The organism is Streptomyces sp. RB17 (genome assembly GCF_009604455.1).
Classification (GTDB): Bacteria; Actinomycetota; Actinomycetes; order Streptomycetales; family Streptomycetaceae; genus Streptomyces.
Genome location: NZ_WEGL01000006.1, coordinates 396860 through 453382 on the forward strand (window position 1 = coordinate 396860; position 56523 = coordinate 453382).

Here is a 56523-nt window from a genome sequence, read left to right on the forward strand (position 1 = left end):
GCGAGGCACCCGACGGGCTCGCCGAACAGGTCCGCACCACCGGCGCCCGGTGGATCGCCGGCGGGCTCGACCCGCTCGCCGAACTCGTCCGTGTCCAGCGGCTCGCGGTCGCCGTCGCCGCCGCCAGCGGCCTCGACCCGGACCAGCCGCGCCATCTCACCCGCTCGGTGATCCTCGCCCCCTGAACCCCGGCCCGCCGCCCACGCCCCGGAAGGACACCTGCTGTGCCCCTCGCGTCCACCGGCGAGCTGATCACCGCAGCCGCCGACACCAGATCCGCCGTCGCCGCGTTCAACGTCATCACCCTGGAGCATGTCGAGGCCGTGATCGCCGGCGCCGAGTCGGCCGGCGCGCCCGTCGTGCTCCAGGTCAGCGAGAACGCCGTCACGTTCCGCTACGGCCGCCTGCTGCCGCTGGCCAGGGCTGCCGTCGCCGCCGCCGAACGCGCCGCCGTCCCCGTCGCGTTGCACCTGGACCATGTGCAGAGCGACCACCTGCTGCGCCAGGCGCCCGACGCCGGGTTCAGCTCGGTGATGTACGACGCCGCCCGGCTGCCGTACGCCGACAACCTGTCCGCCACGCGGGCCGCCGCCGACTGGGCGCACGCCCAAGGTCTGTGGATCGAGGCCGAGCTGGGCCAGATCGGCGGCAAGGACGGCAGGCTCCCGCTGGACGCCCACGCGCCCGGCGCGCGCACCGACCCGGACCAGGCCCGCGATTTCGTGGCGCGCACCGGTGTGGACGCGCTCGCCGTCGCCGTCGGCAGCGTGCACGCGATGACCACCCGCACCGCCACCCTCGACCACGGCCTGCTCAAGCGGCTGTCCGCCGCGCTGCCCGTCCCGCTCGTCCTGCACGGCTCCTCCGGGGTCCCGGACGACGGCCTGACCGCGGCGGTCGCCGGCGGCATCGCCAAGGTCAACGTCGGCACGGCGCTGAACGTCGCCTTGACCGGCGCCATCCGCGACTTCCTCGCGGCGCATCCCGAGGCCGTCGACTCCCGTAAGTACCTGAGCGTGGGGAGGGATGCGATGGCTTCCGAAGTCCGGCGGATCATCGGGGTCCTCTCCCGGACGGCCTAGCCCTTCTTGACGGCGCTCAGCACCACGAACTTGGGGTCACTGGCCACCAGTTCACAGTTCCCGAACAGTCGCCTCAGCTTGACGTGATACCCCAGGTGCCGGTTCCCGATCACCCACAGCTCACCCCCCGGCCGAAGCGATCGCAGCGCGCCCGTGAACATGCGCCACGCCGTCGCGTCGGTCGTGGCCTGGTGGGAGTGGAAGGGAGGGTTGTTCAGGACCAGGTCCACACTGCCGGGCGCCACCCCGGCCAGCCCGTCGCCGACCCGGAACTCCGCGTGTCCCGGCACCCCGTTGGCCTTGTACGTCGCCTCCGCCGAGGCCACCGCCTGGAAGGACTCGTCCACGAACAGCACCTCGGCCGACGGGTCGGCGAGCGCCACCGCCGTACCGACGACGCCGTTGCCGCACCCGAGGTCCACCACGCGGGCCGCGCCCGGTCCGGGCAGGTGCTGCAGGAAGAATCGGGTGCCGATGTCGAGGCGGTCGGCGCAGAAGACGCCGGCGTGGTTGACCACCGGGCGCCCGGAGACCTCCCCGATGCCGTCGGGGAGGGTGTGGCTGTACGGCCACGGGTTCGCCGGCCGCTCCAGCGCCGGGTCGGGGGTGCAGAAGATCAGCCGGGCCTTCTGCTGCGCCGGCGAGGTCCGGGTCGGGCCGATGATCCGCTCGAACAACTGCAGAGTGGAGGTGTGGATCTCCTTCACCATCCCGGTGCCGACGACCACCGTGCCGGCGTGCACGGCGGGCGCCAGCCGGTGCAGCTGGTCCTCCAGCAGCGCCAGGCTCTTCGGCACCCGCACCAGCAGCACGTCCACCCGCTGCGGAGGCGGGTCCTGGGTGGTCAGCAACCGGACGGCACCGGGCTCGACACCGGCCCGCGCCAGATTCGCCCGGGTCGCCTCCTGGCCCAGGAAAGAGTCGGTGATCTGCGTCGGCCGGTGCTCCGCGAGCGCCGTGACCAGCGCGCCCCAGCGGTCCCCGAGCACCACGACCGAGCCCGTGAGCGGCACCCCCTCCTCGGCCAGGTGGCGCAGCAGGTACGCGTCGGAGGCGTCCCAGGCGCGCAGCCGGTCGCGGGGATCCTCGGGGAAGCGGGACAGTCCGACCTCGCCCCACGGTGTCGTCATTCGATCGCTCATCGTGCCTCCCAGGCTAGCGGAGCCGCAGCTCAGGGCCGGTGGGGCGGGCTTGCGGCACGATGGAGCGTGTGGACGCGGAACTGTTTCCCCGGGAGCGCGCCCGGGTCGCGCCGGGCGCCGTGCACGTCCCGGACTGGCTGGACGCCGACGCGCAGCGCGAGCTGCTCGCCGCCTGCCGCCGGTGGGCGCGCCCGCCCGCCGGGCTGCGCACCGTACGCACTCCGGGCGGCGGCACGATGACCGCCCGGCAGGTCTGCCTCGGCCGGCACTGGTACCCGTACGCCTACGCCCGTACGGCCGTCGACGGCGACGGCGCCCCCGTGAAGCCGTTCCCGGCCTGGCTCGGCGAGCTGGGCCGCCGCGCCGTCGTCGCCGCGCTGGGCCCGCAGGAGCCGTACGCGTACGACATCGCGCTGATCAACTTCTACGACGGCGACGCCCGCATGGGCATGCACCGCGACAGCGACGAGAAGACGGACGCGCCGGTGGTCTCCCTCAGCCTCGGCGACACATGCGTCTTCCGCTTCGGCAACACCGAGACGCGCGCGAAGCCGTACACGGACGTCGAGCTGCGCAGCGGTGACCTGTTCGTCTTCGGCGGCCCCTCCCGGCTCGCCTACCACGGGGTTCCGCGGGTGTACGGCGGCACCGCGCCGACCTGGCTGGGCCTGTCCGGACGTCTGAACATCACACTTCGGGTCGGCGGCCTGTAGGCCGCCGCACCTGCGGATCATGGGAGACTCGCCCTCATGAGCGGCAAGGCGGAGCCCCGGGCGGCGGGGGAGAGGACCACCTCGAGGGCGCGGCTGGACCGAGGGCGCGGAGCGCTCGGACCCGCGCTGGAGCTGGTGCACACCGGCCGGGCACCGACCCGGGCCGTGCTCACGGCCGAACTCGGGGTCACCCGGGCGACCGCCGGGGCGGTGGCCGCCGAGCTGGAGGCACTCGGCCTGATCCGGGTGGACGCCCGGCCGGGGGCCGCGGCCGGTTCGCAGGGCCGCCCCTCGCACCGGCTCCAGGTCGCCGAGGACGGCCCGGTGGCGCTCGCCGCGCAGGTCCACGCCGACGGCTTCCGGGCCGCGCTGGTCGGCCTCGGCGGGCGGATCGTGGCGACCGCGCCCGGCTGCGAGACCGTCGACGCCGACCCGGCGAAGGTGCTCGGATCGGTCGTCGAGGCAGGCGCGGAACTGCTGCGCACGACCGGCCGTCGCTGCGTCGGCGCCGGACTCGCCGTGCCCTCCGCCGTGGCCGAACCCGACGGCCTCGCCCTCAACCCCCTGCACCTGGCCTGGCCCGTCGGCGCCCCCGTCCGGCGGATCTTCGCGGAGTGCGTGCGCGCGGCGGGCATCACCGGGCCCGCCTTCGCCGGCAACGACGTCAACCTCGCCGCGCTCGCCGAACACCGGCACGGCGCCGGCCGGGGCGCCCGGGACCTGCTGTGCGTGGCCACCGGACACCGGGGCGTCGGCGGGGCCCTGGTGCTGGACGGCCGCCTGCACACCGGCAGTTCGGGCCTCGCGCTGGAGGTCGGCCACCTCACGGTCAACCCGGAGGGCCGGCCCTGCCACTGCGGCAGCCGCGGCTGTCTGGACGTCGAGGCCGACCCGTTGGCCCTGCTGGTCGAGGCCGGTCGCGAGCCGGGTCCGGAGGTGTCCCTGCTCCAGCAGGCCAACGACCTGCTGCGCAGCCAGTACGCCGACCCGGCCGTCCGCACGGCCGCCGAGGCCCTGATCGACCGTCTGGGGCTCGGCCTCGCCGGACTGGTCAACATCCTCAACCCCGACCGCATCATCCTCGGTGGCCTGCACCGCACCCTCCTGGACGCCGACCCCGGCCGGCTCCGCGCGGTCGTCGCCGACCGCAGCCTGTGGGGCCAGAGCGGCGGAGTACCGATCCTCCCGTGCACCCTGGACCACAACAGCCTGGTCGGCGCGGCCGAACTGGCCTGGCAGCCGGTGCTGGACGACCCGCTGGCCGCGCTGCGGTGACCGCTTGCCTCGGCCGCCTCGGTGGGACTTCACCGTCATCCGGCACCTCCGCCGGGCGGCACCGCCACGCCCGGCGGACCGCCGACGGCCGGCTGGAGCTCCACGCACCCGGACACACCGCGCCTACAGAGCCGGCCGGCGCACACCCCGGGTGAGAGGGGGCAGACCGGGACGGACGGCGCCGCGACGCAGGCCGGGCCGCTGCCGAGGAGCAAGACGCCGCCCGCGTACTGGCCCCGAGCCTGCGCCGGCGTCCTGCCGGGGGTGGCCGTGCACCGGCCCCGGCCGGCCTGGAGGCGAGGCCGATGCCTACCCGGCCACCGAACTCCCCGCCGATCCGGCCCTTTTGACGGCCTTCGCCGAGCATCCATTGTACGAGGCGCCGTCCGCAGCGGCGAAGCTGCGCCCGTCGGTGGAGATCTCCCTGGCCTGGACGGACGCCGGGTCGCCGTTCACGGGGCAGTGGCTCGGCGTGGCCTCGCGACCAGTTCGCCACCGCAGTTGGGGCAGATCTGCCCCAGGGCCTCGCCGCACGACTCGCAGAACGTGCACTCGTAGGAGCAGATGCGGGCCGGGCCGTCCGCGGGCAGGGCGGTGGTCGTGCAGCGCTCGCAGCGGTCGCGCATCTCCAGGGGCATGGCCGTGTCGTCTCCTCGGGGCGGGGCCGGTGGTTCTCCGCCCCATTCTGCGGACGGCGGCCGGAGCGGGAACCGTCCGGTGGGACAGGGATCGATGTGATCGGGCCACGCCCGTTCCGCTCACGGCCAGTCGGCCGCGAATGCCCGTCCCGGATGCTCGGTGAGCATGCGATCCACGAGGTCGGCGCCCAGCGCGGCGTCCAGCCGCGACCGCACCCGGCGCAGCAGGTACGGCATCCCGGGCCCGCCGTCGACCGAGCGGGCCCCGGCGACCACCGTGTCGCCGCCGAGCAGCAGCCGGTCACCGAAGCCGGCCTCCGCCAGGGCCCGTACCGCCTCCGGCATCCGCCAGTCGGTGACGTGATGGGCGCGGGAGGGCCCGTCGAAGGCCAGCCAGCAGCCGGACTCGGCGGCCTGGCGGTGCACCACGGGGTCGGGGAAGCGGTTCGGATGGCCGAGGATCACCCGATCCCCCGGCACGCCCAACTCGTCGCACAGCAGGTCGAGTACGTCCAGCGCGCCGGTGCCCAGCTCCAGGTGCACGGCGAGGGGCGCACCGGTGGCGTGATGCGCCTCGGCCGCCGCCGTCATGGTCCAGCGGGCGTGCGCGTCCAGCGCGTGGAAGCCACCCGCCACCTTGATCAGACCGGCCCGCACCCCGGTCGTGCCGATGCCCTCGGTCAGTTCGGACACGAACAGTTCGGTGAGGCCGGTGCCGTGCAGCTGGTCGAGCACCTCGGCGTCGTAGTGCGCGGCTTGGTGCAGTCCCGTGGCGCAGACCAGTCGCACACCCGTGGCCCGGGACAGCTCCGGCAGGTCCGCCGCTCGCCGTCCCATGCCGTACGGCGTCCACTGCACGACGGCCGCTCCGCCCGCCGCACGGAAGGCGGCCAGCTCGGCCCGCGCGGCCGAAAGATCGTGCAGCTCCTGGCCGGGCAACTGCGGGCTGCGCAGGAAGAGATGGTCGTGCGCGTCGCACGCGCCCAGCTCCTCGGGCCGTATGTCGCCGAGGACCGTACGGACGCGGCTCACCACTGCCGCCCGCGCGGGAGCCGGTCCCGGCCGGGCGCGGACAGGTGCAGCACCTGGTAGAGGTCCCCGTCGGCCTTGGGCGTGTCGTGCTCCCAGAGCGAGAAGTGGACCAGCTCCCACGCGCGCGTGTCCACGGCCGCCGCCGCGAGAACCGCGCCGTCCTCCGCGGCCAGCCGCCCGGTCTCGGCCACCGCCTCCGCCATGAACGCGGCCAACTCAACGCCGTCCGGGGCCGGTTGGCGTCGCCGCACGGCGAACGTGGGCGCCGACCCGGTCGCGGCGCCCTCCTCGAACGCCAGACCCGTCCACTGCCGGATCGCCGGCCGCCCGAAGTCATCGACAGGCCCCTGGAAGGCTCCTCCCCACAGGAAGCCGTTCATGCCCTCCACGGTGTTCCAGAGGTAGAACGGCCCGTACTGGTTCACCGGCGAGCCGTGCACCCCGCGCTCGCGCAGCAGGTACGTCTTGATGCCGAGGCCGTCCCAGTCGTCCAGCAGATGCCCGACACGGGCGACGCGGGAGCGGATGACGCCCATGTCGTAGTCGGCGGGCAGGGTGAACTCGTACTGCATGGCGTGCATGTCGGGCTTCCCTTCTCGGGTCTCAGGCGGGGTAGTCGTCCACGTGCGCGTGCCACTCGGTCGTCGTACCGTCCTCGGCGGCCTCCACGACCGCGAGATGGGTCATGGACGTGCGGGGCCCGGCGCCGTGCCAGTGCCATTCGTCCGGCTCGATCCACACCGTGTCGCCCGCGCGGATCGCCTCCACCGCACCGCCCTTGCGCTGCACCAGCCCCTCGCCCTCCAGCACGTGCAGCACCTGCCCGTCCGGATGGCGGTGCCAGGCCGTGTGGGCACTCGGGGCGAAGTGGACGTTGAACATGCGCAGCCGGGCGGGCGCGGCCGTCTCGTCCAGCCGGACCGTGCCGGTGAAGTTCTCCGCCGGGCCCTGCAGAGTCCCGGGACGCCGTCTGGTGATGTGCACGGACTCATCTCTCCTGTCCGGGAGTTCGGGGTGCGAGCAGGGAGAGCAGCCCGCGGACACCGGCGTCGAAGGCGGCGGGGGAGCCGGAGGCGCGGGCGAGGACATAGCCCCCCTGCACGGTGGCCAGGACGGCCGCGCCGATCTCCTCGCCGTCCAGGCCCGGCGCGAACTGTCCCAGCCGCTTGCCCTCTTCGACGAGCTCGGCGATCCGCCCGTGGATGGCGGCGATCGTCTCGTCGACGGGCGCGCGCAGGTCCTTGTTCGCGATCACGTCGGGGTCCATGGTCAGCCGGCCGACCGGGCAGCCGCGCAGCACGTCACGCTCGCGCAGCAGATAGGCCTCGATGCGCTCGTACGGCGTGCCCGGACCGCTCAGGACCTGCTCGGCGGTGGCGCGCAGCTCCTGTGCGGTCCGCCGGATCGCCGCCAGTGCGAGGTCCGGCTTGCCCTTGAAGTGGTGGTACATGCTGCCCTGGCCGGCACCCGCCCGCTCCAGGATCGCCTTGGGGCTCGTGCCCACGTACCCGCGCTCCCACAGCAGCTCACGGGTGGACTCGATCAGTCGTTCCGAGGTGCTCATGCATTGACTGTACATACTAGTGGTTACAACGTGCCACCCCAGCCGCGCCACCCCCTGCGGAGCAGCCGCCCGACGTCCTCGTACTCCCCGGGAGGTACCCGTACTGCCGCCGGCCGCACGACGACCCGGACCCCCTCGCGGAGGGAGTCTCGTGGCATCCCCCGAAGACCGGGGGGCGACGAAACCGATGAGGGAGATGACCCGAGATGCAGACCCTGGCCGACTGGGGCGGCGGCGGACCCGGCCCCTGGATCCTGTTCTTCCCGCTGATCTGGGCGGCTGTCGTGATCGGCGCCGTCACGTTCCTGCGCCGCACGGTATGGCGCGGACGCGGCGGCCCCTGGCGGCCCATGGACGGCGCACGCCCCGCCGGCGACTCGCCGCTCGCGGTCCTCGGCCGCCGCTTCGCCGCCGGCGAGATCGACGAGGACGAGTACTGGCGCCGCCTGTCCGTCCTGGAGGAGCAGTTCGGCCGTACGGGCAAGGGAGGCGCGGCATGACCACGACCGCACTGCGGGCCGCGGCCCGCGTGGTGGACGCGGTGAAGGTGTACGGCGGTGGCGACACCGCCGTACGCGCCCTGGACGGCGTCGACGTCTCCTTTCCCGCCGGACGCTTCACCGCGATCATGGGCCCCTCGGGCTCCGGCAAGTCCACCCTCATGCACTGCGCGGCCGGCCTCGACACGCTCACCTCCGGCGCCGCCTACATCGGGGACACCGAGCTCGGCGCGCTGGACGACCGGCGCCTGACCCTGCTGCGCCGCGACCGGGTGGGCTTCGTCTTCCAGGCGTTCAACCTGGTGCCGACACTGACCGTCGCGGAGAACATCAGCCTGCCCCTGGACCTGGCGGGGCGGCGCGGCGACCGGGAGTGGATCGACGCGCTCGTCGACGTCGTCGGCCTGCGCGACCGGCTGCACCACCGGCCCTCGGAACTCTCCGGCGGCCAGCAGCAACGCGTCGCCGTGGCACGGGCGTTCGCCGGACGGCCCGACGTGGTCTTCGCCGACGAGCCGACCGGAAACCTCGATTCCCGCTCCGGGGCCGAGGTGCTCGGCCTCCTCGGCTCCGCCGTACGGGAGATGGACCGCACGGTCGTCATGGTCACCCACGACCCGGTGGCCGCCGCGCACGCCGACGAGGTGCTCTTCCTCGCCGACGGACGGCTGGTGGACCGGATGGAGGCGCCGACCGCGGACCGGGTCCTGGACCGCATGAAGGCCTTCGAGGCGCGGTCATGAACGCATCGCTCCGGCTCAGCCTCACGTCCCTGCGCGCGCACCGGCGCCGGTTCGCCGGCACCTTCCTCGCCGTCTTCCTCGGCGTCGCCTTCCTGGCCGGCACCCTCGTCATGGGCGACACGCTGCGGGCCAGCTTCGACAGCATGTTCGGCGAGGCCACCAGCGGCACGGACGCCGTCGTACGCGGCGCCGACGCCATCACCACACCCGGCGAGGCCCAGGGCGTGCGGCGGCCGGTGGACACCTCGCTGGTGAAGACCGTCGAGCGGGTGCCCGGCGTGGCCGCCGCGGTCCCGAACATCCAGGGCGCCGGGCAGCTCGTCGGCTCCGACGGCAAGCCGGTCGGCGGCCAGGGGCCGCCCACGATCGCCGGCAACTGGATCACCGACCCGCGGCTCAACCCGTACCGGCTCGCCGCAGGCCGGGCTCCCGCCGGGCCGGGCGAGGTCGTGGTCAACCGGGGTGCCGCGAAGAAGGGCGGCCTGAAGATCGGTGACACCACGATCCTGCGCACCCCGGACCCCGTGAAGGTCACCGTCGTCGGGCTCGCCACCTTCGGCGGCCAGGACGGCATGGCGCAGGTGACGTTCACCGGCATGACCCGAGCCGACGCCGAGAAGTACCTCACCGCGCGGCCCGGCCAGGCGGCGTCCATCGCGGTGCGGGCCGAAGCCGGAGTGAGCCAGCAGGACCTGGTGCGGCGGCTGACTCCCGTGCTGCCCAAGGGAGTCGAGGCCATCACCGGTCAGCAGTCGGCGCAGGAGAACACCGACATGATCTCCAGCCAGTTCCTGACCATCTTCACCACCTTCCTGCTCGTGTTCTCCGGCGTCGCCCTGCTCGTCGCCACCTTCTCCATCCACAACACCTTCGCGATCGTGGTCGCCCAGCGCACCCGGGAGAACGCCCTGTTGAGGGCCCTCGGCGCGGCCCGCCGCCAGGTGACCGCCGCCGCGCTCGCCGAGGCCTGCGTCGTCGCGGTCACCGCGTCCCTCGCCGGACTCGCGGGCGGCATCGGCATCGCCGCCGGCCTCCAGGCGCTGTTCCCGGCGATCGGATTCCCTTTCCCCGACGGCGACTTGGTGATCAAGACCCTGTCGATGGTGCTGCCGCTCGCGGTGGGGATCGTGGTGTGTCTGGGCTCCGCGCTCCTGCCGGCCCGGCGCGCCGGACGGACGGCGCCGCTCGCCGCCCTGCGCGAGACGGCCGTCGACACCTCCGGGGCCTCCCGCGTCCGTGCGATCGCCGGCGGTGCGCTCGGCGCGCTGGCGCTCGGCGCGACCCTGACCGGCGTCCTCGTCTCCCCGTCCGTGTGGCTGGCCGGAGCCGGCTCGCTGCTCGCCCTGGCGGCCTTCGTCGTCCTCGGCCCGGTCGCCGCCACCACGGCCGTACGGCTGCTCGGCGGCCCCCTGGACCGGCTGCGCGGGGTCACCGGCTCGCTGGCCCGGCGCAACGCCCTGCGCAGCCCGAAGCGGACGGCGGCCACCGCGAGCGCGCTGATGATCGGGGTCGCCGTCGTGTCGCTGTTCACCGTCTTCGGGGCCTCGCTGAAGGCCACCATGGACCAGACGGTCTCCCGGTCCTTCGCCGGCGATGTCGCCGTCAGCAGCCCCTCCTTCGGGGCGGGCGGCAGCGGACTCAGCCCACGGCTCGCCCCCGCGCTCCAGCGACTGCCTCAGGTGGACACCGCTGTGGGACTCGGCCGGGGGGTCGCCGAAGTGGACGGCAAGGGACGGGCGCTGACCGTCACCGATCCGGCCGCGCTGGCCCGCACCTTCGACCTCGGCACGGTCACCGGATCCCTGCGGAGCCTCGGCACCGACGGCATCGCCGTCACCCGGAAGGAGGCCGACCGACAGCATCTGCGCACCGGCGACACGGCGAGGCTGACCTTCACCGACGGCAGGACGGCCGACTTCACCGTCCGTGCCGTGTACGGCCAGTCCGAACTCGCCGGCGACTACGTCATCACCCGCGCCGCCTGGGCCCCGCACCGCACCCAGGACGCGGACACCCTGATCGCCGTCACCTTCAGGCACGGGGTGAGCGCCGACGCGGGCAAGGCGGCGGTGAAGAAGGTCGCCGCCCAGTACGGCAACCCGTCCGTGCAGACCCGGGACGAGTACGCGCAGTCGTCGGCGGGCGGTATCGACATGATGCTCACCCTCGTCTACGCGCTGCTCGCCCTCGCGGTGGTCATCGCCCTGCTCGGCATCGCCAACACGCTGACGCTCGCGCTGCACGAACGCACCCGCGAACTCGGCCTGCTGCGGGCCGTCGGCCAGACCCGGGCCCAGCTGCGGGCCATGGTCCGCTGGGAGTCGGTCCTGGTCGCCGCGTTCGGCACGGCCGGCGGCCTCGGACTCGGCGCCTTCCTGGGCTGGGTGCTGGTGAAGGCCTCCGACGGCGCGAGCGACACCGCGTTCGCCTTCGCCCTCCCGCCCGCCCGGCTCGTCCTGGTCGCCCTCGTCGGCCTCACCGCCGGCGCCCTGGCAGGCCTGCGCCCGGCTCGACGGGCGGGGCGGCTGGATGTGCTGCGGGCCATCGCGACGGAGTGACTGCGTCGCGTCGGCCGGGGCGCCCACGTGTCGGGCAGGCTGAGCGTCATTCGCGTGTGCGGGTGCGTGGTGGGCTGGTCGCGCAGTTTCCCGTGTCCCTGGGGAGTTGCAGGCGCCGTTTGGTGTGATGGCGCCGCCCGTCGGTGCGGCGCCCACCCGGGGGGTCGCGTGAGTGCGGGTGCGTGGTGGGCTGGTCGCGCAGTTTCCCGCGTCCCTAGGGAGTTGCAGCCGCCGTTTGGTGTGATGGCGCCGCCCGTCGGTGCGGCGTCCACCCGGGGGTCGCGTGAGAGCGTTCGCGTGTGCGGGTGCGTGGTGGGCTGGTCGCGCAGTTTCCCGTGTCCCTGGGGAGTTGCAGGCGCCGTTTGTTGCGATGGCGCCGCCCGTCGGTGTGGCGCCCACCCGTAGGGTCGGTTCGGACCGTGCGCGGGTGCGGATGTGTTGTGGCCGGTCGCGCAGTTCCCCGCGCCCCAGGGGGTTGCAGCCGGTCACACCCTCATTCGCACCGTGGCCGTTGAGGCGCTGCCGCGGGCACGGCCGCGCGCGCATACGGTGTCTTCCAGACAGGCGGCGACTGCAGTTCCCCAAGGGGCGGGGGGAACTGCGCGACCAGCCCCCACGCATCCGCACCCGCGCGATCTCACGCGACCCGACAGGTGGCCGCGCAGCCGCGAGGCCGGAGGCCCCGTCACCGCCCGGTCAGCCGGGAACGACCGACCGGGCGGGAGCCTGGGGAACGGCGGCAGCGCTCGGTACCGCGGCCGCCGCCACGGAGGCCTCCGCACTCAGCGCGACCCCGGCGCCGACAGGCGTCCCCGCCGCCGATGCCGCTGCCGCCGCGCCGATGCGGACCGGCTCCGGCGCGGGACGCACCGCCGCGGCACGGCGCGGGGCTTGGGCCGGATACGGCCGTACCACCGTCGGCGCCGACAGCGTGAACCAGACGACCTTGCCGTTCTCGCCGTCCGGCCGTGCACCCCAGCTCTCGCTCACCGCCGCCACCATCGCCAGCCCCCGCCCGCAGGTGGCCAGTGGACCACCGTCCGGCAGGTCCGCCATGTCTGCCGGCACCGGAAGCCGTGGGTCGTTGTCACGCACCGAGACCGTGAGCCGGTCCGGCGCCAGCTCCAGCTCCACCGTGCACGACTTGTCGGGCCTGGCATGCCGGTGGACGTTGCTCAGCAGCTCCGTCACGCCGAGCGCGGCCCGGTCTATCAACGCGTCCATGTGCCAGTAGCGCAACTGCGCAGATACGATTCTGCGGACCTGGCCGATCCGCGACGGCAGGGCTTGGAGCTCCACCGTGCAGTGCCTGCTTGGGTGACTGATCACGGCTGCGACTCCCCGATGTAGAGGTCCGAGCGGACCGGAAGAACACGGAGAACAACGGATCCAGCAGGGTGCTTGCGTCCAAACGTCCGCCTGCTGTCATGGCCGGCGGGCTGGTTCGCAGCGTTATCGCCGGTAAACCCAGAGTGACGTGAGACCAGCGTGACGCAGCGGATGCGGTCCCGCAACTCGCCGCGACCGACCGCTGCTCGGAGTAATACGACCGGCCTCTTCCCGAGCGGGTGGTCGTACGTCCCTCAGCCGCCGCGTCCGGCGGCCCGGCGCACCGCCTCGATGAACCGCCGCGCCGCGGGCGGACCCGGCTCGCCCGGAGCGGGGTCGTGCTCGCCCAGCGTCAGCAGGTACCGCTTGCCGTTGAGGTCGGCCAGCGCCTTGTCGTCCGGCCGGAACCACGGCCTGGACGCGCGCACCGCCTGCACCGGGGCACTGTCGATCTCGCTGCCGTAGCTGGTGAGCAACTCCAGCCTGCCGTCGTTGATCCGGACCTGACCGGCCCGGGTGAGCGAGCGCAGCCGCTTGCCGATCCGCACGCCCGTGGCTGTGAACTCCGGCTCCGCCATCCTTCGCCGCCCCCTTGCCCGTGTGCTTCCGCGATCCAGTGTGCGCCCGCGTCCGATCCGGCGTCCGGCCGTGTTCGGGACGATCGTCCCGTCGCGTGCAGTCTGCCCCGATGCGGCCGGGAGCACCAGTACGCGCGAGGCGCCCGCGAAGGGCGCCCGGAGCACTCCCGCCAATGCGCCCCCGGATGCCTCGTACGCCAGTGCCCCAGGGTGGCTTTGGCTGGCTCAAAGATGCGTTTATGCAGGTGGGAAGCGGTGCGAAAGATGCCTATGCTCAAGATGCCGACCGCGTGAGGCGTCGTCGGCGCCCAGGCTAAGGAGCACCGCCGTGAGCACCACCGACCGGACCCGGACCGGCGCCACCCTCGACGTCGACCGCAGCGACGCCGCCTACCGTGACTGGCTGAAAGAGGCCGTCCGCAAGGTCCAGGCCGACGCCAACCGCTCGGCGGACACGCACCTGCTGCGCTTCCCCCTCCCCGAGCACTGGGGCATCGACCTCTACCTCAAGGACGAGTCGACGCACCCCACCGGAAGCCTCAAGCACCGCCTCGCCCGCTCCCTGTTCCTCTACGGCCTCTGCAATGGCTGGATCCGCCCCGGCCGCCCGGTCATCGAGGCCTCCAGCGGCTCCACCGCCGTTTCCGAGGCCTACTTCGCCAAGCTGATCGGCGTGCCCTTCATCGCGGTCATGCCGCGCACGACCAGCGCCGAGAAGTGCCGTCTGATCGAGTTCCACGGCGGTCAGTGCCACTTCGTGGACGACTCCCGGAAGATGTACGAGGAGTCCGCCCGCCTCGCGGTGGACACCGGCGGCCACTACATGGACCAGTTCACCTACGCCGAGCGGGCCACCGACTGGCGCGGCAACAACAACATCGCCGAATCGATCTTCCGCCAGCTGGAGTTGGAGCGCTTCCCGGAGCCGGCCTGGATCGTCGCCACCGCCGGTACCGGCGGCACCTCCGCGACCCTCGCGCGCTATGTCCACTACATGCAGTACGACACCCGTATCTGCGTCGCCGACCCGGAGAACTCCTGCTTCTTCGAGGGCTGGACCACCGGCGATCCGGACGTCACCTGCGACTGCGGCTCCCGGATCGAGGGCATCGGCCGGCCGCGCATGGAGCCGAGCTTCGTGCCCGGGGCGATCGACCGGATGATGAAGGTCCCGGACGCGGCCAGCGTCGCGGCCGTACGGGCCCTGGAGCGGGCCATCGGCCGCAAGGCGGGCGGCTCCACGGGCACCGGGCTGTGGAGCGCGCTGAAGATCGTCTCCGAGATGGTGGCCGAGGGCCGCCGGGGCAGCGTCGTCACCCTGCTGTGCGACCCGGGCGACCGCTACCTCGACAAGTACTACTCCGACGCCTGGCTCGCCGGGCAGGGCCTGGACATCGCGCCGTACACCGCGGCGATCGAGACTCTGCTGGCCACGGGCGTGTGGCCGGACTGAGCCGGGCCCGTCTGTCCCGGCGGCCGGCGGCCGGCGGCCAACGCGCGGGTGACGCGATTGTGAGGGTTTGGTGACGGCTCAATTGGGGTTCTGGGCAAGTCGGTTGTGCCTGTGTGACTGATAAGATCATCCCACTTTTCAGTGGGCTGACGACGTGTCATAAGCGCGTCCGGGGGACAGTCTCAAAGGCACCATCGCGTTTGCATGTTCGCCGGCGCGATGCGACTTGAAGAGAGTCTCATGACGTCATTGACCACGGATCCACTGCTGTGGATCTTGCTGGTGGTGCTCGTCGCTGCGGTTGTCGCAGTGATGCGGGCCCGGAGAACCAACATGGCGCTCCGAAGAACGAGAAAGGATCTCGAGGCAGGGCTGGGGGAGGCGCGCGGCGACATCGGGCAGCTCCACACGCACATCGCCACGCTGACCGCACAGCAGCAGCGTGACCTCGCGGACGTACGGGCCGACGCCGAGGCGTCGACCAAGGCGGTGCTGAAGTCGGCGATGGGCACGCTCCAGTCGCTCGCCGAGGAACAGCAGGTCCTCCTGGACAGCCTGTTGAGGAAGTACGGCGACACCACGGAGGTCCTGGCCGACCTGATGACGGTCGACCACACCGGCAGCCAGTTCGGCCGCCGCGCCAAGGGCATCTCCGTGCTGTGCGGCGGCTGGCTGGGCCGGCGTGAGGGCGCCGCCACCGTCTACGACGTCGCGCGCAGCGCGCAGGGCCGGATCAAGGACTTCGACCGGGTCAGCGTCCACTCACAGGTCAGCGTCTCGCTCGTCGGCAAGGCGGTCGAGCCCGTGGCCGTCGTGCTGGCCGAACTGCTGGACAACGCGACGAACTACAGCGCGCCCGGCACGCCGGTCGAGGTCAACATCCAGACCGTGCCGACCGGTGTCTGCTACATCGTGGACGACGCCGGACTGGGCATGGACCAGGAGACCAAGGACCGGGCTGCCTCCTTGCTCGCCGTCGACGGTCCCGTCGACATCACCGGTCTCGGCGATCCGCCGCGGTTCGGCTTCGCCGTGTGCGGCATGCTCGCAGCCCGCTACGGCTTCGCCGTCTCCGTCGGTTCCGTGTCCCCCTACGGCGGAGTGCGTGCAGTGATTCGTGTGCCCGAAAGCCTCCTGTCGGCCGACACTCCTTCCACCGCGGCCGACGCCCAGGACACCGCGACCCCGGAGGAGGCCCCCCAGCGACTGGCGCCGGTTCCGGTCGTCGGCCCCTCGCACGTGGTGGGAACGACCTCCGGAGGCCTGCCCAAACGCCGGCGGCGCAGCGGGTCCGTCACGGTCGTCCCGGCCCTCGACGCCGCCGGCCAGGAGGAGACCGCCGAACCGGACAGCGAGGTGACGGCGTCGCGCATCGGGGCGTTCGCGCGCGGAACTCAGCTCGGGCGGACCACGAACTCCACGGAAGGATCTGACGACCAGTGAAGATCGACCTGTCCTGGGTGCTGAACGACGTGCTCGAGGTACGCGGAGCCCGGCACGCGATCCTCGTGTCGGGAGACGGCCTGCTGCTGCAGCGCTCGGACGACATCGCGCGCGACGACGCCGAGACGAACGCCGCCGCGATGAGTTCGATGCAGTCGCTGAGCCGCGCCGTCGCGGGATTCGTGGGAGCGGGACACGGCATCTGGAAGCAGACGCTGCTGGAGTACGACGGCGGCTGGATCTTCCTGATCGCCGCCGGCCAGGGCTCGTACCTCGCCGTCTCGGCCGCGCTGGACGTCGACATGGAGGCCATGTCCTTCCGCATGCAGAAGACGGTGGCCGCCCTGAGCAAGGCGATGAGTGTGGCACCGCGCTCGGAGAACGGCGCCGGCGTATGACCAGGCCCGGTGAGGAGGCCTCCGTCACCAGCGAGTTCGTCCGCTCCTACGTCATCACCGGCGGCCGGAGCCTGCCTGCCTCGGACGACCTGGCGCTGCACACCCTGGTCACCCTGGCTCCCGAGCGGACCCCTCCGCTGGGGGCCGGCCCCGAGGTGATGGCGATCTGGCAGCTGTGCGCGGGCGGCTACCTGTCGGTCGCCGAGGTCGCGGGCCACGTGGGGCTGCCGGTCGGGGTGGCCCGGCTGCTGCTGACCGATTTATTCGAGCAGGGCCACCTCCTGCGCCGCGCCGAGCCGCCCCGGGCTCAGAACGTTGACAGAGCGACCCTCGAGAAGGTTCTGAATGGACTCCAATCCTTCATCGGCTGAGACGGCCCCTGGATCCATCTACGTCTCCAGCGCGGTGACCAACGCTGCCAAGATCCTGGTCGTCGGGCACTTCGCCGTGGGCAAGACGACACTCATCGGCTCGCTGTCGGAGATCACCCCGCTGCGCACCGAGGAGAAGATGACGCAGGCGTCGCTCCACGTGGACGACCTCAGGGGCGTGACGGACAAGACCACCACCACCGTGGCCCTGGACTTCGGCCGGCTGACGCTCAGCGACGACCTCGTGCTGTACCTGTTCGGCACCCCGGGACAGCAGCGTTTCATGCAGCTGTGGGAGGACATGGCCCGCGGGGCGCTGGGTGCACTGCTCCTGGTCGACCCCGCCCGGCTGGAGGAGACGTTCCCCGTCATCGACCTCGTCGAGCGGTACGGCCTCGAGTACGCCATCGCCGTCAACACCTTCGATCCGGCCAAGGTGTACGACGAGGCGGAGGTGCGCGAGGCCCTCGACCTGCTCCCGGACACCCCGGTCGTCTACTGCGACGCCCGCGACCGGCAGTCCTCCGCCCACGCGCTGATCGCGCTCGTCCGTCACCTGCTCACCCGCGCCGCCTGACCCGCCCATCCGCCCGGACCGTCTCCACGGCCCACTCCCCGGCCCGTCTCCCCCCGGACCACCGGCCCGCAGCCAGCAGAAGGAACCCCATGGACCGCCAGTCAGCCCCCGCCCCCACCGGCGCCAGATGCCCCATGCACGACGCCGCGTTCGCCGCCGACCCCGACCAGATCTACGACCGGTTGCGCGCCCACGGTCCCGCCGGACCGGTCGAGCTCGCACCCGGGATCGACGCGACCCTGGTCGTCGGGCACGAGACGGCCCTGCGTGTGCTGCAGAACACCACGCTCTTCGCCCGGGACTCGCGCCACTGGAAGGCGCTGAACGAGGGGCACATACCGCTGGACCACCCGGTCCTGCCGATGATGGCGTACCGGCCCAACTGCCTGTTCACCGACGGCGCCGTGCACCTGAGGCTGCGCAAGGCCGTCACGGACAGCCTGGCCCGGCTCAACATCACCCGGATCCGGCGGGACGTCGAGCCCATCGCCGACTACCTCATCGACCAGTTCAGCGAGCGCGGCCGTGCCGACCTCCTCAACGACTACGCCAAACTGCTCCCGCTGCTGCTGTTCAACAAGCTGTTCGGGTGCCCTGCGGGCATCGGCGACACCCTCACCAGTGCCATGTCGGCGATCTTCGACGGCAAGGACGCCCTGCGCGCCAACGAGGAGCTCACCGCCTGCCTCATGGAGCTGATCGCCCTCAAGCGCCGGCAGCCCGGGGACGACGTCACCTCCTGGCTGATCCAGCACCCCGCGGGGCTGACCGACGAGGAGCTCAAGGACCAGCTGGTCATGCTGATGGGCGCCGGTGTGGAACCCGAGCGCAACCTGATCGGCAACGCCCTGCTCCTGCTGCTGTCGCCCGACACCAGCGGGCGCGACTCCGGGCTGCTGATCGGGGAGGCGATCGATCACGTGCTGTGGAACCAGACGCCCATCGCCAACTACGCCACCCACTACCCCGTCCAGGACGTGGATCTCGGGGGAGTGGTGGCAGAGGCGGGCACGCCGGTCGTCATCAGCTTCGCCGCCGCCAACACCGACCCCGCTCTCGACGAGGCCCGCCGCAGGCACAGCAAGGGCGCCCACCTGGCCTGGGGCGCCGGTCCGCACGCGTGCCCCGCCAAGGACCCGGCACAGGTCATCGCGGTCACCGCGATCGAGAAGCTGCTCAACGCCCTGCCCGACCTGATGCTGGCCGTCCCCGAGAAGGACCTGCAGTGGCGGCCGGGCCCGTTCCACCGGGCGCTGGTCGCCCTGCCCGTGGCCTTCAGCCCGGCGCCGGCCACCCATATCGCCTCCGCGCTGCAGAGCCGTACCGTCCCCGCCGCGGGGGAGCAGCCGCTCCCCACGGCACCCGTCGCCGCCGCGCGCCAGGAGCCGGCCAGAAAGAAGGGCTTCTGGAGCACCTTCCTGGACATCTTCCGGGTGTGATGCCCGAGATGTGGGCGTCTCGTGTGCGGCATGTGACGGGAGCAACACCGTCGGGCGCATGACGATGGAGAGGGGAAGGGTAGGTTCCGGCGGTAACGGTAGCGCCCAGCGACAAAGGAGCTCTGCGTGACCGCCGTTGGCGTCATACGCGGTACCCCGACCGACCGCCGAGCCGTCATATCCCTTCTCCGTCGCCTCCGTTCGGCCGCAGGGCAGGCCGACCCCCTCCCCGCCTGGGACGAACTGCGCGCACTGGGTGACGTGGTGCCCGCTCCCTGGGGCGGGTACTTCGTGACCGGATTCGATGCCTGCAACCAGATCCTGCGCGGCAGGAACTGGCTCGTACCGGACTTCGCCTGGCAGCAACGCCGGCCCGACATGGCACGCTGGCAGGATCCGGCGACCCGGGAGATGACGCGGACGCTGTCCCGCCTCAACCCGCCCGAGCACACCGCGCGGCGCCGCGCCCTGGGCAACCTCTTCGACCGCGGCACCCTCGAGGCCATGCGACCCCGGATCGAGGACCACGTCACCCGGCTGCTGGACCGCCTCGACTCGGCGCTGCGCATCCACCGCGAGGCCGACTTCGTCGCCACGGTCGCCGACCAGCTGCCCGTCCACACCGTCGGCCACTGGCTCGCCATCCCGGCCGAGCACTACCCGCACATCCTGGACTTCACCCACCGGCAGGTCCACGCCCAGGAACTGATCCCCACCAAGAGCGAACTGGCCGTTTCGGCCCGGGCCACCCTGGAGATGAGGGCCTACTTCACCGGCCTCGTCGCCGACCGGCGCGCCCACCTCGGCGACGACGTCCTCAGCGACTGGATCCGCTACTGGGACGGCGAGTACCCCGACGACCGCGCGGCGGCGGACCAGATGCTGTACGACCTGACGATGTTCCTCACTATCGCCTCCCTGGAGACCACCGCGACGCTGCTGACCAACGCCGTGTGGTTCCTGACCCAGGACCCCGTCCGGGCCGACTGGCTGCGCCGGCACCCCGAGGACATCGACGACGCGATCGAGGAGACGCTGCGCTACGACCCGCCGATCCACCTCAACTCCCGCTTCGCCGCCGACGACACCGTCCTGGCCGGTGTCCCCGTCGCCAAGGACACCACCGTCCACGTCCTGTACGGTGCCGCCAACCACGACCCGCGCCGCAACCCGGACCCCCACCTCTTCGACATCCGCCGCAAGGGCGCCCACCTCACCTTCGGCGGCGGCGTCCACTACTGCCTGGGCGCGGGCCTGGCCCGCCTGGAGGCCCGCCTCCTGCTCACCCACCTGCTGGAACGATTCCCCACTCTGCGGCCGGCCGCAGGCCCGACGTATGCCAACCGAATGGTCTTCCGGCGCATCACCTCCCTGAAAGTGACGACATGACCGCCCTGCCCCTCACGACCCTCCCGGCCGGCGCCGCACGGCGGACCCGGCGGACCCTGCGGACCCACCGGGAGGGTCCCGTCCTCACCGTCGAGCTCAGCACCCCCGAGGAGGGCAACACCGTCACCGACGCCCTGCTGGACGACCTCCTGGCGGTCCTCCAGGACCAGGACCCGGCCGTCCGGGTGCTCGTGCTCACCGGGAGCGGCGACGACTTCTGCCTGGGCGGGGACCGCGGTGAGTCCGCCCGGCATCTCGCCCATGACCCCACCGGCAGCGGCATCCGCATCTCGGGGACCAAGGCGCGCCGCGTCTGCGAGGCCCTGACCGCGAACCCGGCCGTCACCATCGCGCGCGTCCACGGCAAGGCCATCGGCGCGGGCTTCGCCCTGGCACTCGCCTGCGATCTGCGGGTCGGATCCGAGGACGCGACCTTCCGGCTGCCCGAACTCGCGCTCGGGCTGCCCACCGCGTGGGGCGGCCTCCTGCCCCGCCTCATCAACGAGGTCGGCGCCGCCCGCGTCCGCGAGATCGTCCTCACCGGCCGGGCCGTCACCGCGGCGGAGGCCCACTCCCTGTCCATCCTGCAGAAAGTCGTCCCCGCTCACGAGCTGGACGCGGCCGTCGCCGCCTGGGCCAGGCCCATCGTCCGCCGCCCGCAGGCGGCACTGCGCGTCACCAAGACCCTGCTGAACTCGCTGTCCGCGGCCTCTCGGCTCGCCGACGTCTCCGCCCTGGACGCGGAACTGATGGCAGCGGTCGTGGCCGAGTCGCACCATTCCCGGGGCAGCGTCTGATCAGCGTCCCGCCGCGCGCCGGTCCAAGGACGTCACCGCCCGGCGGAAGGCACGGCCCACGCCCGGGCGGGCGACGGTCCACAGCAGGCGGAACGCCGCTGTCCCGTCGAGCGCGAAGGTCATCTGCACCCGGGTACCGGCCCCCTCAGGCAGGAGTCGCCACTCCTCGACCCAGGCACGCGCTCCGGGCATGTTCGTCGCTTCGACGCGGTACGCGTAGCGCTCCGGTGCCTCGGCCACGATCACCGACTCCTGGAAACGCACGCCGCCGTGCAGCCGGACCTCGCGTCCGTCGCCGGCAGGCCGGACGGAAGTCACCCCGGGAAACCATTCCGCCCAGCCCGCCAGGTCCTCGGCGAGCGCGTGGAAGACCCGCTCGGGGGAGGCGGAGACCTCCCGCGCGAAGACCAGACGGACGGGCGCGGCCCCGACGAAGTCGATCCCCACCGGGCGCAGACGACGAGCCATGAACGTGACCCCCCTCGTGCCGCAGGTCCGTCGACCGGGCGGGGCCCACGATAGCTGACGGTTCCTCAGATGTCTGCGTCGTCTTCCCCGGGCTCGCCCGCCACCACCACCCGCAGGTGCTCGGAGATCTCCGCACGCGCCTCCGCGGGCAGGCCCGCATCGGTCACCAGCGTGTCCACCTGCTCCAGCGCGGCGAAGGAACTCAGGCCCACCGTGCCCCACTTGGTGTGGTCGGCGACCACCACGACCCGGCGCGCGGAGTGCACCAGCCGCCGGTTCGTCTCCGCCTCGGCGAGGTTCGGCGTGGACAGACCGGCCTCGACCGATATGCCGTGCACACCGAGGAACAGCAGATCGAAGTGGAGGGCCGCGATGGCCTGGTCGGCCACGGGACCCACCAGCGAGTCCGACGGCGTGCGCACACCGCCGGTCAGCACCACCGTGGCCGCCCCCTGCCGCTGGCCCGAGGTGCGCTGCGCCGCGTGGAAGACGTCCGCGACCCGCACCGAGTTCGTCACCACGGTCAGGTCGGGCACCTCCAGCAGCTGCTGGGCGAGCGCGTACGTCGTCGTACCGCCGGACAGGGCGATCGCCGTGCCCGGCGTGACCAGCTTGGCGGCGGCGCGCGCGATGTCCTCCTTGGCGGTCAGCTCCAGACCCGACTTCGCCTCGAAGCCGGGCTCGTGCGTGCTGGCCTCGACCACCGGCACCGCACCGCCGTGCACCTTCTCCAGCACGCCCTGGCGGGCGAGCGCGTCCAGGTCACGCCGGACGGTCATGTCCGACACACCGAGCTTGCGGGTCAGTTCGTTGACCCGCACACCGCCCCGGCGCCGGACCTCGTCCAGGATCAGGGCGCGGCGCTGCTCCGCGAGGAGGTTCTGATTCTCACTCACGTACGCTCCGGTCCTTTCGCCGCCATCCGTCCGACACGCCCGGCGCACCGGCCCCGACCAGGAGATTCCGGCCGGCCGGAGATGCGCGGGCGTCCCATCTTTTCACGGGTCGGCACCGGTTGCGCCACCACCTGTCACGACGCGCACATGCCACGTGGGTCACGGCCGCCCCGGCCACCGTCACCCGGATCGGGGAGATTCCGTGCCGCGAGGTGTACGACACCCCCGGAGCGGAGATCCTGAAGCCCGCGTCGGCCCAGTCCTTCCGACGCGTCACGGGGGTGCGAGACCGGTGGAGCGCGCGCAGGAACGCCGCGGCGAGCGGCAGACGGACGCCGAGCTGGAGTTGCTGGTGCACGGGGTGGGCGGGACCACCCCCGAGAAGATGCTCGGCGACCCGCGCACCGTCCGGATCACCGGCGACGACACGGCCGCCGTCTTCCGGCGCGCCGAGGACGCCGAGGCCGGGGCGGCCGGGAAGGAACCCCGGGACGGGCCGGTCCAGGAGGCGTACGTCTGGTGCAACCTCACCTCCGGCGACAGCAGCCGCGCCCTGTGGCTGTTGCTGCTGCCGTTCATGGTCGTCAACCTCGCCCACTGGATGCGCCCCGCCGCGGCCGGGCGCCACCGCACCGTCCGCCTGTACGGCGTCCTCGTACGGCTGGCGGCCCCACCCTGACCGTGCTGCTGGTGGCCGCCGCCTGCGAGGTGGCGCTGGACCTGGTGGCCTGGCAGTGCGTCGGCGTCCGGTCCTGCGCCCACCGCCACTCCTGGCTGGCCTTCCTCGCGCGCCAGGCGTCCACGGGCCCCGGCGGGCACGACACCTGGTGGAGCCTGCCCGGCCGCCGGCTCGCGCTCGCCGCACTGGTGCCGACCGCGCTGTCGGTCCTGCTCTGGTACCTCTCCCGCCGGACCTGGAGTGCGTACGAGTCCCACCGGCCGCTGTCCCACGAACCCGAGCCGGACACCGACGGCACCGCGCTGACCAGGCCCGGCTTCTGGTACGGGCGCCGCCTCGTGGCCCGGCTGCGCGCCGCGCACACCGCCGCGGCCCTGCTGACCGTCGCCGCCGCCGTCGCGGCCCCCGCGGTCCGCTTCGACCACCGGCCCGGCGGCCCTGCCGCCCTGGACGTCCTGGGCCTGCTGCTCTCCGCGGCGCTGGTGTCCTGGGCGGCGACGGCCGTGGGTGTCGTCTGCCGCCGCGGCCGCAGCGAGAACCGTCTCGACCAGGGGCTCGACCGGCACCTCGTACGCCTCCTGCCGCTCGGCGCGCTCGCCCTGCTGCTGCTCACCGTGGTCTACGCCGGCTGGGCCCGGCCCGGCTGGCGGTCCACCGGGCGGCTGCCGGGCGATCCGGCCTTCGGCGCCCTCATGCTGGCCCAGGGGCTGCTGGTCGTGGCGCTCGCCGTCGTGGCCGGGAGCCTGCACCGCCGCAGCCCCGACCCGGGCGCCGGCATGCGGGGCCTCGGCGGGCCGGCCGTCGCGCTGCTCGCCTGCGCGCTGGGCGGCGTGATGTCCGGCGGGGTCGCACAGCGCGTCGCCGACTGGCTCGACGGCACGGGCGCCGTGCTCCCCGGGCCGCCGGTCCTGCTGACCTGGCAGGCGTCCACGATCCCGCCGGTCCTCGCGGTCCTGCTGCTCCTCGCCACCCGGCTCGGGCTCGGCACCGCCCGGCTGGCCCGCGCCGAACGCGACCGGGTCCGCCACGAGCATCCCGGCGAACCCGAGGACCCGGGCCGTACCCGCGCCATCGCCCACGTCCGCGCCATGGCCACGCTCACCGACCGGGCACCCCTCGTCATCGCCGTGCTGACCGTGACCACCCTGCTGCTCGGCGCCGTGGCGCTGGCCGGCGCGCTGGCCACCGGCAAGACGCCCGACGGAGCCGCCCGCCGCACCTACGACGCCGTACAGGCCGTCGCCGAGACCTCGCAGGCGCTGGGCTCCTGGCTGGTAGGCCTCGGCTTCGTGCTCTTCGTGACCTGGGGCAGGCACGCCTACAAGGACGCCTCGGCGCGGCGCACGATCGGCATCCTCTGGGACGTCGGCACCTTCTGGCCGCGCGCCGCGCACCCCTTCGCACCGCCGTGCTACGCCGAGCGTGCGGTGCCGGACCTGACCTGGCGCATGGCCACCTGGACCGAGCGCACCGGGGGTCGCCTGGTCCTCTCCGGCCACTCCCAGGGCAGTGTCCTGGCCGCGGCCGCCGCCTGGCAGCTGCCGCCGTCCGTCTGCGGCCGGATCGCGCTGCTGACCTACGGCTCTCCGCTGGAACGTCTCTACGGCCGCTGGTTCCCCGCCCACTTCGGGCCGCCCGCGCTCGCCGCGCTGCACCGCGACGTCGCCTGCTGGGGCAACCTCTACCGCAGCACCGACCCCATCGGCGGCCCCGTCCGCGTCCCCGACGACACCACGCCCGAGGTCGACCACGGCCCCCTGCGGGACCCGCTCGCCTACGGTCGCACGCCCGCGCATCCCCTCCCGGCGCCCATCCTCGGCCACTCCGACTACCAGGCGGACCCCGTCTTCGCCCGGGAACGCGCCCGCCTGCTGGACCGCCTGCGCCCGGAACTGCCCGGACCACGGCCGGAGCACACGGAGCACCGGGCCGACGCCGGCTAGGCCCGGCTGGACCGTGAGCTCGACGTACTCCAGCACGAGCCTGCTCACTGCCCGCGACCAGCACGAAGCCGGCGATGCTCGCGACTTCTGCATAGGGGGTCTTCAGGGCAGTTCCGGAAGGTCCTCCGCGAACAGCAGGGTCAGATCGTCGGTGCTGGGGTCCGCCACCTGGGCGACGCGGCTCGCGTGCCGCTCCACCATCGCCTCGAAGGTCTGCCGGGCGGTGCGGCCGTTGCCGAACGCCGGGCCCTTCGGGATGGCCGTGAAGTACTTCAGCAGCGCCTCGGACGCGCCCGGCGCCAGCCGGTACTCGTGCTCGTCGGCCTGCTGCTCCACGATCCGCAGCAGCTCCTCGGGGCCGTAGTCGCCGAAGGTGATGGTGCGCGAGAAGCGGGAGGCGACACCGGGGTTGACGGAGAGGAAGCGCTCCATCTCGGCCGTGTAGCCGGCGACGATCACCACCACCGCGTCCCGGTGGTCCTCCATCAGCTTCACCAGCGTGTCGATGGCCTCCTTGCCGAAGTCACGCCCGGCGTCCTGCGGGGACAGCGCATACGCCTCGTCGATGAACAGCACACCGCCGCGTGCCTTCTCGAACGCCTCCTGGGTGCGGATCGCCGTGGAACCGATGTGCTCGCCCACCAGGTCCACCCGGGACACCTCCACCAGGTGCCCCTGGTCCAGCACGCCGAGCGAGGCGAGGATCTCGCCGTAGAGGCGGGCGACCGTCGTCTTGCCGGTGCCGGGGGAGCCGGTGAAGACCAGATGCCGCTTGACCGAGGCCGCCTTCAGGCCCGCCTGCTGCCGGCGCCGGCCCACCTCGATCATGTCGGTCAGCGCCCGCACCTCGCGCTTGACGCTCTCCAGGCCCACCAGCGCGTCGAGTTCCCCGAGCACGTCCTTCGGCGTCCGCACCGGCTTCGCCGGCTCGGGGGCGGCGATCAGCGGCTCCTGCTCCGTGCTGCGCTGCCCGGGGATCGAGCCGAGCAGCCCGGGGGAGTGCGACACCGTCTGTACGGCGGACTCGCGGACCGCGGGCGGCCGCGTGCTGCCGCTCTCGTCGCTGGTGCAGTCCTCCACGACCGGGCCCGTTCCGGGCGCGGCGTCCGGGCCCGCGTCGGCGAACTCGTAACCGCCGCGCGCGCAGCGCTCCGTACGGCACTTGCGCAGCGTCGCCCGGCAGCCGTCGATCACATGGAAGCCGTAACCGGCGCTGCCGCTGACCCGGCAGTTCAGGAAGCTGCCGCGGCCGCCCGCCGAGACGTAGAAGCCCGCTTCGGCGGGCGAGTCGACCGTGCAGCGCTCGATGGTCGGGTCGGCGCCCTTGGTGACGATCACGCCGGTCTGGGTGCCGTCCAGGGTGCAGTTGTTCAGCGTGCCGCCGCTGCCGTGGTCGCGGAACCACGCCCCGGTCGCCGCCTCCCGGATCCGGCAGTCGTCGAGCTGCGCGGTCGCCCCGTCGCTCACCGACACCGCCGTGTTGCGCACCTGCGACAGATCGCTGTCCACGACGTCCGCGCGTGAACCGCGGTCCAGCACGAACAGGGCGTCCGGCACGTCGTGCACCCGGCAGGAGTCGAGGACGGCGGTGGCGCCGTCGCTGACCCACACCGCCGGATAGTCGCCGGTGCTGTCGAAGATCTCGCACTGGTGGGCGTCCACCCGCGTCCCCGGATCCCACACCGACAGGCCGTTGCGCCCGAACTGACGGACCGTCGTCCGGGTCAGCGTGAGCACCGAACGGGAACGCAGGTCGACCGCGTTCTCCGGGATGTCGTGGATGCGGCAGTCGGCGAGCGTGAGCACCGCGTCCGTGTCCAGGGTGACGCCGTCGGCGGTGGTGCGGTGCACATCGCAGTCGGTCAGATGCGCCGTCGCCCGCTGGGTGACCTGCACACCGGAGCCGCGGACCTCGTAGATCTCACAACCCACCGCCTCCACCGCGGAGTTCTCGCCGGTGGCGGTCAGCCCGGTGCCCGACGCGTGGTGCACTCGGCAGCGCTCCAGCCGCGGATGCGCCCCGCCGCGGACGGCCACGCCCGCCTGCCCGGCCGCGACGACCTCGCACTCCTCGAACACCCCGCTGCCGCCGTCGAGTACGGCGATGCCGATGCCGGCCGGGTTGTCGACGGTGCAACGGCGCACGGTCGGCCGGGCGCCCCCGCGCACCTCGATGCCCGCGGCGGACCGGGTCACGATCCGCACGTCCATCAGCTCGGGTGTGCCCTCCTCGACCAGCAACGCGGGCGCCGCCGCGTCCTGGCCCTCCACGTGCAGGTCCTGCACCACGGCCGAGGCGCGCACGGTGAGCGGCACACCGTCCACGGGCGCGATCCGCACCGAGCCGGGGGATCCCTCGGGGCCACGGAGCGTCACCGCCCGCTGGACCACGAGGTTTTCCCGGTAGGTGCCCGGGGCGATGGTGAGGACGTCGCCGTCGGCGGCAGCCTCCAGGGCGGCGGCGAGCGACGCGTACTCGCCTGTGCGGCGCCGCCACCGCGACGTACCGGTGTGCGTCACCTGGACCGTGCCCTGTGCCATGGCGTTGCTGTGCCCCCACCTCGTCGTACTGATGGCTCGCTCCCTCAGGGGGACGTGCCGCCCGTGCCGGGACCGCGACCGCGCTCAGCCCCTGGGGCTGGTGCGCGTTCGCGCTCCGGAAAACCTGCGCGCGCCCCTGCGGTTCGCTCGCCCGCGGGTTGTCGCCGAAAGCGCTTCGGCCGGTCCACCGTAGCGTGTGCGTGCACGGTGGGTTGACCAGAGCCGGAAGGCCGTCAGCAGCCGGTGCCCGCCTTGCCCCAGTCCGGGCCCGCCCGGTCCCAGTCCTGGTCCCAGCGTGCGTACCGGCTGCGGACCATGCGCCACACGGTCAGCCGTCTGCCCCCTTCGACCAGGCCCGTGGCCAGCAGGGCGGCGCCGATCCCGGCGAGCACCGCGTGTGTCGTGGCGGTGGGGGAGTCCAGCGGGCGGGTCGTTATTCGGCCGTGCGGGTCGGTCCAGAGTCCGAAGTGGTCGCCCGTGTGCGGTGACTTGAGGTCCCCCAGGGCCGTGCCGTGCCGGTGGGTGCCGTCCGGCGCGGTCCAGTCCGCGAGGACACGGCTGCGGGACTCGCGCGCCGCCGAGGTGTCGGGGTCGGTCTCCAGCGGGGCATCGCCGAGGTCACGCACCACCGTGGCCGTGACGAGGTGGCGCGAGTGCCGCTGCTCGCGCACGGACCGCTGCAGTGAGTCCTGGGCGGCGGCGCCGACCAGGCAGCCGACCAGGGGCGCGGCCACGGCGATCAGCACCAGCGCCACGAGTGCCACCCATGCCTCGGCCAGGTCGGTCGCACGGCGCAGCGGGTTGTGCCGCCAGCGCCACAGGCCACGGATCGCCCGCATGTCCCCACCCCCTCACGCTCCGTCATAACCCCCGGCGCGGGAGCGCATCCGCGACCCGGAGCAAGAGAGAGCGACATCACGTCCACCGCGGACGGTCACGCACGCGGCTTCTCATGAATCTCTCGTGTCCTCCCAACGAGCGGGACCCGCCCCCGGTTCCCCACCCCCGAACCGCTGTCGCGCGCTACCGCAGCACCCGCACCGGGTCCCCGACCCTGATCGTGCCGCGCGAGAGGGGCACGAGGTTCTGGCCGAAGAGCAGTCGCGATCCGACCCTGCGGTGACGAGCCAGAGTGCGCAGGGGCTCCCGGCCGCGTACGGCGGTGTCCTGGTCGACGGTGGTGACGACGCAGCGTCCGCTCGCCTTCGCGACGCGGAAGACCACCTCGCCGATGGAGATCCGTGACCAGTGGTCCTCGGCCCAGGCCTCGGTGCCGGCGACGACGACGTTCGGCCGGAAGCGGTTCATCGGCAGCGGGCCCTCGGCGGCGTGCGCACCCTCGGCGATCAAGGAGTTCAGGGCGTCGAGGGAGGCCGTCGTGGTGACCAGCAAGGGGTAGCCGTCGGCGAAGCTCACCGTCTCGCCGGGCAGGGCGTACTCGGGATCGACGGGCCGCCGGCCGGCCGGATCGTCCATGTGGACCAGGCGGACGTCCGCCCCCAGGTAGGCGCTGCACCAGGCGTGCGCGGCGGCGGCGGCCGGGACCGCCTCGACCTTCGTGCCGAAGACGTTCACCGGCACGGTCCCGGCCGGCTCGGGCACGGAGACCGTCATGGGTGCCCTGCCGGGCGCGGACAGACGAACGCCGCCGCCGGCCTCGGGCTCGGCGGCGGCCAGCGCGAGGCGTGGCTCTTCGCGCTGTGTGACGACCTTTCCCCCGTCGTCGATCAGTGTCCAGCGCCGGTCTCCGGCCAGGCCCCAGGGCTCCACCACAGCCTCCCGGGGCGCGAGCCCCCGGAATGCCTTGACCGGATGAACGTGGATCGACTGCAGTACGGCGTTTCCCATGCCGCCATCGTGCCAGCAGGCACCGACAGCGACTGGTGGGCCGGTCAGTAGCCCCGGTACTGCTGGTTGTTGTACGGGTCCTGGTAGGGAGCCGGCGCGGGCCGTGGCGCGGCCGGGCGCATGGCCTCGTAACCGGTGCCCATCGGGCGCTGCTGCTGCGGCGCCTGCTGGCCGGGGTAGCCCCGCGGGGCGGCGGCCTGCTGCGGGATGTACGCCGTGGGCGCCTGCTGCAGCGGCGCGGGCTGGGGCATCTGGGGGTAGCCGTAGGCGGGGGCCTGCGGGGAGGGTGCCGCCGGGAGGGCGGGCAGGGCCGACGGCAGGGCAGGCAGGCTGCTGCCCATGTCGTAGGCGGCGGGGACCCGGATCGGGGCGATCTGCGGGGTACCACGCTCGGCGACGAGCGAGTCGTAGATCGGGGTGTCCGGGAAGGAGGCGGAGTAGTAGCCGCCACCATAAGTGGAGCGGGGGGAGGTCATGGCACATAAGTTAAGCCCACGATGTGCTCGTTGGGGAGACCGATAAGAGGGTTGTTTTCCGTGTCCGCAGTGACCTGGGATCCCCAATCCGAGCGAACTTGGCAAAAAGGGACGTCGGTCCGCGCTTTAATCGTGTAAAGGGCGAGTTCCTGCGGGGTTACCGGCAGTTGACCGGCGATCTTCCGGAGCTCGTCGTAGGAGTTCGCGGTACCGGCGAATACGTTGTGCGGGTAGGGATGACCTGGACGACCGAGGGTGTTCGGAAGCGACACGGATGGGGGCGGACATGTCCATGATGAAAGGGGCGAACACGCCGGTGCCGACCACGGCGCTGCGCGTGGAACTCGGCTGGCGCTCCGGACCCGGCGTGCCCGACGCGGACGCCTCCGCGCTGCTGCTCGCCACCGGGAAGGTCCGCTCCGACGACGACTTCGTCTTCTACAACCAGCCCGCCCATCCCTCCGGAGCGGTGCGCCACGAGGGCAAGAGGACGGTCGCCGCGGGCGTCACGGACACCCTCTCCGTCGACCTCGCGCGCGTGGAGGGCGCGATCGAGCGGATCGTCCTCGCCGCCTCCGCCGACGGCGGGACCTTCGGGCAGGTCCCCGGCCTCTACATCGAGGTGACCGACGCCGTGAGCGGCCAGGCGGTCGCCCGCTTCGACAGCGCCGGCGCGACCGTGGAGACGGCCTTCGTGCTCGGTGAGTTCTACCGCCGTCAGGGCGGCTGGAAGTTCCGCGCCGTCGGCCAGGGCTACGGCAGCGGACTGGAGGGCCTCGCAACGGACTTCGGCATCACCGTGGACGAACCCCAGCACGCCGCACCGCCCGCCGCGCCGCGCCCGGCGACACCGATCCCGCCTGCCGCACCGGCCCGGGTCACACCGCCGCCACCTCCCGCAGCGGCCCCGGTGACACCGCCCGGGCCTCCCACGCCGACCACCGCACCGTCACTCCCGGCCATGCCGCCCCCGACCGTGGCGCCCGCGCCCGCGACACCTCCGGCGCCGCAGCCCGTCCGCCTGTCCAAGATCACCCTCACCAAGACGGCGCCCTCCGTCTCGCTCGCCAAGCAGGGCGGCACCTCCGGAGCCATGCGGGTGAACCTCAACTGGCAGATGCGCACCCACCTCTCCGGCGCCTGGGGCAGCCGGAGAGGAGGCGGGCGAGGAGAGGTCGACCTCGACCTGTGCGCCCTGTACGAACTCGCCGACGGCCGCAAAGGGGTCGTCCAGGCCCTCGGCAACGCCTTCGGTTCGCTGCAGCGGCCGCCGTACATCCACCTCGACGGCGACGACCGCACCGGTGCCGTGGCGAGCGGTGAGAACCTCACCGTCAACCTCGATCACCGGCAGGACTTCCGGCGCATCCTCGTCTTCGTCACCATCTACGAAGGCGCGAACTCCTTCGCCGACCTGCACGCCACCGTCACCCTCCAGCCGCAGCACGGGGCCGCGATCGACTTCTCCCTCGACGAGTGCACGGTCCCCTCCACGGTGTGCGCGCTCGCCCTGATCACCAACACGGGCGGCGATCTCCTCGTGCAGCGCGAGGCCCGGTATCTGGTGCCGGAGCGCGGGGTGAGTCCGCAGCGGACCATAGACCGCGCCTACGGGTGGGGCATGAACTGGACGCCCGGCCGCAAGTGACCGGGCTCAGCCCTCGTCGGGCACGGCATCGGGCCGCGCGTAGGTGCGGCCCTTCCAGGCGGCCCCGCGCCCCCGGTAGTGCTGCACGGCCGAGTCGACCGTCATCAGCAGATAGAGCGACGCGGTGAACGGCAGCAGCGGCGCGAGCCACAGCGGCTGCCGGTAGTAGCGGAGCATCGGCACGTACGTCCCCGCCATCACCGCCCACGCCGCAGCGCCGACGACCACCGTCGCCGCAGCGCCCCCCGCCGCTCCGACGGCCACCGCGACGGGCGGCACCAGATAGACCAGCGCCAGCCCGGCGACCGTACCGAGGAGCAGCAGGGGGTTGTGCAGCAACTGGGCGTAGGCGCTGCGCGAGACCATCCGCCACAGGTCGTGCAACCGCGGGTAGGGCCGCACGCTGTCCACCCGGTCGGCAAGTCCCAGCCAGACGTGCCCGCCGGTCCCCTTCACCGCACGCGCGAGCGCCACGTCGTCGATGACGGCGTGCCGGATGCCGTCCGGGATGCGGGCCTTGTCCGCCATCTCCGCGCGCAGCAGGACACAGCCGCCCGCCGCCGCGGCCGTACGCGAGTCCTTCCGCCCGATCCGGCGGAAAGGATACAGCTGCGCGAAGAAGTAGACGAACGCCGGGACCACCAGACGCTCCCACGCGCTCTCCACCCGCAGCCGTGCCATCTGCGACACGACGTCGAAGCCCCCGGCGTGGGCCGCCGCCACCAACGCCCGCAGGCTGTCCGGCGCGTGCGCGATGTCCGCGTCCGTCAGCAGCAGGAACTCGGGGTCACGCGCGCGTGCCAGGCCGATGCCGTGCCGGACCGCCCACAGCTTGCCCGTCCAGCCCGCCGGCGGCTCACCCGGAGAGCCCACGGTCAGCGGCAGTCCACCGTGCCGTCGGGACAGCTCGCGGGCCAGGTCGCCGGTGCCGTCGGTGCTCCCGTCGTCCACGAGGAAGACCTCGGCCGGCCCCGGATAGTCCTGCGCCAGCAGCGACGGCAGGCTCGCGGGCAGCACCGCCGCCTCGTCCCGGGCCGGTACGACCACACAGACCGAAGGCCATGCGACCGGGTCCCGCCGCGGCGGCAGTCGTACGTCCGTGCGCCAGAAGAAGCCCTGGCACAGCAGCAGCCAGCACCAGGCGGCCAGCGACACGACGGTGATCCACAGCAGGGCGCTCACGCCCGCAGTCTGCCCCACCGGAAGGGTCCGCGAGGCCCCATCGTCTATCGTGGCCGGGTGAAGATCGCGCTCATGGACTCCGGAATCGGCCTGCTCCCCGCCGCCGCCGCGGTACGGCGGCTGCGGCCCGACGCGGATCTCGTGCTCTCCTGGGACCCGGACGGGATGCCCTGGGGACCGCGCACCCCGCAGGACATCACCCAGCGGGCCCTCGCCGTGTGCGAGGCCGCCGCAGCCCATGAGCCCGACGTCCTGATCGTCGCCTGCAACACCGCGTCCGTGCACTCCCTGCCGGTGCTGCGGGGCCGCTTCGAACCTGATCTGCCGATCATCGGCACCGTCCCGGCGATCAAGCCGGCCGCTGCGGGCGGCGGCCATGTGGCGATCTGGGCGACCCCCGCCACCACCGGAAGCGCCTACCAGCGGAACCTGATCGAGCAGTTCGCCGCCGGTGTGGCCGTCACCGAGGTGCCCTGCCCCGGTCTCGCGGACGCGGTGCACCACGCGGACGAGGGCGCGATCGACGCCGCGATCGCCTCGGCCGCCGCCCGCACCCCCGAGGACGTGACCACCGTCGTGCTGGGCTGCACCAACTACGAACTGGTCGGCGAGCGCATCCGGGCAGCCGTCCAGCGGCCCGGCCGCCCACCGCTCGCCCTGCACGGCTCCGCTGGGGCGGTCGCCGCACAGGCCCTGCGCAGGATCGGTGCGGAGCCGGCCCCCGCCGCCGTCGCCGACACCACCCTCACGGTGCTGCTCAGCGGTCGCGAGGCCACGCTCCCGGACACGGCGCTGTCCTATGCGGAAGGCCGTTTCCTGCAGGCGGTCAGCCCGGTCCGCTGATCGGGCCGGGCGACGACGGCCGCGCCCACCCCGCCCTGGTCCACCCGGGTCGGTCACCGTCTGCTACGCCCTACCCGCGCACCGAAACCTGAGTAACCTCATAAACATGAGGGACCACCGCCACGCCGACGACGGCCCGAACCCCGAGGTCTGGACCGGGCGCGCCACGAACCGGGTCCAGTGGCTGCTGGCGCTGGTCGGCGCGGCCTGCATGGCCCTCGGTATCGAGCTGGCCGTGGACTCGGCATGGACTTCCGGCATCGCCCCGCTGGCGATGTCGGTCGTGGGCTGCATCGCCGCCGGCCTGCTGGTCCTCTTCGGCACGCTCGCCTTCGTGCACGTCGATCTCAGGCTCGACAAGGAGTGCGTCGAGGTCCGTTGCGGCCACATGGGGCTGCCGCGCCGCCGCATCCCGCTCTCCCATGTGGCCGGCGCAGACTTCACCGCCCTCGTCACCCCCCGGGCCTGGGGCGGCTGGGGCTACCGGTGGCGCCCCGAGAAGGGCACGGCCGTCGTCGTACGCCGTGGCGAGGGCATCGTGCTGCGCCTGTGGGACGGCCACACCTTCACGATCACCGTGGACAACGCCGAGTCGGCGGTACGGGTGATCAGGGCCCGGTTGCGGACGATCACTCCGGGTTCGGCCCGCTGAGATCGCGCGTCGCGCGGCGGCGCGGGCAGGACGCCGTCAGGGCCTGGGCTCAGCGCCGTCGCGCGCCCACGGCCGCGCCGTCGCCCATCCGGCCAGCAGCCCGGCGCCCACGGTCACCGCGGTGAAGCTGAACGCGTTGCTCACCGTGGCGAACACCGCCAGCGCCGTCAGGGCCGCGCCGGCGGTCAGGGCGACCGGGGTCGCGCGAGGGGAACGCCACAGCGCGTGCAGCACCCAGCAGTACGCGGCGACGCACAGGAGCGCCCCGACGACGCCCTGCTCCGCCGCCAGCTGGAGCAGGGCCGAGTGCGGCTTGCCGTCGGCGGACAGCGTCTGCGGGGCCGAGCCGCCCAGTTCGCCGAACCGTCCCGGACCGACCCCGAGCCCCCGGTTCCGGCCCGCCAGGTGCAGGGCGTCCTGCCACAGCGCGACCCGGTGCGCGCTCAGCCGGCCTTCGAGCACCCGGGCGAGTCCGCCCGGCAGTACGTCGGCGGCGAGTGCCCAGGCCGTTCCGGCCACCAGCGCCGCGGCCACCGCCAGGCCCAGCAGGCAGGCACCCCGCCGGGACACCGAGCCCGCGGTGAGCGAGCACAGCAGTACGGCCGCACTCGACACGCATCCGGCCGCCGACCCCAGCACGGCCCCGGCCAGCACGATCCCGACGGCCAGGAGCCGCAGCACCAGCCTCAACTCCGGTACGGACGTGGCCCAGGCGGCGCAGCACGCGGCGCCCGTCGCCAGCGCCAGGAGGGCGGCCGTGCCACCGGCGTGGCCGAGCGGGACGGCGTACCGGGGTCCCGTGGAGAGAGCGGGCAGGGCCACGGCCAGGGTCAGTCCGGCGACCGCACCGGCAGACGGCGCGGCCACCGGCAGCAGCGCACCGGACACCCGGCCCACGGCATGACCGGCGGCGACGGCGAGCACCGCGAGCAGCACGCCCTCGGGCCGTCCGTCATGCGCCGCCGCGGTGATCAGCGACCAGCCGGCGCAGGCGCCCAGCAGCAGCATGCCCGCCCCGTCAGAAACGTTTCGCCTGACGTCGACCGCGCCCGCATCCACACCGGCCGCGGACCTCGTCCCCGTCGACCCCACCGCTGCCCCTCGTCCCCGGACCCCTGCCTCAGGCCGCGACCGGGCCCCGCGCTGGATCCGGCCGCACTGCCGAGGCTGGGCTCACCGTAGCGGCTGATGACCGGTTTGGACACGAGATGCGGCGGAAAGTGGCGGTGGGGATGGGCGGAAGGCTGTGGAGGGGGTGGGTGACGGGGGCGTTCGGTGCGGCTGGTGCGGTGGTTCCGTTGTGCGGGAGTGCGCGGGTGCGGGCAGGCCGCGGACCGGTGCTCTGCGTGCGACCGCTGGGCGTCGGGATGGGGCTTCCACGCGGCCGCCGGCATTCGGGATGCGATGTCCGCGCAGCCGTCGGGAGTCGGGACAGCCCCTCCACGCGGCCGCGGGGGAGCCGGCATCGTGCACCTCGCGCGGTCGCCACGAACCGGTGCCGGGCACGGCCGCCGGGACGGGGCGTCGGGCACCACACGGGCGCGCCGGCCGGGCTGGGACGGCGGCGACCAGGGAGAACCATGGGCCGCGGTGCCGGTCCCGGCCCGTGAACCGCGCTGTCGGCGGCCCAGGTGGCCGCCGTACACTCACCCGGGTGACCGTCACCGCAACTTCCGTGGACCAGCCGGACCAGCTCCAGCCGTCCCCCGCGCCCAGCGCGCTCCGCGGCCGCCTGCTCCGTCTGGTCCCGGCCGTCGCCTCCGCGCTCTGCGGAGTGCTGCTCTACGTGAGCTTCCCGCCGCGCACCCTGTGGTGGCTGGCGCTGCCCGCCTTCGCCGGTTTCGGCTGGGTGCTGCGCGGCCGTGGCTGGAAGTCGGCCCTCGGCCTCGGCTACCTCTTCGGGCTGGGCTTCCTGCTGCCGTTGCTGGTGTGGACCGGCGTGGAGGTCGGTCCCGGTCCCTGGCTGGCGCTCGTGGCCATCGAGGCGATCTTCATCGCCCTGGTGGGCGTCGGCGTCGCTGCCGTCTCCAGGCTGCCGGCCTGGCCGGTGTGGGCTGCCGCCGTCTGGATCGCGGGCGAGGCGGTACGCGCGCGTGTGCCCTTCCGGGGCTTCCCGTGGGGCAAGATCGCGTTCGGGCAGGCGGACGGCGTCTTCCTGCCGCTCGCCGCGGTCGGTGGCACTCCCGTGCTGGGTTTCGCGGTCGTGCTGTGCGGATTCGGCCTGTACGAGGCCGGCCGGCTGATCGCCGAGCGGCGCCGGACCGGGGCCGTACGGCGCGGCACGGCCGCCGCCGCACTGCTCAGCGTGGCCGTCCCGGTCGCGGGCGCGGTCGCCGCCCGGCCGCTGGTGAGCGACAAGGCGGAGGACGGCACCCGGACCGTCGCGCTCATCCAGGGCAACGTGCCGCGCTCCGGGCTGGAGTTCAGCGCCCAGCGGCGGGCCGTGCTCGACCATCACGTGCGCGAGACGCTCGAACTCGCCGCCGACATCAAGGCGGGCAAGACCCCGAAGCCCGACTACGTGCTGTGGCCGGAGAACTCCTCCGACATCGACCCCTTCGCCAATCCCGACGCGGCGGCTGTCATCGACGAGGCCGCCAAGGCCGTCGGCGTGCCGATCTCGGTCGGTGCCGTCGTGGAGCGGGACGGCAAGTTGCTCAACGAGCAGATCCTCTGGGAGCCGGGCAAGGGGCCGACGCAGACCTACGACAAGCGGCAGATCCAGCCGTTCGGCGAGTACCTCCCGCTGCGCGGGCTCGTCGGCGCGATCAACAAGAACTGGACCGGCATGGTCCGCCAGGACTTCAGCCGGGGCAGCACGCCGGGCGTGTTCGACATCGACGGCGCCAAGGTGGGCCTCGCCACCTGCTACGAGGCCGCATTCGACTGGGACGTGCGGGACACCGTCACCCATGGCGCGGAGATGCTCTCCGTGCCGAGCAACAACGCGACCTTCGACCGCAGCGAGATGACCTACCAGCAGCTCGCCATGTCCCGGATCCGCGCCGTCGAGCACAGCCGCACCGTCACCGTGCCGGTCACCAGCGGCGTCAGCGCGGTCATCATGCCGGACGGGAAGATCACCCAGCGGACCGGCATGTTCGTGCCCGCGTACCTCGTCCAGAAGGTGCCGCTGCGCACGTCCGAGACCCCCGCGACCCAACTGGGCATCCTCCCGGAGATCGCTCTGGTGCTGGCCGCCGCGGGCGGTGTCGGCTGGGCGATCGGGTCCGGGCTGCGCCGGCGGCGCGCCGGTGGCGCGTAGCCGTACGACCGGCATACGCCCCCTGAAACGGCGCGTACGCCCGCTGAACCGCCAGGAGGGCACGGGCCCGGCCCGTTAGGGTCGGGCCCATGGCTACTCCTGACTTCATCCGCACGCTCCGGGCCTCCGCCGGCCGGCAACTGCTCTGGCTCCCCGGAGTCACCGCGATCGTCTTCGACGACGAGGGCAGAGTGCTCCTGGGCCGGCGGGCCGACACCCGCAAGTGGTCGGTGATCGGGGGTATTCCGGAGCCCGGTGAGCAGCCCGCGGCCTGTGCCGTGCGGGAGGTCTTCGAGGAGACGGCGGTGCGCTGCGTGGCCGAGCGGGTCGTCCTCGTCCAGGCCCTGGAGCCGGTCACCTACCCCAACGGCGACCGGTGCCAGTACATGGACGTCACCATCCGCTGCCGGGCGGTGGGCGGCGAGGCCCGGGTCAACGACGACGAGTCCCTGGAAGTGGGCTGGTTCACGGTGGACGCGCTGCCCGATCTCCACGAGTTCGGCCGCTTCCGGATCAAGCAGGCCATGTCCGAGGCACCCACGTGGTTTGACCCTACGACTGTCGGCTGAGGTATGGGTGGTCACTCCATGTGGTGACGGGTGGGTTCCGCTTAGGGTCGGCGCATGACCTCGTCCAGCCTCCCGCCCGGCCTTCGCCCCCAGCCCCTCGCCCTCGACCTCGGCGGCCGCACCGCCCTCGTCACCGGCGCCGCAGGCGGCATCGGCCGCGCCTGCGCGCTGCGGCTCGCGGCCGCCGGAGCGCAGGTGCGGGCCGTCGACCAGGACGCGGCCGGCCTGGCCGCGCTGGCCCGGCAGGCGGAACGGGCCGGTGACCTGCCGGGGACCGTCGCACCGCACGTCGTGGACCTCACCGACCTCGACGCCGCCGAACGCGCCGCCGCCGGTGCCGATGTGCTGGTCAACAACGCGGGCCTGCAACTGGTGCGCCCCATCGAGGAGTTCCCGCCCGAGGTCTTCCACACCGTGCTGACCGTGATGCTGGAGGCGCCGTTCCGCCTCATTCGCGGCGCCCTGCCGCACATGTACGCGCAGGGCTGGGGCCGGATCGTCAATGTGTCCTCCGTCCATGGTCTGCGCGCCTCCGCCTTCAAGTCCGCGTATGTGGCCGCCAAACATGGTCTGGAGGGCCTGTCGAAGACGGCCGCTCTGGAAGGCGCAGCCCATGGGGTGACCTCGAACTGTGTGAACCCGGCCTATGTGCGCACACCCCTGGTGGAGAAGCAGATCGCGGACCTGGCGCAGGCGCACGGCATCCCCGAGGAACGCGTGCTCTCCGAGGTCCTGCTGAAGGACAGCCCGGTCCAGCGGCTCCTCGAACCGGAGGAGGTCGCCGAGGCCGTGGCCTACCTGTGCAGCCCGCAGACGTCCTTCGTCACCGGCACCTCGCTGGTGCTCGACGGCGGGTGGACGGCCCACTGAAGCGTGCGGCGGCGCCCGGCCCGGAAGTTTTCCACAGGCCTGACGGGCCGCCCGGCCGATGCGTAATCCTGTGACCATGTCTCGCGATCACGTTCAGTCGGCACCCAGCGGCAGCGCCGAGGCCGCCTACCTCGAGCTGCTGGCCCGCGACGCCTCCGCCGAGGCGTACGAGCAGCCGGTGCTGCTCGCCCGAGCCGAGGGCGGCCCGGCCGGCCGGCTCGCCGCGCTGGAGCGGGCCAAGCTGCTCGCCCTGCGAGTCAGGGCCGAGCTGGAGGGGCGCCGGCGACGCGAGGCGGAGCTGTCCGCGCTGTTCGAGACCGCCCACGACCTCGCGGGTCTGCGTGACCTGGATGCCGTCCTGCAGGCCATCGTGCAGCGCGCCCGCTCCCTGCTCGGCACGGACGTCGCCTACCTCACCCTGAACGACCCGGCGCGCGGCGACACCTACATGCGGGTGACGGAGGGCTCGGTCTCCGCCCGCTTCCAGCAACTGCGCCTCGGCATGGGCGAGGGTCTCGGCGGACTGGTCGCCCAGACCACCCGGCCGTACGTCACGGACGACTACTTCAAGGACGCCCGCTTCCAGCACACCCTCACCATCGACGCCGGCGTACGCGACGAGGGCCTCATCGCCATCCTCGGCGTCCCCCTCATGCTCGGCCCGCACGTCATCGGCGTCCTCTTCGCCGCCGACCGCAGGGCACGCGTCTTCGAACGCGAGCAGATCGCGCTGCTCGGCTCCTTCGCCGCGCTCGCCGCGGCCGCCCTCGACACCGCCAACCTGCTGACCGAGACCCGCGCCGCGCTGGCCGGCCTGGAGCGCGCCAACGAGATCATCCGCGATCGCAGCGCGGTCATCGAGCGCGCCTCGGACGTCCACGACCGGCTCGCCGAGCTCGTGCTGCGCGGCGGCGGGGTGCACGACGTGGCCGCCGCCGTCTCCGAGGTCCTCGACGGCACCGTGGAGTTCAGCGAGGCCGACGCGGCACCGGCCGAGCCGCTGGAGGCCTCCCGCGCCGAGGGGCACGCCGTACGACACGGCAGCGACTGGATCGCGGCGGTCGCCGCGGGCGGCGAACTCCTCGGCGCGCTGGCCCTGCGCGGACACCCCGGCCTCGATCCCGTCGACCAGCGCACCCTGGAGCGCGCGGCGATGGTCACCTCGCTGCTCCTGCTCGCCCGTCGCTCGGCGGCCGAGGCCGAGCAGCGCGTGCGGGGCGAATTGCTGGACGACCTGCTGGACGCACGCGACCGCGATCCGCGCCTGCTGCGCGACCGCGCCGCCCGGCTGCACGCCGACCTGGACGCCACCCATGTCGTCCTCGCCGCGCGCCTCGACGGCCCGGCGGCCGACGCCGACGAGGAGGCCGCGGCCCGTCGTCGCCTGTGGTCGGCCGCCTCCCACCTCGCCGCGACCCGGCACGGCCTGGCCGCCGCACGCGACGGCGGCACCGTCCTGCTGCTCCCACTCACCGGCGACGACACCGCCACGGACCTGGCCCGGCACACCGCCCGCCACCTGGGGACGGCCGTCCACCAACCGGTCACGATCGGCGCCTCCGCCCCCGTCACCGACCTCGCCGCGCACCCCGAGACCATCGCCGCCGCCTACGCCGAGGGCCGCCGCTGCCTGGACGCCCTGCACCTGCTGGGCCGGACCGGGGACGGTGCAGCGGCCGAGGACTTCGGCTTCCTCGGCCTGCTCCTCGCGGGGGAACGGGACATCGCCGGCTTCGTCGACCGCACCATCGGCCCGGTCGTGTCCTACGACGAGCGACGCGGTACGGAGCTGCTGCACACCCTTGACACGTATTTCGCGTGCGGGATGAGCCCGGCCCGCACCAAGGAGGCGCTGCACGTCCACGTGAACACCGTCGCCCAGCGGCTGGAGCGGGTGGGCCGCCTCCTGGGCGAGGACTGGCAGACCCCGGCCCACGCCCTGGAGATCCAACTCGCCCTGCGACTGCACCGGTTGGCGGCACCGGACAGACGCTGAGCCCTGTACCGGGGGCGGTCCCCTCCCTGCTGGGAGACACAGGCTCCCAGTCCGCTCCTGGGAAGGGCGCAGAGGGGTCAGTAGCCGACCGGTCGGTTATCTTCCTACACTCATGTCATGGGACGTACCAGTGATGCCAGGCGGAAGATCCTGGACGCCGCCCGCTCGCTGATCGAGGAGCGCGGGTACTCGGCGCTCGGCGTGGCCGAGATCTGCAAGGCGGCGGGGGTGCCGAAGGGGAGCTTCTACTATTTCTTCGAGTCCAAGGAGGCCCTCGCGCTCGCGGTCGTCGACGAGCACTGGGCGGCCCAGCAGCGCGACTGGACACGGGTCCTGACCGGCGACACGGAGCCGCTGCCGCGGCTGCGGCGACTGTTCGAGGAGACGGGGGCCGGGCAACGCGCCGTCCAGCAGAGCTGTGGCACCGTGACAGGCTGTCTGTTCGGGAACCTCACCCTGGAGCTGAGCAACCAGACCGAGGCGGTCCGCGGGCGGCTGCAGGAGATCTTCGACGCGCAGGTCGACATGGTGGAGTCCGTCATCGCCGAGGCCCGCGAGCGCGGCGAGGTCGGTGTGGCCGACACCCGGGAGGCGGCGCGGGCGGTGGTGGCCCAGCTGGAGGGTCAGGTGATGTTCGCCAAGCTGTACAACAGCACGCAGCGGCTGAGCCCCCTGTGGGAGAACTGCCGGGCCCTGCTGGGTGCGGTCGGCGCCTAGGACCACGTGACGGGTCCGCCGGTCTCGGCCGGTTGCCGCTGCCGTACGAGCGTTCTGGTGCGCATGGCATGGTGCTCGGTCCGTCGTCGGTGCGCTCATCGCGCGCCCGCCACCGGCGCCGCTGCGACGGCCGGCTGTCCTGCCGCTGATCGGCGCAGCCTCTCGGCGCGTAGCATGGCGTTCGTGGAACTGCGTCAGCTGCGGTACTTCGTCGCCGTCGCCGAGGAACTGAACTTCGGCCGGGCCGCCGAGCGGCTGCTCATCGCGGGACCCTCGCTCTCCCAGCAGATCAAGGCGCTCGAAAGGGACCTGGGCGTCCGGCTGTTCGACCGGGACCGCCGCTCTGTCTCCCTCACCCCGGCCGGCGCCGCCCTGCTCCCGCACACCCGCGCCCTGCTGGAGCGGGCCGACGATCTCAAGCGCCGGGCCGGCCGGCTGTCGGGCTCGGAGTCGGTACGGCTCGGATACGTCAACTGGTTGCCCTCGGACCTGACTTCGCGGACCGCCGCGGTGGCCCAGGTGCACGTGGACGCCTGGGTCGCCCCCTCGCACACCCAGGCCGCACGGGTCGCCGACGGCAGCCTGGACCTCGCCGTCTGCTGGGTGCGTACCGAGGACCTCAAGCGGCTCGGGCTGCGGGCCCGGCTGATCGGCGCCGACCGGCTGTACGCCGTGGCGAAGGGCACCGACACGAGCGACCTGCCCGCCCGGGACGCCGACATCCTCATCGACGACGACGTCACCGCCTGGGCCTCCTGGAACGAGTACGCCGCAGAGCTGACGCATGTGACCGGGGCCCGCGCGGTGCGCATCTCCGACGGCGCCATCACCGGACCCGCCTTCTTCGACCACGTCCGCCGTTGCAGCCGCCCCGTCCTCAACTCGCCCAAGGGTCAGACCGCGCCGCTGCCGCGTGACCTGGTCCGCCGCGAGATCGTCGGGCCGAAGGTGTACTGGACCTGGTCCCTGGTCTGGCGCGCGAGCGAGGACCGTACCGGCGTCCTGGCCGCCGTCGACGCCCTGTGCGACGGCGTCGGCGACCTCGGGATCCATGCCCCGGATGCCTGGCTGCCCGCCGACGATCCCCACGCCGTCCAGGGCTGAGGTGCGCTGGGAGGCTGCACCTCCCAGGGGGGAGGAAGCCGGTCCTTCTGCTGCCGGGCTTGCCGACCTAGGTTTTCGAATAGTCGACCGGTCGGCTAGTGACCGGTCAGCCCCTTCGGAGAAAGTCACGATGAGCACACAGCATCAGAAGGTCGCGATCATCACCGGCGCGTCGCAGGGCATCGGCGCCGCTCTGGTCGAGGGCTACCGCAGGCTCGGCCACGCCGTCGTCGCCACCTCGCGCACCATCGCCCCCGCCGACGGCGCCGACGTCCTGACCGTCCAGGGGGACATCGCCGTCCCGGCGACCGCCGAGCGGGTCGTGGCCGCCGCCGTCGAGCGGTTCGGCCGTATCGACACCGTGGTCAACAATGCGGGTGTCTTCGTCGCGAAGCCCTTCACCGACTACACGGCCGAGGACTACACCGCTGTGACCGGCATCAACGTGGCCGGCTTCTTCCACCTCACCCAGCAGGCCCTGCCGCACCTCCTGGCCCAGGGCGGCGGACACATCGTCAGCGTCACCACGAGCCTGGTCGACAGCCCGGACGCCCGGGTCCCCTCCGTCCTCGCCTCACTGACCAAGGGCGGCCTGCAGTCCGCGACCAAGTCCCTGGCCATCGAGTACGCGACCCGAGGCATCCGCGTCAACGCCGTGTCGCCCGGCACCATCAAGACTCCCATGCACCCGGAGGAGACCCACGAGTTCCTCGCCGCACTCCACCCGGTCGGCCGGATGGGTGAAGTGAGCGACATCGTCGACGCGGTGCTCTTCCTGGAGACGGCGCCGTTCGTGACCGGCGAGATCCTGCACGTCGACGGCGGCATGAGCGCCGGACACTGACCGCACGTCACGTATCGGACCAGGAGCGGACATGACCACCACGACCGACGACGCGGAGATCCTGACCAGAGTGCTCGACCGGTGGAAGGCCGCGGTCGACGCACACCAACCCGGGCGCGTCGCCGCCCTCTTCACCGAGGACGCCGTCTTCCAGGGACTGCATCCCTACAGTGTCGGACGCCAGGGCGTCGCCGACTACTACGACTCCCAGCCTCTCGGAATGACGGCGGCGTACCGGATCCTCGAGACCAGGCGGCACGCCGACGACCTCGTTCTCGGCTACCTCGCCGTCGAGTTCTCCTTCACCGACCGGCCTCCGCTCGACGTGAAACTCTCCGTCCTCGTGAGCCGCACCGGGGGCGACTGGGCCATCAGCCACTACCAGGTCTCCCGCCTGGATTAGCCGATTCGGTCATCCAGCCGCTCCGGTCGTCGTGCCCCCGAGCGGGGCGGCTGGTGGTGGGATCACCGCCTGGTGATCCCACGCCGGGGCGCTCGTCGCAGTCAAGGGGCCTTGACTTCGTCGACGTCCAGGCCGCGGTCGACACCGTGGGAGATGACGTTCTGCCCGGGTTCGGGCTGCAGGCGCGTGCCGTCCAGATAGACCTCGACCTGGTCCGCTTCGAAGGAGACCAGGTCGTCGATCCTGTCGACCTCGCGGTAGGCGTGGCGGTACGACCAGGCGGCGCGGTGCGCCTCGCCGATGTCGTAGTAGTCGCACAGGCCCTTGTAGGGGCAGAAGGTCTGGCCTTCGACCGGGCGCAGTCGGGTTTCGTCGATGTCGGCGCGCGGGACGTACCAGCGCGGGGCGAAACCGGACTCGTAGAGCACGACGGGGTGTTCGGACCGGGCGAGCACGGTGTCGCCAAGACGGACTTCCAGGGTGCGGGAGGTGGTGCGGATGTCGATGCGGTGGTACGGGTCCGCGGCGTGTCCCAGGACGCGTTCGTCCTCCTCGTAGAAGGCATCCATGGTGCGCCAGGCGAAGGCGATACGGCCCTGGAGTTCGGCGGCATATCCAGGCAGTGCGGTGAATTCCCAGGCGGCGCGTTCGGTGGTGCGGTCGCCGGCGTGCACGGCGTACCAGGCGGTGTCGCCGAGGTCCTTGTGGTGGGTGACCTTGCCACTTGGGACCAGGGCCTGGGTGTCGATCTCTTCGCGGGGGAAGTAGGCGACGGGGTAGCGCCCCGGTTCGTGGAGCAGGATCACGTTCTCGCTGTCGGCGATCCAGGTGTCGTTGAACTTCACACGCATACGACGGCGCAGCCGCTCGGCGAACAGGAGCCGCTCGGGCAGCGGTTCGGGGGTGAGGAAGTGTCCGACGGCGCCTGTGGAGAGGGGGCCTTGCTGCCAGGACAGTCCCATGGCGGGTTCCCTTCTGGGACGGGGTGGACGGGCGGACGCTCAGTGAGACGGGCGGGATGCGGACGGGGGAGTGGCATTGGCCGGGGGCCCCGGCCGCCGCAGTCGCTCCGACGCCTCTGTGCGCTCCGACGCCTCTGTGTGCGCCTTTGTGCGTCAGTCGAGGACGCGGGAGAGGAAGTCGCGGATGTGCTCGGTGATGGTCTCGAGGTGGCTCTCCAGCGCGAAGTGCCCTGACTCGAGGAGGTGGACCTCGGCGTCCGGCAGGTCCTGGCGGAACGCCTCCGCCCCGGCCGGGCCGAAGATCTCGTCGCCCGCCCCCCAGACCGCCAGCAGCGGGACCCGGGAGTCACGGAAGTACTGGTGGACCCGCGGGTAGAGGTCCACGTTGGTCGGGTAGTCGCGGAACAGCCTGAGCTGGATCTCGTCGTTGCCGGGGCGGTCCAGCAGCGCCTGGTCGTGCACCCAGTTGTCGGGGCTGACCAGCGTGGGGTCGGCGACACCGTTCACGTACTGCCAGCGGGTGATCTCGGGGGTGAGGGCGCCCCGCATGGGGGCCTCGGTGTCCGGTCCCGGGGCCTTGGCATAGGCGAAGACGGCCTCCCAGAAGGGCTTGACGAAGCCCTCTTCGTAGGCGTTGCCGTTCTGGGTGATGATCGCCGTGACGCGCTCCGGGGCCCGGAGGGCGAGACGCCAGCCGATGGGGGCGCCGTAGTCCTGCACGTACAGGGCGAACCGGTCGATGCCCAGGTTCTGGAGCAGGCCGGAGGTGACGTCGGTGAGCGCGTTGAAGGTGTACGGGAAGTCCTCCGGAGCGGGCATCGCGGACTGGCCGAACCCGATGTGGTCGGGGGCGATCACGTGGTAGCGGTCGGCGAGCGCCGGAATCAGGTGGCGGAACATGTGCGAGCTGGTCGGGAAGCCGTGGAGGAGCACGACCGCGGGCGCCTGGGGGGCGCCGGCCTCCCGGTAGAAGACCTCGAGGCCGTTGACGGTGGCGGTGCGGTGGTGGACTGCGGAGACCATCTGCGTCTAACCCCTCTTTCGAGTTTTATCGGTTATATCTCCAGTCGAGCACGCTCCGACCTAACCTGTCAATTTCATTTAGCTGGTTAGTTTGACGGCGCCGGTCGGGGACGTCGATGCGCCCGAGGCGGGCGTCGGTCCGCCTCCAGCCTCGGTCCGTCAGCGCTCATCGGCCAGCGCACCGCCCCCGCGCCCGTCGCGGGTCACGTCCGATGCCCACGGCGACGCCGGCGCTCGGCCTCGGCCATCTCGCCCGCGATCGGAAGCCAGTAGTACGGAACGAACGCGGCGATCACGGCCATGCCGAGTACGGGAACGAAGGCGCCGATCAGGGTTCCGCCGGCGAGCCAGACAAGGGCGAGCCGGAAGCGCCGGCCGATCGCTGCCACGCCGGCCTCATCGATGGTGGCGGCGAGGAGTCGCCGATCCCGGCGGACATAGCCCCAGATGATGTTGAACAGAACGGCCAGAAGTTCGAAGGCGGCACCGTGGAGGACGACAGCGGTGCGCTCCCCGTGTCCGTCACGGAACGCCTGAGCCAGCACGGAGGCGGCGAACGGCAGGAACGCCACGTCCATGAGGAGCACGGTGTTGAGGAAGAGCACCACTCGGTCGGCGCTGCGGATGTGGTCGAACATGAGGTGGTGGTTGACCCACACCTGTCCGATCAGCATGAAGGTGACGACGTAGGCGAGGTAGGACGGCCAGAGCGTGGCGAGGCCGTGCAGCAGCCGGCTGGTGTCGTGCGGCGGGTGGATCTCCAGGACGAGCAGGGTGACAGCGATGGCGATGACACCGTCGCTGAACGCGACCACCCGGGCGGGATCGCGCTCCACGCCGAACGACGTCGCCCCTTCTCCCGGGCCGCCCGGTCCGTGAACAGGCTCTCTCATCGCCCCAGCCTCCGGCACCGTAGGCTCCGCCGCGCGCATCCGAGGAGCGTTTCCTCGGCGTGGGTCACCGCGCCGCCCCGCACCTCGCCGGCAGGCTCCCAGGTCACGGAATCGCGGCCGTACCGGCCCACGCATAGGATCGGCACCAGCGCACAGGTCACAGCGCCATGAGGGGCTGCCCGGGTCGGCCGCCTCGCAGGAGGTCCGTAATGGCGACGCTGCTGTCCGTCAACGTAGGCATGCCCAGGGATGTCTCCTGGCAGGGAAGGACCGTCCACACCGGAGCCTGGAAGGCCCCCGTCCAGGGTCCCCGCATGGTCCGGCGGCTGAACGTCGAGGGAGACGGTCAAGGAGACCTGGCCGGGCACGGCGGCGAGATGCGAGCCGTCCTCGTCTACCAGCTGCAGTCCTACCAGTACTGGCAGAAGCAGCTCGGTCGCGACGACCTGACCTTCGGGATCTTCGGAGAGAACTTCACCGTCGACGGACTGTCCGACGACGAAGTCCGGATCGGCGACCGGTACCGCATCGGGGAAGCCGAATTCGAAGTCACCCAGCCCCGCGTCACCTGCTACCGCGTCGGCATGCGCCTGGGCGAACCCGCCATGGCCTCCCTGCTGGTCGCCCACCACCGCCCCGGCTTCTACCTGCGCGTGATCTCCGAGGGACGCGTCCAGGCCGGCGACGAGATCACCCTCACCCGCAAGGGCAAGGAAGAACTCAGCGTCGCCGACACCGACGCTCTGCTCTACCTCCCCGACCGCGACCCCGCGAAGCTGCGCAGAGCGCTGAACATCCCCGCCCTCAGCCCCGGATGGCAGCAGTCCTTCCGCGAACTCGCCGCGGCCCAGCAGCCCAAGCAGGAACCGGGATGGCCCGGCGAACGCGCCACCACCCAGCAGCCCCGGGAAGCGCCGGCCTGGCCCGGATTCAAATCCATGCGTGTTGCCCGCATCGCCCCCGAGACCCCCACCGTCACGTCGATCTACCTCGACACCGCCGACGGCACCCCACTGCCGGAGGCCCGCCCGGGCCAGTACCTCTCCCTCCGCGTGCCCGTCGGCGACGCCGCCCCCGCGGTGCGCAGCTACTCACTCTCCTGCGTGCCCACGGACGGCACCTACCGCATCAGCGTCAAGCACGAGCCCCACGGGAAGGTCAGCGGCTACCTCCACGCCGCGCTCCGTCCCGGGGACCTCGTGGACATCGCAAGCCCCCGCGGAACGTTCGTCCTGGAGGAAAGCACCCGCCGTCCCGTCGTCCTCGCCTCCGCGGGGATCGGTGTCACTCCGGTGCTCGCCATGCTCCACCAACTCGCCGCCATGGCAGACCCCCGCCCCGTCTGGTGGATCCACACCGCTCACGACCGCGCCCACCACGCCTTCGCGGACGAGACCCGCACCCTGCTGGCGGGACTCCCCGACGCCCACGAGCACATCTACTACACCGCCGAAGCCCCCCACCCCGGCGAGCGCCACATCACGCGGGGCCGCCCGACCGCCCGATCCCTCGCCGCCCTGGGCATCCCCGCCGACGCCGACGCCTACCTCTGTGGACCGCCCGCCTTCATGGACGACGTCGGCGGCTTCCTCCGCGATCAGGGACTGCCCGCCGAACGGATCCACACGGAACAGTTCAGCGCGCTGCCGGCCATCAACCCCGGCGTCACACCCACCGCCGCGATCCAGCCGCACCAACCACCCGGCCCCACGGGCACCGGCCCGCTCATCACCTTCGCCCGCAGCGGCATCACCACCCCCTGGTCACCCGCCTGCGCCACCCTCCTCGAACTCGCCGAAGCCTGCGACATCCCCACCCGCTGGTCCTGCCGTACCGGCGTCTGCCACACCTGCGTCACGCACCTCGTGGCAGGCGAGGTCACCTACACCACTCCACCCCTCGAACTCCCCGAGCCCGGCACCGTCCTCGTCTGCTGCAGCGAACCGACCGCGGAAGTGGTCCTCGACCTGTAGTCGGCCGGCACCTGCACGCATGGTCGGCGGCTCCTCCGTCTGTTGCGGATGACCATGAACATCTCGCTGATGGGTTCATCGGTCGCCCCGCGCACGGCAGGAGACGATCGGCATGGTGTGCTTCTTGGTCCGGTCTCTACGGGGATACCCGGGGGGTCATTCGTTCGCCCGGACGTCGGCTGTGTCCGGGGAGGCGAGCCGGTGGCCGGGGCCGGGGTGCGAGCGCCGGACCGCCTGACCGTGTACCGGCATGTGGTGCGGGAATCCGATGCGGAGCACCAGGGCGGCGAGTGCAGCGGCCAGTACGACGACGGAGGCCAGGATCAGCGCCCGGTGGTAGCCGTGGTGGAGCAACGGGGCGGCGACCAGCGGGCCGAGGATCTGGCCGACCGAATATCCGGCGGTCAGCAGGGCCACGGCGCGGGGGAACCGCAGGTGCGTGCCGGCCGCGAGGGCCAGCGTGCTCACGCCGATGAAGGTCGATCCGAAGAGCACCGCGGAGATCAGTGCGGCCGCGACCCCGCCCACCAGCGCGGGCAGCGCGATGCCCACCGCCTGCACACCGAGCGCGGCGAACAGCAGGTCGGGGCGGGACCATCGGCGTCCCAGGGCGGCCCACAGTGCGGAGGACGGAACGGCTGCCAGCCCCACCAGCACCCAGGCACCGCCGCCGATCCAGCCGGGCGAGCTCTGCTCGATGGCCGCGACCAGGAAGGTGCCGGCGATGATGTAGCCGATGCCCTCCAGCGTGTAGGACGCGAACAGGGTGCTGAACCAGCGATGGGTGCGCGGTCCGGACATCGGTACGGCCGCTCCCGCCGCGGACGAGTCCGGCCGGGGGGCCGGTTCGGGGCGCAGGCCCCAGGCGGCGAGGGAGAGCGCCGCGGCCAGGGCTGCGGAGGCCCACCAGGCGGCCCGCCAGGTGCCGGCCGTGCGCAGCACCAGGACGAGCAGGCCCGACAGGGCGATCCCGGCGCCGACTCCGCCGAACGCCCAGCCGGGCAGGTGGGCCGGGTGCTCGCGCAGATGGCTGAGCAGTGAACTGGCGGCGATGACGAAGATCAGCGCGCTGAAGACTCCAGCGCCCAGCCTGAAGAGCAACCACAGGGTGGTGGAGTGAGTCAGCGGCATGGCCGCCAGAGAGGCGACCAGGGCCAGGAGGCTGCCGCGCAGCACGACTGCGGAACGCACCAACCGTGGCACGAAGGTCCCGGCCAGAGCTCCGACCAGGTATCCCACGTAGTTGGCGGTGGCCAGGTTCGCCCCTGCCCCGGCCGCCAGTCCCGCCTGCGTGTGCATCAACGGGAGAATCGGGGTGTAGACGAAGCGGCCCACACCCATGCCGGTCGCCAGCGCGGCAGCGGCCCGCGCTACGTGGGCCCAGGGTGAAGGGATCGCGCCTTTGGCGGCGGAAGCCCGGCCGTGCGGCGGTGTTGCGGTCATGCGGTGTTCCTCGCGGATGCTCGATCGATCAGCATGGGGTGCTGCCGGCCTGGCACGGCTCGCTGAACTGCGGCTCCGAAGCGGTGACCTACGGCGCTCCATCCATGGGGCCGCGTCCGCCGATCGACCGGCCGCACGGTGACCGCCCACGGCGTGGTCCCCGGAGGCATCGAGGTGACGTGCCGTCGGTTTCCCATGGGCCCAGCTTGCGCTCGCCACCTGGGCAGACTCCAGGACCGGCTTCCTCCCTGCTGGGAGCCTCAGTCTCCCAGGCGGCCGGCCTCGAACGGACCGTCAGCTTCCGCCGGCAACCGGGCGCCCGGCCCGGACGGAGTGCCCGGTTTCGACCGAGAGGGCGGTCATGGACGTTTCCCGGCCGTGTGCGTGGTCCTTTTGCGGGCCCGGTACGCGGCTGCCTTGATCTTGTTGCCGCAGGAGTCCATGCCGCACCACTGCCGTCGCGTGCCCCGTGAGCGATCGATGTAGACGCGGGTGCACTCGGGGTTGCCGCACTCCTTGAGCAGGGGTACGTCCGGCCCGCTCAGGAGCTCGACGGCGAGCCGGGCCACCGTGGACAGCGCCTCTTCGGGCGTCGCCGCCGTCCACCGGCCGGACGGGGTCAGCTGGGGCACAGCGGGAGGTTTGCGTGCCGCACTGTTCAGTACGGCGAGCGCCCCCTTGTCGTAGTCATCGCCCAGCCGTCGGGCCGTGACCAGCTGGTACAGGGCCTCCCGCAGGGTCGTCGCCTGCTCCACGTCGATCTCCCGACTGGGGGAGACCGCATCGACGATTCCCGACTCCACATACCAGGCGTCGAGTCGGTCCGGTGTCGCGAGCATCTCGAAGCGCGCCGTACGCCGGGCGCGGAGCGTCGCTGCGAAATCAAGGGCCGGGCTTCCGCATACGAAGACGTGGTCGAGATTCACATCACCATTTTGACAGGTGACCGGCTGGCACGAGTGTGTCGCCACGGCATCACCTGTTGAATCGGTGCCCCGTACGGGTTCACAGGCCCAGGTCGAGGGCGAGGCAGGAGAAGGACATCCATGATCCCTCGGGGTCGTAGGCGTCTCTCGTCGCGTCGCGGGGCGTCGTCGACTTCACCTCGACCATGTCCTCGTAGCGGATACGCTCGGGCAGCTTGCCGAATCGCGCGTGACGCGCGGCCGCAGCGCTTTCCGCGGTGTTCTGGCTCTCCACGGTCGACCTCCGCTCCATCGGTGACGGGTCGAGCCCGTCGGCTTCGGGTGGATGTCAGATTCCCATCCGGCATGTCACCTGTCAAGGTGGTGACGCGAGGTTGCCGCACGCACACCGCGACGTCGGCGCCGACGAGGGTGACTCCCGCCACTGCAATCGCACGCCGCCGTCCTGCAGGGGCGCGGTGGCTGCGAAGGGTTGCCTGCTGTGAGGAGCTTCACCGCAAACATGAGGGACCCCTCGGTTACGCTGGCAGGGCCGAACATGAGGGCCTCCTCCGGTTGGCTCGGACGGTTCGACGACGAGTTGCTGCGAGCGTGCATCGCAGCCCAACCGAAGAGGCCGGCCGCCCGTCTGCGCGGTCGCGCACGACACATGGAGATGACGATGAAGAGGGTGCTCACGCGTGTCCGGGTCCCCGTTGTTGCCGCGGCGATTGCGGGTGCGGCCCTGCTCGGTGGCACCGGCCAGGCTTTCGCGCAACCCGTTGCCCATGGCCAGGTCGCCGGCGCCGTACCCGAGAAGGCCCGTGACCTCGCCTCCTTCGCGGGCCGGCAGGTGCGCGGGCATGAGGGCGAACGCGTCGACGGGTGGGACGTCCGGGATGGGCGGGACGGGCGCCGACTGTACGTCTGGCACGAAGGCCGGTGGATCGACGTGACGCCGGTGCGCGAGGTCGCCGGTGCGAACCGCTGGTACCTGGACCAGCTCCGTGACGCCGCCGCTGCCGACCGGTGGTACGCGGACCAGCTGGATCAGGCCGCTGCCGACCGGTGGTACGTGGATCAGCTCGATCAGGCCGCCGCTGCGAACCGTTGGTACGTGGACCAGGTCGTTCTGGCCGGGTCGGCCACCGACGGCGCGGTGTGAGCAGCCGTGCAGCGCGACCCAGGATCATCGGAGCAGGGGCTGTGAACTCGTTGAGAACCGTGGCGCACGAGTTGCCCGTGCGGTTTGTCGTATCGCCGGACCTGTCGGTGCCCCTGTGCATGGGACTGCGGTACGAGCCCGGCGATCCGTATGCCGTCCGTGCTGCCTTTCACCCTCTCGGCGAGGGCCGGACGGTGGAGTGGGTCTTCGGCCGGGACATGCTGGCCCAGGGCCTGACCGGGCACGTGGGGCAGGGAGATGTCCGGATGTGGCCGACGGGGGGCCCAGATCGTGGAGTGCTCTCCGTCGCCCTGTCCTCGCCGGCGGGCTCGGCTCTGCTGGAGATCACCACGCAGGACCTGGCGGCCTTCCTGGAGGAGACGTACTCGGTGGTGCGACCGGGGTCCGAGTCCGAGCAGCTCGACCTGGACGCGGAGCTGGCCATGCTCCTGGCCGACAGCTGACGCCGGTTCCGCCCAGGCGGTGGCGTCCCGCGCTCCGGAGATGCCGAGCGTCCTCGACTCGCTTCCCCCGGCACCGTGGCTTTCCATGGAAGCAACGCCACTGACACAACGCCCGTGAGTCGGAGCCGTCGGCGCACGTCTACAGCGCGGTGGCGGCCACTGACCTGTCCCGACAGGACGGTTCTCATGATCAACAGGCGGGCCTTCGGAAAGACCGTCGGGGCAGGGGTCGCGGCGACGGCGGCCGCATCACTGGCGGGCCGGCTCGACTCCTCACCGACAGCCGTGGCCTCGACCACTCCGCCCCCAGGGAAGACGGCGGCGACGGCCGGGCGCGCGATGGGGCATACGTCGTTCACGTCGCTGAAGCATGTCAGGGCCGGCGAACTGAGGATCGGCTACGCCGAGACCGGGCCGGCCAACGGTCCGGCTGTCATCCTGCTGCACGGGTGGCCGTACGACATCCACAGCTATGTCGACGTCGCACCGCTGCTGGCCGCCGAGGGCTACCGGGTCGTCGTCCCTTACCTGCGCGGCTACGGCACGACGACGTTCCTGTCACCGAAGACCTTCCGCAATGCCCAGCAGGCGGTGTTCGCGCTGGACGTCATCGCCCTGATGGACGCCCTGCGGATCGAGAAGGCGCTGCTCGGCGGCTTCGACTGGGGTGCGCGGACGGCCGACATCATCGCGGCGCTGTGGCCGGAGCGCTGCAAAGCCCTGGTGTCGGTGACCGGCTACCTCGTCACCGACCGGGAGAAGAACAAGCAGCCCCTGCCCCCGGCGGCCGAGTGGGCCTGGTGGTACCAGTACTACTTCGCCACCGAGCGAGGGGAGTTGGGGCTGGCCGAGCACCGTCATGACTTCGCCGAACTGATCTGGCGCAATGTCTCCCCGACCTGGCACTTCGACGACGCCACCTTCGACCGCACCGCTGCGGCCTTCGACAATCCGGACTACGTCGGCATCGTGATCCACAACTACCGCTGGCGGCTCGGCCTCGCGGCGGGCGACCCACGCCACGACGGCATCGAGGCCAAGCTGGCGAGGGGCCCGGCCATCGCCGTGCCCACGATCACCGTCGACGGCTCGTCGGATCCGTTCACCCCGGCGGGCGACGGCGCCGCGTACCGCGCCAGGTTCACCGGTCCGTACGCCCACCGCACCCTCAAGGACACGGGGCACAACGTGCCGCAGGAAGCGCCGGAAGCGTTCGCCCAGGCGGTCTGGGACGCCGACCGTCTCTGACACCCCGAACTGCCGTCCCCGGTGGATGGTGCGCCTACCGGTGCTCCGGGTTCTCGGAGTCGCGTCGGCAGCCGGCGTCCCATGCGGTGCGCTGGTTGCCGTAGGCGGGAATGCCGCCGAGGTCCTTCAGGGCGCGGGCCAGGTGGAGCAGGTTCCAGGTCATGAAGGTGGTGTTGCGGTTGGTGAAGTCGTTCTCCGGGCCGCCCGAGCCGGGGTCGAGGTAGGAGGGGCCGGGGCCCGCCTCGCCGATCCATCCGGCGTCCGCCTGGGGCGGGATGGTGTAACCCAGGTGCTGCAGGCTGTAGAGGACGTTCATGGCGCAGTGCTTGACGCCGTCCTCGTTGCCGGTGATCAGGCACCCGCCGACGCGGCCGTAGTACGCGTACTGGCCCGCCTCGTTGAGCAGGCTGGAGCACGCGTAGAGGCGTTCGATCACCTGCTTCATCACGGAACTGTTGTCACCCAGCCAGATGGGCCCGGCCAGCACCAGAATGTCGGCCGCCATGACCTGCTGGTACAGGTCCGGCCAGGCGTCCGTCTGCCAGCCGTGCTCCCTCATGTCGGGCCACACCCCCGTGGCGATGTCATGGTCCACCGCCCGTACGACATCGACGTGCACCCCCTGCGCGTCCATGATGGCGGTGCTGCGGTCGACCAGGCCCTGCGTGTTGCTGGTCTCCGGCGAGCGTTTGAGGGTGCAGTTGATCACCAGGGCCCGCAGGTCGTCGTACCGGGCCGGCGGTGTGTCGGTGGCGGGCGACGAAACGGTCACACGGTCCTCCCAGAGCCTTGCCGCCGCCCTGCACGGCGACTCGTCCGACTTCCCCAGCGTGCGGGCCGGCCGCGGTGGCCGCCACCACAACGCCTCCGAATGGCCCCGGCGGTCCGCGCCCTGCGCCGACGGCCGAGGGCCGAGGTCGTGGAGCACGTCTCCGGAACCCCGGCGAGGAGAATGACGGGGGCGGGCCGCACTCGGCCGCCACGGCCACACGACGTGGCGGGGCCCGGGAGTCGTATCCAGCTCCCGGGCCCCTGGGGATGCCACCCAATTGCGCACGCCGGCGGCGTTTAAGAGGTCGGATCAGTCATCATGCCGTCGTGTTCTTCCTTTGAACTACCGCAGCAGGAAAGAGCTGCAGGCGAGAGTCGAACTCGCATCCGACGGCGTTCGTCCGGCCTCCGTCGATCCGGCGATCGGCGGCGATGCTGAGACTGGAGCGAGAGTCTGAGATTGACCGCGGCCGCCTCTGCCATGTTGGGCTACCCCGGCCCGTCGGTGGTGCTGTGCCGGGGGAAGGACTCGAACCTTCACTGTCACCGCGTGTTTCAGGCTGAACTTCAGTGTCAGCTTGCGCTCATCGCGCGCGCCGGTCCTCAGTCCGGCCCGCGCGTGTGGCGCACCCCCGCGCTCGCACGCGGGGGCGATCGTGGATGCCACCCGTGGTCGGCGTCAGCCGAGCAGGTAGCCGAACACCGCGTCGCCGATCCGCTGGTCGGTGACCTCGGCGCCGTTGGCCTCCTCGCGGGCGAACTTCACCGCCCGCTGGAGCTTCTCGACCCGCTCCACCAGCTCGTTCACCCGCCGCGCCGGGAGCGCTCCGGAGAACTTCACGGTCGTCCAGTACCCGATGGGCACGTCCTCGTAGTACACCTCGACCTGCGCCGGGTGCTTCTCGGTCGCCTCCGCCTTGACGTGGTTGCGCGGGACCTTCTTGGTGCGGATCGTGCGCACCGGGTCCGTCTTCCACCAGTCCGTGGACGGGTCGTGCGACCAGGATTCGGCGGCGTCGAGGGTGGGGAGCTTCCTGACGAACGTGTGCAGGTCGGTGAGCTGCTTCTCCAGGAAGAGGAGGTAGCTGACCGGGACGCCGGTGAGGATCGTCCGGCCGTCGACCGTGACGTCGGCGCGGGCCGCGCAGTTCGCCCAGTCCTTGGTGGCGGTCACGTCGAAGAGCCGGGTCAGCGACGCGGACATCTCCCGCAGCACGTCCTCTGCCTGCACCTGTACCCGCGTGGACTCGGGCGGCAGCTGCTCGCCCTCCTCGTCCTTCGGCTGGTACGTACGCGAGATACCGGCCAGCAGGGCCGGCTTCTGCACCTTGTGGTGCGCCGCGGTGATGTCCTGGAGCGACTTGCTCTTGACGCCCTTCTCGACGGCGATGATCTGGTTGAGTTTCGCCACTTCGGGTCCCCCTTCGAACTGGCAGGAACGTATCCCACCGGTTCGAACACGCGCACCCCCTTTATCGCCCGGTACGTGAGACGCCGTCACCCCGTGTGCCAGCGGGTGTCAGAGGCCGGTGCCGGTGCCGGTGCCGGCGCGTGGTGCGATGTCGAAGTCGAACGCGAGGGTCCCGGGGTCCAGGGCCGTCGTCCCGCCGTCGACCGGGAGCACCGCACCGTTGACGTAGGACGCCGTCGGGGAGAGCAACCAGGCGATCGTGTCGGCGACTTCACGCGGCTGACCCGGCCGGCCCATGGG

At 72.4% G+C, this 56523-nt stretch carries 55 protein-coding genes and 1 pseudogene (2 of these 56 only partly in view); 31 read left to right on the plus strand and 25 right to left on the minus strand.

What is annotated here, in order from left to right:
• Together SRB17_RS26970 and SRB17_RS26975 are read left to right on the plus strand one after the other, a co-directional pair.
• On the plus strand, positions 1 to 185 hold the 3' portion of the coding sequence (locus tag SRB17_RS26970; RefSeq protein ID WP_153542721.1) for an SIS domain-containing protein. 697 nt of this gene lie to the left of the window's left edge; the window shows 185 of its 882 coding nt (coding positions 698-882); its start codon lies beyond the left edge, outside the window; its stop codon occupies positions 183 to 185.
• 39 nt (positions 186 to 224) lie between these two features.
• Positions 225 to 1082: a class II fructose-bisphosphate aldolase gene (locus SRB17_RS26975; protein WP_323376290.1), complete on the plus strand. Its 858-nt coding sequence runs from the start codon at positions 225 to 227 to the stop codon at positions 1080 to 1082.
• Here the strand turns inward: SRB17_RS26975 and SRB17_RS26980 are convergent.
• Positions 1079 to 2212 carry a methyltransferase gene (locus SRB17_RS26980; RefSeq protein ID WP_153543009.1) on the minus strand — a complete coding sequence of 378 codons (1134 nt, stop codon included), beginning with the start codon at positions 2210 to 2212 and terminating at the stop codon, positions 1079 to 1081. The genes SRB17_RS26975 and SRB17_RS26980 overlap by 4 nt on opposite strands.
• Before the next feature lie 80 nt (positions 2213 to 2292).
• Between SRB17_RS26980 and SRB17_RS26985 the strand changes: the two genes are divergently transcribed.
• Together SRB17_RS26985 and SRB17_RS26990 are read left to right on the plus strand one after the other, a co-directional pair.
• Complete coding sequence (locus tag SRB17_RS26985; protein ID WP_323376291.1) at positions 2293 to 2937, plus strand: alpha-ketoglutarate-dependent dioxygenase AlkB; 645 nt, start codon at positions 2293 to 2295, stop codon at positions 2935 to 2937.
• 36 nt (positions 2938 to 2973) lie between these two features.
• Positions 2974 to 4212, plus strand: a complete 1239-nt coding sequence (locus SRB17_RS26990; RefSeq protein WP_153542723.1) for an ROK family protein — start codon at positions 2974 to 2976, stop codon at positions 4210 to 4212.
• A 452-nt stretch (positions 4213 to 4664) separates the two neighbouring features.
• On the opposite strand, the gene SRB17_RS26995 is transcribed toward SRB17_RS26990, so the two are convergent.
• From SRB17_RS26995 to SRB17_RS27015, 5 genes are all read right to left on the minus strand, one after another.
• Entirely contained in the window at positions 4665 to 4850 is a 186-nt protein-coding gene (locus tag SRB17_RS26995; RefSeq protein WP_153542724.1) for a DUF1272 domain-containing protein, read from the minus strand.
• A 120-nt stretch (positions 4851 to 4970) separates the two neighbouring features.
• A complete protein-coding gene (locus tag SRB17_RS27000; protein WP_323376292.1) occupies positions 4971 to 5882 on the minus strand; it encodes a phosphotriesterase in 912 nt (303 codons plus the stop codon).
• Positions 5879 to 6463: a DUF4865 family protein gene (locus SRB17_RS27005; protein WP_153542725.1), complete on the minus strand. Its 585-nt coding sequence runs from the start codon at positions 6461 to 6463 to the stop codon at positions 5879 to 5881. Before SRB17_RS27005 ends, SRB17_RS27000 begins: the two co-directional genes overlap by 4 nt.
• Positions 6464 to 6485: 22 nt before the next feature.
• Positions 6486 to 6866 (minus strand): cupin domain-containing protein, encoded by a 381-nt coding sequence (locus tag SRB17_RS27010; protein WP_323376293.1) that lies wholly within the window; start codon positions 6864 to 6866, stop codon positions 6486 to 6488.
• 4 nt (positions 6867 to 6870) lie between these two features.
• Positions 6871 to 7461, minus strand: a complete 591-nt coding sequence (locus SRB17_RS27015; RefSeq protein ID WP_153542727.1) for a TetR/AcrR family transcriptional regulator — start codon at positions 7459 to 7461, stop codon at positions 6871 to 6873.
• A 191-nt stretch (positions 7462 to 7652) separates the two neighbouring features.
• On the opposite strand from SRB17_RS27015, the gene SRB17_RS27020 reads away from it, so the two are divergent.
• Genes SRB17_RS27020 through SRB17_RS27030 form a run of 3 tightly spaced genes read left to right on the plus strand, consistent with a single transcriptional unit; the run spans position 7653 to position 11247 of the window.
• Positions 7653 to 7946, plus strand: a complete 294-nt coding sequence (locus SRB17_RS27020) for an SHOCT domain-containing protein (protein ID WP_153542728.1) — start codon at positions 7653 to 7655, stop codon at positions 7944 to 7946.
• A complete protein-coding gene (locus SRB17_RS27025; protein WP_153542729.1) occupies positions 7943 to 8689 on the plus strand; it encodes an ABC transporter ATP-binding protein in 747 nt (248 codons plus the stop codon). The genes SRB17_RS27020 and SRB17_RS27025 overlap by 4 nt, the downstream gene beginning before the upstream one ends.
• Positions 8686 to 11247, plus strand: coding sequence for an ABC transporter permease (locus tag SRB17_RS27030; protein WP_153542730.1), 2562 nt, complete (start codon positions 8686 to 8688; stop codon positions 11245 to 11247). Before SRB17_RS27025 ends, SRB17_RS27030 begins: the two co-directional genes overlap by 4 nt.
• 696 nt (positions 11248 to 11943) lie before the next feature.
• Here the strand turns inward: SRB17_RS27030 and SRB17_RS27035 are convergent.
• Together SRB17_RS27035 and SRB17_RS27040 are read right to left on the minus strand one after the other, a co-directional pair.
• Complete coding sequence (locus tag SRB17_RS27035; RefSeq protein WP_323376294.1) at positions 11944 to 12576, minus strand: ATP-binding protein; 633 nt, start codon at positions 12574 to 12576, stop codon at positions 11944 to 11946.
• A 254-nt stretch (positions 12577 to 12830) separates the two neighbouring features.
• Positions 12831 to 13154 (minus strand): hypothetical protein, encoded by a 324-nt coding sequence (locus SRB17_RS27040; protein WP_153542731.1) that lies wholly within the window; start codon positions 13152 to 13154, stop codon positions 12831 to 12833.
• A gap of 328 nt (positions 13155 to 13482) precedes the next feature.
• Between SRB17_RS27040 and SRB17_RS27045 the strand changes: the two genes are divergently transcribed.
• The 8 genes from SRB17_RS27045 (at position 13483) to SRB17_RS27080 (ending at position 21021) form a co-directional block, all read left to right on the plus strand.
• Positions 13483 to 14607 (plus strand): PLP-dependent cysteine synthase family protein, encoded by a 1125-nt coding sequence (locus tag SRB17_RS27045; protein ID WP_323376295.1) that lies wholly within the window; start codon positions 13483 to 13485, stop codon positions 14605 to 14607.
• A 240-nt stretch (positions 14608 to 14847) separates the two neighbouring features.
• Positions 14848 to 16050: an ATP-binding protein gene (locus tag SRB17_RS27050; protein WP_194294153.1), complete on the plus strand. Its 1203-nt coding sequence runs from the start codon at positions 14848 to 14850 to the stop codon at positions 16048 to 16050.
• Complete coding sequence (locus SRB17_RS27055) at positions 16047 to 16448, plus strand: roadblock/LC7 domain-containing protein (protein WP_323376296.1); 402 nt, start codon at positions 16047 to 16049, stop codon at positions 16446 to 16448. Before SRB17_RS27050 ends, SRB17_RS27055 begins: the two co-directional genes overlap by 4 nt.
• Positions 16445 to 16819 carry a DUF742 domain-containing protein gene (locus SRB17_RS27060; RefSeq protein ID WP_153542732.1) on the plus strand — a complete coding sequence of 125 codons (375 nt, stop codon included), beginning with the start codon at positions 16445 to 16447 and terminating at the stop codon, positions 16817 to 16819. Before SRB17_RS27055 ends, SRB17_RS27060 begins: the two co-directional genes overlap by 4 nt.
• The gene (locus tag SRB17_RS27065; RefSeq protein ID WP_153542733.1) at positions 16794 to 17396 is read left to right on the plus strand and encodes a GTP-binding protein; all 603 of its coding nucleotides are present in this window, start codon (positions 16794 to 16796) and stop codon (positions 17394 to 17396) included. The genes SRB17_RS27060 and SRB17_RS27065 overlap by 26 nt, the downstream gene beginning before the upstream one ends.
• 134 nt (positions 17397 to 17530) lie before the next feature.
• On the plus strand, positions 17531 to 18835 hold the full coding sequence (locus SRB17_RS27070) for a cytochrome P450 (protein ID WP_153543014.1): 1305 nt from the start codon (positions 17531 to 17533) through the stop codon (positions 18833 to 18835).
• Positions 18836 to 18961: 126 nt separating this feature from the next.
• A complete protein-coding gene (locus tag SRB17_RS27075) occupies positions 18962 to 20224 on the plus strand; it encodes a cytochrome P450 (RefSeq protein ID WP_323376297.1) in 1263 nt (420 codons plus the stop codon).
• Positions 20221 to 21021 (plus strand): enoyl-CoA hydratase/isomerase family protein, encoded by an 801-nt coding sequence (locus tag SRB17_RS27080; RefSeq protein ID WP_153542734.1) that lies wholly within the window; start codon positions 20221 to 20223, stop codon positions 21019 to 21021. The genes SRB17_RS27075 and SRB17_RS27080 overlap by 4 nt, the downstream gene beginning before the upstream one ends.
• Here SRB17_RS27080 and SRB17_RS27085 read toward each other — a convergent pair whose 3' ends face one another.
• Both SRB17_RS27085 and SRB17_RS27090 read right to left on the minus strand, forming a co-directional pair.
• Positions 21022 to 21489: an SRPBCC family protein gene (locus SRB17_RS27085; RefSeq protein WP_153542735.1), complete on the minus strand. Its 468-nt coding sequence runs from the start codon at positions 21487 to 21489 to the stop codon at positions 21022 to 21024. It lies immediately after the preceding gene.
• Positions 21490 to 21554: 65 nt separating this feature from the next.
• Positions 21555 to 22385: a DeoR/GlpR family DNA-binding transcription regulator gene (locus SRB17_RS27090; RefSeq protein ID WP_055705365.1), complete on the minus strand. Its 831-nt coding sequence runs from the start codon at positions 22383 to 22385 to the stop codon at positions 21555 to 21557.
• A 292-nt stretch (positions 22386 to 22677) separates the two neighbouring features.
• On the opposite strand from SRB17_RS27090, the pseudogene SRB17_RS27095 reads away from it, so the two are divergent.
• Positions 22678 to 25007, plus strand: a pseudogene (locus tag SRB17_RS27095) (hypothetical protein).
• 102 nt (positions 25008 to 25109) lie between these two features.
• On the opposite strand, the gene SRB17_RS27100 reads toward SRB17_RS27095, so the two are convergent.
• From SRB17_RS27100 to SRB17_RS27115, 4 genes are all read right to left on the minus strand, one after another.
• A complete protein-coding gene (locus tag SRB17_RS27100) occupies positions 25110 to 27548 on the minus strand; it encodes a right-handed parallel beta-helix repeat-containing protein (protein ID WP_194294154.1) in 2439 nt (812 codons plus the stop codon).
• Between the two features lie 233 nt (positions 27549 to 27781).
• Positions 27782 to 28387: a hypothetical protein gene (locus SRB17_RS27105; protein ID WP_153542737.1), complete on the minus strand. Its 606-nt coding sequence runs from the start codon at positions 28385 to 28387 to the stop codon at positions 27782 to 27784.
• 184 nt (positions 28388 to 28571) lie between these two features.
• A complete protein-coding gene (locus tag SRB17_RS27110; protein ID WP_153542738.1) occupies positions 28572 to 29396 on the minus strand; it encodes an MOSC domain-containing protein in 825 nt (274 codons plus the stop codon).
• A 44-nt stretch (positions 29397 to 29440) separates the two neighbouring features.
• Positions 29441 to 29872 carry a DUF6643 family protein gene (locus tag SRB17_RS27115; protein WP_153542739.1) on the minus strand — a complete coding sequence of 144 codons (432 nt, stop codon included), beginning with the start codon at positions 29870 to 29872 and terminating at the stop codon, positions 29441 to 29443.
• A 292-nt stretch (positions 29873 to 30164) separates the two neighbouring features.
• Here SRB17_RS27115 and SRB17_RS27120 point away from each other — a divergent pair, with 292 nt between their 5' ends.
• Entirely contained in the window at positions 30165 to 31520 is a 1356-nt protein-coding gene (locus SRB17_RS27120) for a TerD family protein (RefSeq protein WP_228396339.1), read from the plus strand.
• A 6-nt stretch (positions 31521 to 31526) separates the two neighbouring features.
• On the opposite strand, the gene SRB17_RS27125 is transcribed toward SRB17_RS27120, so the two are convergent.
• Positions 31527 to 32720, minus strand: coding sequence for a glycosyltransferase (locus tag SRB17_RS27125; protein WP_416237091.1), 1194 nt, complete (start codon positions 32718 to 32720; stop codon positions 31527 to 31529).
• A 39-nt stretch (positions 32721 to 32759) separates the two neighbouring features.
• On the opposite strand from SRB17_RS27125, the gene SRB17_RS27130 reads away from it, so the two are divergent.
• Both SRB17_RS27130 and SRB17_RS27135 read left to right on the plus strand, forming a co-directional pair.
• Positions 32760 to 33545 (plus strand): glutamate racemase, encoded by a 786-nt coding sequence (locus SRB17_RS27130; protein WP_323376299.1) that lies wholly within the window; start codon positions 32760 to 32762, stop codon positions 33543 to 33545.
• Positions 33546 to 33651: 106 nt separating this feature from the next.
• Positions 33652 to 34197: a hypothetical protein gene (locus tag SRB17_RS27135; protein ID WP_153542741.1), complete on the plus strand. Its 546-nt coding sequence runs from the start codon at positions 33652 to 33654 to the stop codon at positions 34195 to 34197.
• A 36-nt stretch (positions 34198 to 34233) separates the two neighbouring features.
• Here the strand turns inward: SRB17_RS27135 and SRB17_RS27140 are convergent, their stop codons facing one another.
• Entirely contained in the window at positions 34234 to 35205 is a 972-nt protein-coding gene (locus SRB17_RS27140) for an O-antigen ligase family protein (protein WP_153542742.1), read from the minus strand.
• A gap of 646 nt (positions 35206 to 35851) precedes the next feature.
• Here SRB17_RS27140 and lnt point away from each other — a divergent pair.
• The 8 genes from lnt to SRB17_RS27180 all read left to right on the plus strand — a co-directional run bounded on the left by lnt (position 35852) and on the right by SRB17_RS27180 (position 43965).
• Positions 35852 to 37462, plus strand: coding sequence for an apolipoprotein N-acyltransferase (gene lnt, locus SRB17_RS27145; protein ID WP_323376300.1), 1611 nt, complete (start codon positions 35852 to 35854; stop codon positions 37460 to 37462).
• Positions 37463 to 37551: 89 nt separating this feature from the next.
• Positions 37552 to 38031: an NUDIX hydrolase gene (locus SRB17_RS27150; RefSeq protein WP_153542743.1), complete on the plus strand. Its 480-nt coding sequence runs from the start codon at positions 37552 to 37554 to the stop codon at positions 38029 to 38031.
• A 54-nt stretch (positions 38032 to 38085) separates the two neighbouring features.
• Positions 38086 to 38901 (plus strand): 3-hydroxybutyrate dehydrogenase, encoded by an 816-nt coding sequence (locus SRB17_RS27155; protein WP_153542744.1) that lies wholly within the window; start codon positions 38086 to 38088, stop codon positions 38899 to 38901.
• 76 nt (positions 38902 to 38977) lie between these two features.
• Complete coding sequence (locus SRB17_RS27160; RefSeq protein ID WP_153542745.1) at positions 38978 to 40897, plus strand: helix-turn-helix domain-containing protein; 1920 nt, start codon at positions 38978 to 38980, stop codon at positions 40895 to 40897.
• A gap of 117 nt (positions 40898 to 41014) precedes the next feature.
• Positions 41015 to 41614, plus strand: coding sequence for a TetR/AcrR family transcriptional regulator (locus SRB17_RS27165; RefSeq protein WP_153542746.1), 600 nt, complete (start codon positions 41015 to 41017; stop codon positions 41612 to 41614).
• Between the two features lie 174 nt (positions 41615 to 41788).
• Entirely contained in the window at positions 41789 to 42718 is a 930-nt protein-coding gene (locus tag SRB17_RS27170; RefSeq protein ID WP_153542747.1) for a LysR family transcriptional regulator, read from the plus strand.
• Positions 42719 to 42848: 130 nt separating this feature from the next.
• Positions 42849 to 43562, plus strand: coding sequence for an SDR family NAD(P)-dependent oxidoreductase (locus SRB17_RS27175; RefSeq protein ID WP_153542748.1), 714 nt, complete (start codon positions 42849 to 42851; stop codon positions 43560 to 43562).
• 31 nt (positions 43563 to 43593) lie between these two features.
• Positions 43594 to 43965, plus strand: coding sequence for a YybH family protein (locus tag SRB17_RS27180; RefSeq protein ID WP_153542749.1), 372 nt, complete (start codon positions 43594 to 43596; stop codon positions 43963 to 43965).
• A gap of 101 nt (positions 43966 to 44066) precedes the next feature.
• On the opposite strand, the gene SRB17_RS27185 is transcribed toward SRB17_RS27180, so the two are convergent.
• The 3 genes from SRB17_RS27185 to SRB17_RS27200 all read right to left on the minus strand — a co-directional run bounded on the left by SRB17_RS27185 (position 44067) and on the right by SRB17_RS27200 (position 46843).
• Positions 44067 to 44927, minus strand: a complete 861-nt coding sequence (locus tag SRB17_RS27185) for a DUF427 domain-containing protein (protein ID WP_153542750.1) — start codon at positions 44925 to 44927, stop codon at positions 44067 to 44069.
• 153 nt (positions 44928 to 45080) lie between these two features.
• On the minus strand, positions 45081 to 45950 hold the full coding sequence (locus tag SRB17_RS27190; protein WP_153542751.1) for an alpha/beta fold hydrolase: 870 nt from the start codon (positions 45948 to 45950) through the stop codon (positions 45081 to 45083).
• Positions 45951 to 46153: 203 nt separating this feature from the next.
• On the minus strand, positions 46154 to 46843 hold the full coding sequence (locus SRB17_RS27200) for a TMEM175 family protein (protein ID WP_228396301.1): 690 nt from the start codon (positions 46841 to 46843) through the stop codon (positions 46154 to 46156).
• 209 nt (positions 46844 to 47052) lie between these two features.
• Between SRB17_RS27200 and SRB17_RS27205 the strand changes: the two genes are divergently transcribed.
• On the plus strand, positions 47053 to 48816 hold the full coding sequence (locus tag SRB17_RS27205) for an MOSC and FAD-binding oxidoreductase domain-containing protein (RefSeq protein ID WP_153542753.1): 1764 nt from the start codon (positions 47053 to 47055) through the stop codon (positions 48814 to 48816).
• A 156-nt stretch (positions 48817 to 48972) separates the two neighbouring features.
• Here the strand turns inward: SRB17_RS27205 and SRB17_RS27210 are convergent, their stop codons facing one another.
• From SRB17_RS27210 to SRB17_RS27220, 3 genes are all read right to left on the minus strand, one after another.
• Complete coding sequence (locus SRB17_RS27210) at positions 48973 to 50157, minus strand: YbfB/YjiJ family MFS transporter (protein ID WP_153543020.1); 1185 nt, start codon at positions 50155 to 50157, stop codon at positions 48973 to 48975.
• A gap of 461 nt (positions 50158 to 50618) precedes the next feature.
• Complete coding sequence (locus tag SRB17_RS27215; RefSeq protein WP_323376301.1) at positions 50619 to 51185, minus strand: CGNR zinc finger domain-containing protein; 567 nt, start codon at positions 51183 to 51185, stop codon at positions 50619 to 50621.
• 79 nt (positions 51186 to 51264) lie between these two features.
• Positions 51265 to 51459, minus strand: coding sequence for a hypothetical protein (locus tag SRB17_RS27220; protein ID WP_323376302.1), 195 nt, complete (start codon positions 51457 to 51459; stop codon positions 51265 to 51267).
• Positions 51460 to 51846: 387 nt separating this feature from the next.
• On the opposite strand from SRB17_RS27220, the gene SRB17_RS27225 reads away from it, so the two are divergent.
• The 3 genes from SRB17_RS27225 (at position 51847) to SRB17_RS27235 (ending at position 54041) form a co-directional block, all read left to right on the plus strand.
• A complete protein-coding gene (locus tag SRB17_RS27225; protein ID WP_153542755.1) occupies positions 51847 to 52329 on the plus strand; it encodes a hypothetical protein in 483 nt (160 codons plus the stop codon).
• A 77-nt stretch (positions 52330 to 52406) separates the two neighbouring features.
• Positions 52407 to 52793, plus strand: coding sequence for an SsgA family sporulation/cell division regulator (locus SRB17_RS27230; RefSeq protein ID WP_416237092.1), 387 nt, complete (start codon positions 52407 to 52409; stop codon positions 52791 to 52793).
• Between the two features lie 186 nt (positions 52794 to 52979).
• Positions 52980 to 54041 (plus strand): alpha/beta fold hydrolase, encoded by a 1062-nt coding sequence (locus tag SRB17_RS27235; protein WP_153542756.1) that lies wholly within the window; start codon positions 52980 to 52982, stop codon positions 54039 to 54041.
• A gap of 34 nt (positions 54042 to 54075) precedes the next feature.
• Here the strand turns inward: SRB17_RS27235 and SRB17_RS27240 are convergent, their stop codons facing one another.
• The 3 genes from SRB17_RS27240 to SRB17_RS27250 form a co-directional block, all read right to left on the minus strand.
• Positions 54076 to 54813: a flavodoxin family protein gene (locus SRB17_RS27240; protein WP_323376304.1), complete on the minus strand. Its 738-nt coding sequence runs from the start codon at positions 54811 to 54813 to the stop codon at positions 54076 to 54078.
• Positions 54814 to 55491: 678 nt separating this feature from the next.
• Entirely contained in the window at positions 55492 to 56223 is a 732-nt protein-coding gene (locus SRB17_RS27245) for a hypothetical protein (RefSeq protein ID WP_323376305.1), read from the minus strand.
• A 108-nt stretch (positions 56224 to 56331) separates the two neighbouring features.
• Positions 56332 to 56523, minus strand: partial view of an SDR family NAD(P)-dependent oxidoreductase gene (locus SRB17_RS27250; RefSeq protein ID WP_153542757.1) — the end only. It continues 639 nt past the right edge of the window; only the last 192 of its 831 coding nucleotides appear in the window; its start codon lies off the right edge, out of view — the gene reads right to left on this strand; it ends in the stop codon at positions 56332 to 56334.

Coding starts and splice junctions, on each gene's coding strand:
- SRB17_RS27030 (WP_153542730.1), top strand. CDS start 8,686: ATGAACGCATCGCTCCGGCTCAGCCTCACGTCCCTGCGCGCGCACCGG.
- SRB17_RS27025 (WP_153542729.1), top strand. CDS start 7,943: ATGACCACGACCGCACTGCGGGCCGCGGCCCGCGTGGTGGACGCGGTG.
- SRB17_RS26980 (WP_153543009.1), bottom strand. CDS start 2,212: ATGACGACACCGTGGGGCGAGGTCGGACTGTCCCGCTTCCCCGAGGAT.
- SRB17_RS27135 (WP_153542741.1), top strand. CDS start 33,652: ATGAGGGACCACCGCCACGCCGACGACGGCCCGAACCCCGAGGTCTGG.
- SRB17_RS27155 (WP_153542744.1), top strand. CDS start 38,086: ATGACCTCGTCCAGCCTCCCGCCCGGCCTTCGCCCCCAGCCCCTCGCC.
- SRB17_RS27205 (WP_153542753.1), top strand. CDS start 47,053: ATGGCGACGCTGCTGTCCGTCAACGTAGGCATGCCCAGGGATGTCTCC.
- SRB17_RS27140 (WP_153542742.1), bottom strand. CDS start 35,205: ATGCTGCTGCTGGGCGCCTGCGCCGGCTGGTCGCTGATCACCGCGGCG.
- SRB17_RS27040 (WP_153542731.1), bottom strand. CDS start 13,154: ATGGCGGAGCCGGAGTTCACAGCCACGGGCGTGCGGATCGGCAAGCGG.
- SRB17_RS27080 (WP_153542734.1), top strand. CDS start 20,221: ATGACCGCCCTGCCCCTCACGACCCTCCCGGCCGGCGCCGCACGGCGG.
- SRB17_RS27160 (WP_153542745.1), top strand. CDS start 38,978: ATGTCTCGCGATCACGTTCAGTCGGCACCCAGCGGCAGCGCCGAGGCC.
- SRB17_RS27185 (WP_153542750.1), bottom strand. CDS start 44,927: ATGGGACTGTCCTGGCAGCAAGGCCCCCTCTCCACAGGCGCCGTCGGA.
- SRB17_RS27115 (WP_153542739.1), bottom strand. CDS start 29,872: ATGACCTCCCCCCGCTCCACTTATGGTGGCGGCTACTACTCCGCCTCC.
- SRB17_RS27060 (WP_153542732.1), top strand. CDS start 16,445: ATGACCAGGCCCGGTGAGGAGGCCTCCGTCACCAGCGAGTTCGTCCGC.
- SRB17_RS27070 (WP_153543014.1), top strand. CDS start 17,531: ATGCACGACGCCGCGTTCGCCGCCGACCCCGACCAGATCTACGACCGG.
- SRB17_RS27180 (WP_153542749.1), top strand. CDS start 43,594: ATGACCACCACGACCGACGACGCGGAGATCCTGACCAGAGTGCTCGAC.
- SRB17_RS27190 (WP_153542751.1), bottom strand. CDS start 45,950: ATGGTCTCCGCAGTCCACCACCGCACCGCCACCGTCAACGGCCTCGAG.
- SRB17_RS27050 (WP_194294153.1), top strand. CDS start 14,848: ATGACGTCATTGACCACGGATCCACTGCTGTGGATCTTGCTGGTGGTG.
- SRB17_RS27100 (WP_194294154.1), bottom strand. CDS start 27,548: ATGGCACAGGGCACGGTCCAGGTGACGCACACCGGTACGTCGCGGTGG.
- SRB17_RS27085 (WP_153542735.1), bottom strand. CDS start 21,489: ATGGCTCGTCGTCTGCGCCCGGTGGGGATCGACTTCGTCGGGGCCGCG.
- SRB17_RS27225 (WP_153542755.1), top strand. CDS start 51,847: ATGAAGAGGGTGCTCACGCGTGTCCGGGTCCCCGTTGTTGCCGCGGCG.
- SRB17_RS27065 (WP_153542733.1), top strand. CDS start 16,794: ATGGACTCCAATCCTTCATCGGCTGAGACGGCCCCTGGATCCATCTAC.
- SRB17_RS27110 (WP_153542738.1), bottom strand. CDS start 29,396: ATGGGAAACGCCGTACTGCAGTCGATCCACGTTCATCCGGTCAAGGCA.
- SRB17_RS26990 (WP_153542723.1), top strand. CDS start 2,974: ATGAGCGGCAAGGCGGAGCCCCGGGCGGCGGGGGAGAGGACCACCTCG.
- SRB17_RS27015 (WP_153542727.1), bottom strand. CDS start 7,461: ATGTACAGTCAATGCATGAGCACCTCGGAACGACTGATCGAGTCCACC.
- SRB17_RS27175 (WP_153542748.1), top strand. CDS start 42,849: ATGAGCACACAGCATCAGAAGGTCGCGATCATCACCGGCGCGTCGCAG.
- SRB17_RS27165 (WP_153542746.1), top strand. CDS start 41,015: ATGGGACGTACCAGTGATGCCAGGCGGAAGATCCTGGACGCCGCCCGC.
- SRB17_RS27020 (WP_153542728.1), top strand. CDS start 7,653: ATGCAGACCCTGGCCGACTGGGGCGGCGGCGGACCCGGCCCCTGGATC.
- SRB17_RS27120 (WP_228396339.1), top strand. CDS start 30,165: ATGATGAAAGGGGCGAACACGCCGGTGCCGACCACGGCGCTGCGCGTG.
- SRB17_RS27105 (WP_153542737.1), bottom strand. CDS start 28,387: ATGCGGGCGATCCGTGGCCTGTGGCGCTGGCGGCACAACCCGCTGCGC.
- SRB17_RS27235 (WP_153542756.1), top strand. CDS start 52,980: ATGATCAACAGGCGGGCCTTCGGAAAGACCGTCGGGGCAGGGGTCGCG.
- SRB17_RS27210 (WP_153543020.1), bottom strand. CDS start 50,157: ATGGGTGTGGGCCGCTTCGTCTACACCCCGATTCTCCCGTTGATGCAC.
- SRB17_RS26995 (WP_153542724.1), bottom strand. CDS start 4,850: ATGCCCCTGGAGATGCGCGACCGCTGCGAGCGCTGCACGACCACCGCC.
- SRB17_RS27150 (WP_153542743.1), top strand. CDS start 37,552: ATGGCTACTCCTGACTTCATCCGCACGCTCCGGGCCTCCGCCGGCCGG.
- SRB17_RS27200 (WP_228396301.1), bottom strand. CDS start 46,843: ATGAGAGAGCCTGTTCACGGACCGGGCGGCCCGGGAGAAGGGGCGACG.
- SRB17_RS27005 (WP_153542725.1), bottom strand. CDS start 6,463: ATGCACGCCATGCAGTACGAGTTCACCCTGCCCGCCGACTACGACATG.
- SRB17_RS27170 (WP_153542747.1), top strand. CDS start 41,789: ATGGCGTTCGTGGAACTGCGTCAGCTGCGGTACTTCGTCGCCGTCGCC.